The 57671-nt window shown below is 51.4% G+C and carries 47 protein-coding genes and 2 riboswitches (1 of these 49 only partly in view); of the genes, 8 read left to right on the top strand and 39 right to left on the bottom strand.

The window, feature by feature from the left end:
* Positions 1 to 1231, bottom strand: partial view of an aconitate hydratase gene (locus tag DXB92_RS00550; RefSeq protein WP_117731739.1) — the 5' portion only. 710 nt of this gene lie to the left of the window's left edge; only the first 1231 of its 1941 coding nucleotides appear in the window; it begins with the start codon at positions 1229 to 1231; its stop codon lies beyond the left edge, outside the window.
* Between the two features lie 305 nt (positions 1232 to 1536).
* Positions 1537 to 3231 (bottom strand): bifunctional diguanylate cyclase/phosphodiesterase, encoded by a 1695-nt coding sequence (locus DXB92_RS00555; RefSeq protein ID WP_181976828.1) that lies wholly within the window; start codon positions 3229 to 3231, stop codon positions 1537 to 1539.
* A gap of 441 nt (positions 3232 to 3672) precedes the next feature.
* Between DXB92_RS00555 and DXB92_RS00560 the strand changes: the two genes are divergently transcribed.
* The 3 genes from DXB92_RS00560 to DXB92_RS00570 all read left to right on the top strand — a co-directional run bounded on the left by DXB92_RS00560 (position 3673) and on the right by DXB92_RS00570 (position 5351).
* Positions 3673 to 4635 carry an AEC family transporter gene (locus DXB92_RS00560; RefSeq protein ID WP_347512224.1) on the top strand — a complete coding sequence of 321 codons (963 nt, stop codon included), beginning with the start codon at positions 3673 to 3675 and terminating at the stop codon, positions 4633 to 4635.
* A 79-nt stretch (positions 4636 to 4714) separates the two neighbouring features.
* Complete coding sequence (locus tag DXB92_RS00565) at positions 4715 to 4960, top strand: dihydrodipicolinate reductase (RefSeq protein ID WP_117731743.1); 246 nt, start codon at positions 4715 to 4717, stop codon at positions 4958 to 4960.
* Positions 4944 to 5351 (top strand): PIN domain-containing protein, encoded by a 408-nt coding sequence (locus tag DXB92_RS00570; RefSeq protein WP_117731745.1) that lies wholly within the window; start codon positions 4944 to 4946, stop codon positions 5349 to 5351. Before DXB92_RS00565 ends, DXB92_RS00570 begins: the two co-directional genes overlap by 17 nt.
* Before the next feature lie 6 nt (positions 5352 to 5357).
* On the opposite strand, the gene DXB92_RS00575 is transcribed toward DXB92_RS00570, so the two are convergent.
* The 3 genes from DXB92_RS00575 to DXB92_RS00585 all read right to left on the bottom strand — a co-directional run bounded on the left by DXB92_RS00575 (position 5358) and on the right by DXB92_RS00585 (position 8052).
* The gene (locus DXB92_RS00575) at positions 5358 to 5855 is read right to left on the bottom strand and encodes a hypothetical protein (protein ID WP_147329994.1); all 498 of its coding nucleotides are present in this window, start codon (positions 5853 to 5855) and stop codon (positions 5358 to 5360) included.
* A 179-nt stretch (positions 5856 to 6034) separates the two neighbouring features.
* Positions 6035 to 7021: an aldolase catalytic domain-containing protein gene (locus DXB92_RS00580; RefSeq protein ID WP_021680936.1), complete on the bottom strand. Its 987-nt coding sequence runs from the start codon at positions 7019 to 7021 to the stop codon at positions 6035 to 6037.
* Between the two features lie 560 nt (positions 7022 to 7581).
* Positions 7582 to 8052 carry a hypothetical protein gene (locus DXB92_RS00585; protein WP_117731747.1) on the bottom strand — a complete coding sequence of 157 codons (471 nt, stop codon included), beginning with the start codon at positions 8050 to 8052 and terminating at the stop codon, positions 7582 to 7584.
* Positions 8053 to 8554: 502 nt separating this feature from the next.
* Between DXB92_RS00585 and DXB92_RS00590 the strand changes: the two genes are divergently transcribed.
* Together DXB92_RS00590 and DXB92_RS00595 are read left to right on the top strand one after the other, a co-directional pair.
* Positions 8555 to 9838, top strand: coding sequence for a glutamine synthetase family protein (locus DXB92_RS00590; RefSeq protein ID WP_117731749.1), 1284 nt, complete (start codon positions 8555 to 8557; stop codon positions 9836 to 9838).
* 44 nt (positions 9839 to 9882) lie between these two features.
* Positions 9883 to 10455, top strand: coding sequence for an ANTAR domain-containing protein (locus DXB92_RS00595; protein WP_147329995.1), 573 nt, complete (start codon positions 9883 to 9885; stop codon positions 10453 to 10455).
* A gap of 127 nt (positions 10456 to 10582) precedes the next feature.
* On the opposite strand, the gene upp is transcribed toward DXB92_RS00595, so the two are convergent.
* From upp to DXB92_RS00620, 5 genes are all read right to left on the bottom strand, one after another.
* Positions 10583 to 11212, bottom strand: coding sequence for a uracil phosphoribosyltransferase (upp, locus tag DXB92_RS00600; RefSeq protein WP_040647044.1), 630 nt, complete (start codon positions 11210 to 11212; stop codon positions 10583 to 10585).
* Positions 11213 to 11230: 18 nt separating this feature from the next.
* Positions 11231 to 11671 (bottom strand): ribose 5-phosphate isomerase B, encoded by a 441-nt coding sequence (gene rpiB, locus DXB92_RS00605; RefSeq protein WP_040647046.1) that lies wholly within the window; start codon positions 11669 to 11671, stop codon positions 11231 to 11233.
* 403 nt (positions 11672 to 12074) lie between these two features.
* Positions 12075 to 12758, bottom strand: a complete 684-nt coding sequence (tsaB, locus tag DXB92_RS00610) for a tRNA (adenosine(37)-N6)-threonylcarbamoyltransferase complex dimerization subunit type 1 TsaB (protein WP_187118430.1) — start codon at positions 12756 to 12758, stop codon at positions 12075 to 12077.
* Positions 12739 to 13188: a tRNA (adenosine(37)-N6)-threonylcarbamoyltransferase complex ATPase subunit type 1 TsaE gene (gene tsaE, locus DXB92_RS00615; protein WP_117731753.1), complete on the bottom strand. Its 450-nt coding sequence runs from the start codon at positions 13186 to 13188 to the stop codon at positions 12739 to 12741. Before tsaE ends, tsaB begins: the two co-directional genes overlap by 20 nt.
* Positions 13189 to 13207: 19 nt before the next feature.
* Positions 13208 to 14878 carry a formate--tetrahydrofolate ligase gene (locus tag DXB92_RS00620; protein WP_117731755.1) on the bottom strand — a complete coding sequence of 557 codons (1671 nt, stop codon included), beginning with the start codon at positions 14876 to 14878 and terminating at the stop codon, positions 13208 to 13210.
* Between the two features lie 184 nt (positions 14879 to 15062).
* Here DXB92_RS00620 and DXB92_RS00625 point away from each other — a divergent pair, with 184 nt between their 5' ends.
* On the top strand, positions 15063 to 16367 hold the full coding sequence (locus DXB92_RS00625) for a family 10 glycosylhydrolase (protein ID WP_117731757.1): 1305 nt from the start codon (positions 15063 to 15065) through the stop codon (positions 16365 to 16367).
* 295 nt (positions 16368 to 16662) lie between these two features.
* Here DXB92_RS00625 and metK read toward each other — a convergent pair whose 3' ends face one another.
* From metK to DXB92_RS00645, 4 genes are all read right to left on the bottom strand, one after another.
* Positions 16663 to 17844: a methionine adenosyltransferase gene (gene metK, locus DXB92_RS00630; RefSeq protein ID WP_021683473.1), complete on the bottom strand. Its 1182-nt coding sequence runs from the start codon at positions 17842 to 17844 to the stop codon at positions 16663 to 16665.
* An 82-nt stretch (positions 17845 to 17926) separates the two neighbouring features.
* A riboswitch (SAM riboswitch) is annotated at positions 17927 to 18027 on the bottom strand.
* A gap of 340 nt (positions 18028 to 18367) precedes the next feature.
* Positions 18368 to 21544, bottom strand: coding sequence for a glycoside hydrolase family 9 protein (locus DXB92_RS00635; protein WP_117731759.1), 3177 nt, complete (start codon positions 21542 to 21544; stop codon positions 18368 to 18370).
* A 356-nt stretch (positions 21545 to 21900) separates the two neighbouring features.
* Positions 21901 to 25374, bottom strand: coding sequence for a glycoside hydrolase family 9 protein (locus tag DXB92_RS00640; protein ID WP_117731761.1), 3474 nt, complete (start codon positions 25372 to 25374; stop codon positions 21901 to 21903).
* Between the two features lie 256 nt (positions 25375 to 25630).
* Positions 25631 to 26356, bottom strand: a complete 726-nt coding sequence (locus tag DXB92_RS00645; protein WP_181976830.1) for a SprT family zinc-dependent metalloprotease — start codon at positions 26354 to 26356, stop codon at positions 25631 to 25633.
* A 246-nt stretch (positions 26357 to 26602) separates the two neighbouring features.
* Positions 26603 to 26673, top strand: a riboswitch (Fluoride riboswitch).
* Positions 26674 to 26782: 109 nt separating this feature from the next.
* On the opposite strand from DXB92_RS00645, the gene DXB92_RS00650 reads away from it, so the two are divergent.
* Complete coding sequence (locus DXB92_RS00650; protein WP_117731765.1) at positions 26783 to 28015, top strand: chloride channel protein; 1233 nt, start codon at positions 26783 to 26785, stop codon at positions 28013 to 28015.
* A 61-nt stretch (positions 28016 to 28076) separates the two neighbouring features.
* Here the strand turns inward: DXB92_RS00650 and DXB92_RS00655 are convergent, their stop codons facing one another.
* The 22 genes from DXB92_RS00655 to fba form a co-directional block, all read right to left on the bottom strand.
* On the bottom strand, positions 28077 to 28760 hold the full coding sequence (locus tag DXB92_RS00655; protein ID WP_021681131.1) for a formate/nitrite transporter family protein: 684 nt from the start codon (positions 28758 to 28760) through the stop codon (positions 28077 to 28079).
* Positions 28761 to 28804: 44 nt separating this feature from the next.
* Entirely contained in the window at positions 28805 to 29113 is a 309-nt protein-coding gene (locus DXB92_RS00660; protein ID WP_147329996.1) for a hypothetical protein, read from the bottom strand.
* A gap of 328 nt (positions 29114 to 29441) precedes the next feature.
* On the bottom strand, positions 29442 to 29786 hold the full coding sequence (locus DXB92_RS00665; protein WP_051343602.1) for a hypothetical protein: 345 nt from the start codon (positions 29784 to 29786) through the stop codon (positions 29442 to 29444).
* A gap of 164 nt (positions 29787 to 29950) precedes the next feature.
* Entirely contained in the window at positions 29951 to 31381 is a 1431-nt protein-coding gene (locus DXB92_RS00670) for a hypothetical protein (protein ID WP_117731769.1), read from the bottom strand.
* Positions 31382 to 31618: 237 nt separating this feature from the next.
* A complete protein-coding gene (locus DXB92_RS00675; RefSeq protein ID WP_117731771.1) occupies positions 31619 to 32305 on the bottom strand; it encodes a dockerin type I repeat-containing protein in 687 nt (228 codons plus the stop codon).
* Between the two features lie 409 nt (positions 32306 to 32714).
* Entirely contained in the window at positions 32715 to 33005 is a 291-nt protein-coding gene (locus DXB92_RS00680) for a hypothetical protein (RefSeq protein WP_021680775.1), read from the bottom strand.
* Positions 33006 to 33045: 40 nt separating this feature from the next.
* Positions 33046 to 34539, bottom strand: coding sequence for a DUF4340 domain-containing protein (locus tag DXB92_RS00685; RefSeq protein WP_117731773.1), 1494 nt, complete (start codon positions 34537 to 34539; stop codon positions 33046 to 33048).
* Between the two features lie 12 nt (positions 34540 to 34551).
* Positions 34552 to 36264: a GldG family protein gene (locus tag DXB92_RS00690; RefSeq protein ID WP_117731775.1), complete on the bottom strand. Its 1713-nt coding sequence runs from the start codon at positions 36262 to 36264 to the stop codon at positions 34552 to 34554.
* Positions 36265 to 36280: 16 nt separating this feature from the next.
* On the bottom strand, positions 36281 to 36988 hold the full coding sequence (locus DXB92_RS00695; RefSeq protein ID WP_021680772.1) for an ABC transporter permease: 708 nt from the start codon (positions 36986 to 36988) through the stop codon (positions 36281 to 36283).
* Positions 36988 to 38088 carry an ATP-binding cassette domain-containing protein gene (locus tag DXB92_RS00700; protein WP_117731777.1) on the bottom strand — a complete coding sequence of 367 codons (1101 nt, stop codon included), beginning with the start codon at positions 38086 to 38088 and terminating at the stop codon, positions 36988 to 36990. Before DXB92_RS00700 ends, DXB92_RS00695 begins: the two co-directional genes overlap by 1 nt.
* A 139-nt stretch (positions 38089 to 38227) precedes the next feature.
* Positions 38228 to 39691: a glutamate--tRNA ligase gene (gltX, locus tag DXB92_RS00705; RefSeq protein ID WP_117731779.1), complete on the bottom strand. Its 1464-nt coding sequence runs from the start codon at positions 39689 to 39691 to the stop codon at positions 38228 to 38230.
* A gap of 37 nt (positions 39692 to 39728) precedes the next feature.
* Positions 39729 to 40655 carry a riboflavin biosynthesis protein RibF gene (ribF, locus tag DXB92_RS00710; RefSeq protein ID WP_117731781.1) on the bottom strand — a complete coding sequence of 309 codons (927 nt, stop codon included), beginning with the start codon at positions 40653 to 40655 and terminating at the stop codon, positions 39729 to 39731.
* Positions 40656 to 40671: 16 nt separating this feature from the next.
* On the bottom strand, positions 40672 to 41595 hold the full coding sequence (truB, locus tag DXB92_RS00715) for a tRNA pseudouridine(55) synthase TruB (RefSeq protein ID WP_341473027.1): 924 nt from the start codon (positions 41593 to 41595) through the stop codon (positions 40672 to 40674).
* Complete coding sequence (locus DXB92_RS00720) at positions 41580 to 42548, bottom strand: bifunctional oligoribonuclease/PAP phosphatase NrnA (protein WP_187118431.1); 969 nt, start codon at positions 42546 to 42548, stop codon at positions 41580 to 41582. The genes truB and DXB92_RS00720 overlap by 16 nt, the downstream gene beginning before the upstream one ends.
* Positions 42549 to 42553: 5 nt before the next feature.
* Positions 42554 to 42934: a 30S ribosome-binding factor RbfA gene (gene rbfA / locus DXB92_RS00725; protein ID WP_021680766.1), complete on the bottom strand. Its 381-nt coding sequence runs from the start codon at positions 42932 to 42934 to the stop codon at positions 42554 to 42556.
* 91 nt (positions 42935 to 43025) lie between these two features.
* Positions 43026 to 45497, bottom strand: a complete 2472-nt coding sequence (gene infB, locus DXB92_RS00730; protein ID WP_084194311.1) for a translation initiation factor IF-2 — start codon at positions 45495 to 45497, stop codon at positions 43026 to 43028.
* Between the two features lie 140 nt (positions 45498 to 45637).
* Positions 45638 to 45973, bottom strand: a complete 336-nt coding sequence (locus tag DXB92_RS00735; protein ID WP_181976832.1) for a ribosomal L7Ae/L30e/S12e/Gadd45 family protein — start codon at positions 45971 to 45973, stop codon at positions 45638 to 45640.
* On the bottom strand, positions 45927 to 46220 hold the full coding sequence (locus DXB92_RS00740; RefSeq protein ID WP_117731786.1) for a YlxR family protein: 294 nt from the start codon (positions 46218 to 46220) through the stop codon (positions 45927 to 45929). The genes DXB92_RS00735 and DXB92_RS00740 overlap by 47 nt, the downstream gene beginning before the upstream one ends.
* Positions 46210 to 47394, bottom strand: coding sequence for a transcription termination factor NusA (nusA, locus tag DXB92_RS00745; protein WP_117731788.1), 1185 nt, complete (start codon positions 47392 to 47394; stop codon positions 46210 to 46212). Before nusA ends, DXB92_RS00740 begins: the two co-directional genes overlap by 11 nt.
* A 23-nt stretch (positions 47395 to 47417) precedes the next feature.
* On the bottom strand, positions 47418 to 47900 hold the full coding sequence (gene rimP, locus DXB92_RS00750; RefSeq protein WP_021680761.1) for a ribosome maturation factor RimP: 483 nt from the start codon (positions 47898 to 47900) through the stop codon (positions 47418 to 47420).
* Positions 47901 to 48192: 292 nt separating this feature from the next.
* Complete coding sequence (locus DXB92_RS14255) at positions 48193 to 48327, bottom strand: hypothetical protein (protein WP_276690405.1); 135 nt, start codon at positions 48325 to 48327, stop codon at positions 48193 to 48195.
* A gap of 48 nt (positions 48328 to 48375) precedes the next feature.
* Positions 48376 to 49239, bottom strand: a complete 864-nt coding sequence (gene fba, locus DXB92_RS00760) for a class II fructose-1,6-bisphosphate aldolase (protein WP_117731792.1) — start codon at positions 49237 to 49239, stop codon at positions 48376 to 48378.
* Positions 49240 to 49657: 418 nt separating this feature from the next.
* Here fba and glgB point away from each other — a divergent pair, with 418 nt between their 5' ends.
* Entirely contained in the window at positions 49658 to 51550 is a 1893-nt protein-coding gene (gene glgB, locus DXB92_RS00765) for a 1,4-alpha-glucan branching protein GlgB (RefSeq protein WP_117731794.1), read from the top strand.
* A 240-nt stretch (positions 51551 to 51790) separates the two neighbouring features.
* Here the strand turns inward: glgB and DXB92_RS00770 are convergent, their stop codons facing one another.
* From DXB92_RS00770 to DXB92_RS00780, 3 genes are all read right to left on the bottom strand, one after another.
* On the bottom strand, positions 51791 to 53947 hold the full coding sequence (locus tag DXB92_RS00770) for a leucine-rich repeat protein (protein ID WP_117731796.1): 2157 nt from the start codon (positions 53945 to 53947) through the stop codon (positions 51791 to 51793).
* A 217-nt stretch (positions 53948 to 54164) separates the two neighbouring features.
* Positions 54165 to 56123, bottom strand: coding sequence for a leucine-rich repeat protein (locus DXB92_RS00775; RefSeq protein ID WP_117731797.1), 1959 nt, complete (start codon positions 56121 to 56123; stop codon positions 54165 to 54167).
* A gap of 32 nt (positions 56124 to 56155) precedes the next feature.
* Positions 56156 to 57352: a CAP domain-containing protein gene (locus tag DXB92_RS00780; protein WP_117731799.1), complete on the bottom strand. Its 1197-nt coding sequence runs from the start codon at positions 57350 to 57352 to the stop codon at positions 56156 to 56158.
* Positions 57353 to 57671 lie beyond the last annotated feature (319 nt).

A 57671-nucleotide genomic window follows, 5' to 3' on the forward strand; every position in this document is an offset into this window, starting at 1 on the left:
CGCTCAGATAACCGGTCAGTGCAGAATATGCAGCCAGTTCCGGAGAAACCAGATAGATCTGACCGTCCTTGGTTCCGGAGCGTCCGAGGAAGTTCCGGTTAAAGGTACGCAGGGAAATACCGCCGGAGTTCGGGGACTGTCCCATACCGATGCACGGACCGCAGGCACTTTCCAGAATTCTTGCACCGGCTGCGATCAGGGTGCCCAGAATGCCCATATCTGCCATCATGTTCAGCACCTGCTTGGAGCCAGGAGCGATTGCCAGAGAAACGTCCGGATTGACAGTCTTGCCCTTGAGGATATGAGCCACTTTCATCATATCCAGCAGGGAGGAGTTGGTGCAGGAGCCGATGCAGACCTGATCGATCTTCAGCTTGCCGATCTCTGCCACGGTCTTGACATTGTCCGGAGAATGCGGACATGCAGCCAAGGGCACCAGTTCGCTCAGATCAATGTGCAGTTCTTCATCATAAACTGCATCGGCATCTGCCTTCTGTTCGCTCCAGACTTCGCCTCTGCCCTGTGCTTCGAGAAACTGCTTGGTCACCTCGTCCGACGGGAAAATAGAAGTGGTCGCACCCAGTTCTGCACCCATGTTGGTAATGGTTGCACGTTCCGGAACAGACAGAGTCTTGACGCCCTCGCCGCAGTATTCAATGACCTTGCCGACACCGCCCTTTACGGACATGCGACGCAGTACTTCCAGAATGACATCTTTTGCCGCTACCCACGGGGACAGCTTGCCGGTCAGCTCTACCTTTACCACCTTTGGGCAGGTAATGTAGTAAGTACCGCCGCCCATTGCCACTGCAACGTCCAGACCGCCGGCACCCATCGCGATCATACCGATACCGCCGCCAGTCGGGGTATGGCTGTCAGAGCCGATCAGAGTCTTTCCCGGAACGCCGAAACGCTCCAGATGTACCTGATGGCAGATACCGTTGCCGGGACGGGAAAAATAAATGCCGTGCTTCTTTGCAACGCTGCCGATAAAGCGGTGGTCATCTGCATTTTCAAAGCCGTTCTGGAGGGTGTTGTGGTCGATGTATGCCACGCTGCGTTCTGTACGTACACGCGGAACGCCCATTGCCTCAAATTCCAGATATGCCATTGTACCGGTTGCGTCCTGTGTCAGGGTCTGGTCGATCCGGATTCCGATTTCGGAACCCTTTACCATTTCACCTTCCACCAGATGTGCTTTCAGGATCTTTTCCGTCAGGGTCAGTCCCATTCAATATCATTCCTTTCGTAGTTGGCACTGCAAATACACGGCAAGCCATACATTCACAAGTACGATTCCTTAGGGAAATGCCGCATAAAGCTGCCTGTCGGTGCTACCCTTATCCGACATTTCCATTATACTGTACTATTATAGCAAAAAACAGGCGTAGTTGTCAAGTCTGCGACAGCGGCTTTGAAAAGATGCAAAGGAAAGGATAAAATTTTAAGAAAAAACAGAAGTCTCCGGCATCTGTAACGCAAAACAACCCGCAGGCATACACCTGCGGGCTGTCACATATTCGTCAATATTTTCTGTTATGCTCCGGCTTTTTCCAGACTGTACACATGGTCGCCGCTTAGCCGCTTTTCGAAATCGTCGTGAGGCAGCGGACGGTCGAACAGGAAGCCCTGTGCCATACAGCAGTGCATGCCCCGCAGGAATTCCGCCTGCTTGACAGTTTCCACGCCCTCTGCAATGACTTCCATGTCCAGTTCATTCACCATTTTGATGATGTTCTTGATGACGATCACATCATTTTTCCGGTGATTCTCCAAGCTGCTGAGGAACGATTTATCCAGCTTGATAATATCCACGTTCAGATCTTTCAGCAGATTCAACGAGGAATAACCTGTACCGAAGTCGTCAATAGAGGTGCTCACGCCGTTGGCACGCATTGCCCTGACGAAATTGAGCAGGGTTTCATAGTTCTCATAGCCGGACATCTCGGTCAGTTCTACTTCGATATACTTGGGAGGAATTTCGTATTTCTGAAGCACCGCCAGAATTTCTTCTGCCAGATGTGGATTTTGCAGATGCACCTTGGAAAAGTTGACAGAGATCCGCACCGGTTCGATGCCTTTCGCCTTCCAGTCCCGCACATCTCGGCAAACCTGTTCCAGCACATAGAAGTCCAGCTTGCAGACGCTGCCTTCCCGTTCCAGTACCGGAATGAAGTTCATCGGCGGCACCATAGCACCGTCACGGAACCAGCGTACTAACGCTTCACAGCCGCAGAGCTGGTTGTCCACCAAGGTGACTTTCGGCTGATAGTATACCACAAACTCCCGATCTGCCAATGCCTTAGGAAACATCTGGGAAACTTCTTTCTGCCGCAGGGCATTCTCTACCATCTGGTCATCGAAGCAGAAACGATCTGCTTTTCCGGACATCTTCGCCGCATGCATTGCCGTAGAAGCTGCATTGAGACCTTCTCCCATAGACTGTCCCGCCCGCATATCATAAACGCCGATACGGGAACGCAGGTCAAACGTTTTGGTGCCATTTTCGTAAGGGACCGTCACCTGCATACAATCAATTTGTTCCAGCAGTATTCCCATGCGTTCTTTTTTTGCCAGCAGCACAAAGTTGTCGCCGCCCATGCGTGCGAAATATTCGTCTGGTTTCAGCTTCTGCCGTGCCAGCCGTACAAATTCCCGCAGCACCATATCACCCTGCCGTGCTCCTACGGCACGGTTGATGTAATTGAAATTCTTAATGTTCAGAAATGCACAGGCATACTCCTGCAATTTTCCCTGTGCCAGCAGTTTTCCGCCGGTTTCGTTGATGCCGCGGGTGTTGAGAGCACCGGTCAGCAGATCCGTCACTGCAATGCATTCCAGAAGCTGCACCAGCTTTACCCGTTCCAGCAGCAGGAACAACTGACGGGACAGAAACAACAGCATTTGCTCCTGTATCGGACTCCATGCAGTGCCTTTTACGGGATAATATTCAAAAACGGCACTACAGGTTTCGTCCATCTGCACATGTTCCCGACAGCAAGGCTCATCAAAACCTTCTTCATTCTCATAGAGCAAGAACCGTTCGTCCTGTCCCTCAGGATCCAGTATAGACGGAGCCACGATCAAACGGATTTCAAACTTTCCCAGCGGAAAAAGATGCACTATTTCCTGCATCTGCTCTTTCAGCAGCGAAAACAGTTCTTCTACTGTTTTCACGTTCTTCTGCAGTTTGTCGAACAACTGACAGTAACTCTTCACATGAAAGTCCATATCCATACAATCACCTCGTTATGCATTTTCAGCCCTTTCTCGAAATCAACCTCTATATATTTTTACTATAACACATTTTTTGCACCTTGTCAATCAATGACAGAAAACAAATTGACTTTTACAGAATGTTTGTCCATTATCATGAAACATGGAAGTGTTTTTTGGCGTTTCCTACAAATTTGACAAATCGCCCGAAATGCGTTACACTAGAGGCAATACCGCACAAAGAGCGTCTGGCGACTTTGCACGCCATCTGCTTGCAAATTTCCCGTCATATTTCACAAAAATGCTCGTGAATACATCCAGTATTCACTCCGCTTTTTGTTTCATCTGACGAAAAATTTGACGACGCATCTGTCGCACAATCTTTGTGCGGTATTGCCTAGAGTATGTTCCCCCTAGGGGAACCGCTGAATATTTCATAGAACGGACGTGAAACCTGTGCAAACTACCCTGCAAAATCTTTCATTCAGTCTGAATGCCACCATTCCGATCTTTCTCATGATGGTATTCGGCGGTCTGATGAAAAAAGTCGGACTGCTGGACGACCACACCACCGCCAAGCTGAACCAGTTTGTCTTTAAGGCACTGCTGCCGGTACTGCTGTTCATGGACTTGTCCAAGGCAGATTTTCAGACAGTGTGGGACGGCAAATTCGTGCTGTTCTGCTTTTTTGCCACACTGCTTAGTATCAGCATTGCCTTTCTCCTGTCCCTGCCGCGAAAAGACTGGGCAGAACGGGGCGAGATCATTCAGGCATCTTACCGCAGCAGTGCCGCCATTCTGGGAATCGCCTTTGTCAACAACATCTACGGACACGCCACCATGGCTGCCCTGATGATCGTGGGGACGGTACCCCTGTACAACATCGCCGCCGTCATCATTCTATCCCTGACGGCACCCCACGACGGTGACGCTCCCAACGCCAAGAAGCTGCTGCTGCGAACTCTGAAAGACGTGGTGACCAATCCCATTATTCTGGGAATCGCGGTGGGCATGCTCTGGTCTGTCCTGCACATTCCGCAGCCGACGATTCTGCAAAAGTCGGTTTCCTATCTGGGAAATATGGCGACACCGCTGGCACTGATTGCACTGGGAGCATCATTCCGGCTAGAGAATGCCAAGGGCAAGCTGGGGCTGACGCTGGGCATTTCTGCCGCAAAGCTGTTCCTGTTCTGTGCCCTGTTCCTGCCGGCAGCGATCTGGCTGGGATTCCGCACGGAAAAGCTGATCGCCATTCTGGTGATGCTGGGAAGTGCCACCACATGCAGCTGTTTTGTCATGGCGAAAAATATGAAGCATGACGGCACCATTACCGCCTGTGCCGTGATGATGACCACCCTGCTCAGTGCGTTTTCGCTGACGATGTGGCTGTTTGTGATGAAAAGTCTGGGGTATATTTGACAGTCGTTCGGAAAAATGCTATACTAATGTTAAGGCACATGTCATTCATACCACCACTTTCTAAAAAGGGGGCTTTTTTATGACACAAATACAAGAGCAGGCAATTGCACTGATCCGCCAGCTGCCTGACAGCAAAATCCAAGCAATTATTACATTGGCGGCTGATGAGCTCCAGCTAACACAGCTGCAAGGAAGTTCTCATGCCATGCAAAAAAAGCAGGCATTCGCCGAATTAGAAGAACTGCATCTGAACTTTCCTGAAAACTTTGATGCAGAATCAGAATTACGGGAGGCTTTGGAAGAAAAATATGGTCGTCTTGATTGATGCAAATATTATTTTAGATTATATTTTAAAGCGAGAGCCTTTTTATGCTGATGCACAAAAAGTAATGCAATTGTGCAGCACAGAAACCGTTGACGGCTATATTGCACTGCACACAATCACAACAATCTGGTATCTGCTTCGCAAACTTCCAGATGCAGTTAGAAGAAATGCTTTAACAGCAATCTGCAATTTGTTGCAAGTTACTGGTACAACACACGAAGAAGTTCTTCATGCAATCCAAATGACCACATTTAAAGATTTTGAAGATTGCATTCAAAGCAAATGTGCAAAATCTGCAAATGCAGATTACATCATTACAAGAAATGTTTCTGATTTTTTAAAATCTGAGATTCCTGTTCTAACACCGCAGGCATTTTACAGTATGTTCTAAACGCTTTTATTGCTTTGTCAAATCCCAATTAGGAAGAAGATAGTAGATTTTATCTGACATTGTTTCATAGAAATTCTGTTCATAAAAGTCTGTGATTTGCCATTTTCCATTCTGTTTTTCTATTTTAAATTTTGTTCCCATCTTAGGACCGCCTTGATTGTCTGTCATTATATTGCCGTCCTTGTCAACAACATCGAAGTGAATCACAACCCAAATGTATCCGGAATGAAAATTATGCAGCGTGTATGTGCGATGAACATCTATGTTTTGTATTTTATAGCCCTCTAAATATTCTTCGATTGACATTTTACGTGTAGGGGAACAATACAGCCGATAATCATCAAAAATTTGATTCCAGTGATATTCTTCATATTTCACTTGATTTTCGTCCAGCAATAGACGTTCTTCCACGGCAAGTTCATGTTCTGACATCACATAATATGTATCATTCTGTACAGCATTTTCTATTTCCAAAACAACGGCATTTGTACTTTGCTGCATCATTATCCATATCGTTGTGATTCCAAGCGTCAAAAGCACGATAATAAAAATTATCACTTTACTTTTTTTGCAACATCTTCGCATTTCCTCACCATTATCCTTACCACATCAAAATCCAAACCGCCGGCACGCAGATTTTTCTGTACGCCGGCGGTTTGCTCATTTATCCGATTTTCTCCGGCTCACACTTCATTTTCCTGCAATTCCTGAAAGAATGTGAAATAATCCTGCCGCTTTTCATTGGTGAATGCGATCGCCGTCCGCGGATGCTGGTTCAGGTAACCGGTCAGCAGGTACTGAATGTCATAGCCCCAGACAACGCCGTCATTTTTCAGCTTCTGCATTTCGTCCTGCAAAAACCGCAGCACCGGCTTGATGTCATACTTCGGATTTTTCAGGAATCCCATCAGCAGTTCCATTGCACAGTTTCCGGCACCGCGTCCCATGGCAGCCATGGTTGCGTCCAGATAGCTGACACCCATCATAGCACACTCGGTAGTGTTGGCAAATGCCAGCTGCTGGTTATTATGGGCGTGGATACCGATCTTCTTGCCGTATTTTTCGCCGGCTTCCAGATACCGCTGTGCCAGCTGACGCATTTGCAGCGGATACAGCGAACCGTAACTGTCTACCAGATAGATGACTTCCACGCTGCTCTTGCCCAGCATTTCCAGTGCTTCTTCCAGTTCCGATTCCTGTGCCTTGGAAACTGCCATGATGTTCACTGTGGTGTGATAGCCCTTTTTCGTACAGGTTTCGATCATGTCAATGGCTGCGGGAATGGTGTTGATATAGGTGGCGATCCGCACCATATCCAGAATGCTGTCCTTCTTGTCCGGCAGATCCCGTGCCACGTTGGCACGTCCTACGTCTGCCATAACTGCCAGCTGCATCTTCGGGTCGAGAATGTCGATCAGTACCTTCTGAATGGCATCTTCATGGCAGAACTTCCACTTGCCGAACTTGGATTCCTCGAACAGCTCCGGATCTGCCAGATAGCCGATTTCCATCACATCGACACCGGCACGTACATTGGTCAGATACAGCTTCCGGACGAAGTCGTCTGTAAACTCAAAGTTGTTTACCAGTCCGCCGTCCCGAATGGTAGCGTCCAGCACTTTGATGTCCGGACGATAGGAGATCATGGTACCCTTTATCATATCGCTCATTGGAGATTCCTCATTTCTATGTCATTTTCCACAGCCGTCGTGACTGCTTTTCTTTAGGCAATACCGCACAAAGATTGTGCGACAGATGCGTCGTCAAATTTTTCGTCAGATGAAACAAAAAGCGGAGTGAATACTTGATGTATTCACGAGCATTTTTGTGAAATATGAGAGTCTGTTTCGTATCTGACGTATGCAGATTGCGTCGTCAGATTTTTTGAGAGATGAAGGGAAAAACGGAGAAAATCCTTTGTGGATTTTCGAGTATTTTCCCGAAATATCTCGGAAAATATGCACGCAAGATGCGTGCGGGAAGATACGAAACAGGCTCTGAAGGGAAATTTGCAAGCAGATGGCGTGCAAAGTCGACAAACGCTCTTTGTGCGGTATTGCCTTTATATTATACCAAAAAATGCACCTTTTTGCAAGTATTTCCGCGTACTTTCTGCATAGCCTGCATAAATCGTGATTTTCGACAATCTGCATTCCAAAAAACTGTTCAGTTTGCCAACGAAAAAGGACTGCCCTGCGGCAGTCCCCTTTTTCAGCGTTTCTGTTCTGCCTTATCCGGCAGTGTAATATTCCGGCATCTCAGTAGTCAGATCTTTCAGTATGTAGTAGGTGTAGCCATGTTCTCCGTCCGTGGAGGTGTAAAACTCGATCACATTTCCGCTATTCCCGAATACGGCATAAACGTCAGTTCCCGGGTCAGCACAGTTGGTCTGCAATTCCTCTGTCGGCACAGGTGTCTGCTCATAAAGGGAAATGCTCAGACACTCGCTGGAGTCTGCCGCCTTTCCCAACAGCTTTGCGTCAGACGGCACATACGATTCCGAACCGTAAAACGCCACACCGTAGTAGCATGTCCCGTTGTAAACAATGGCATTCAGTCCTTCGCCCTCTGCCATGTCTATTTCTGCAATACTGGTTTCTGCCGGCTTGGTTTCAGCACGCTCCTGCGAAGATGCGTTTCCGCCGGCACAGCCCGACAGCAGCATTGTTCCGATCAATCCAATACAAAACAGTTTTTTCATAAAGATCACCTCGACTGATTAAGGAAACACTGAATAAAGCTTGTGCGTAAGATGCGTAGTCAGATTTTTCGGCAGATTGCATAAAAATTCCGCAGGCATACTGCCGGTCGCAATTTATCTTAGTGCGACACTCCTTTGTTCTCGGGCAGAATCCTGCCTCGAACGCAGTCGTATTGCAAGGGATTTCTGGGCAATATGACGGAAAATCTGCAAGCAGATGGCGTGCAAAGTCGCCAGACGCTCTTTGTGCGGTATTGCCTTATATCCTTAAATTTCAGATTTTCCATTGATAACCTCTCATAAAGCTTTGAAATACGACTTTCAATATATGTCTTTTTAAGTTCTTCATAAAAAGATTTTTATTATTCTATTTACATTATACCATAGTTTCTTATCTTTTTCAATACAGAATTCGTTTTTTTACACATTGTACACATTCTAATTGCTTTATCAAGAAACATATATTGTATACTAAAAATAGTATACTTTCAGGAGGTATCATATGTTTTTTTCTGAAACTGACCTATCCGACTTCATCGAGGAAAATGACGTAAAATTCATTCGCATGACCTTTTGCGACACGTTTGGAAATATGAAAAATATTGCCATCATGCCACGGGAACTGCACCGTGCCATTACAGACGGCATTCCGTTCAATGCCACCGGACTGCTGGAAGCATCGCACCAGAACCTGCTGCTGAAACCGGACACCTCTACCCTGTCCATTCTGCCGTGGCGGCCCCAGTCCGGTCGTGTGGTACGTTTCTTCTGTAAACTGTACCACATGGACGGCACTCCCTACGAGGGCGATCTTCGCCGCAATCTGCGGGAAGCCATGAAGTCCCTTCAGAATCAGGGCTATCAGTGTGAAATGGGCACCCGCTGCGAGTTCTACCTGTTCGAAACCGACATGGAGGGCAAGCCCACCAAGAAGCCCTGCGATCAGGGTGGCTATCTGGACGTGGCTCCGCTGGACAAATGCGAAAACACCCGCCGCGAGATCTGCCTGTCGCTGGAGGAAATGGGACTGAACCCTACCACCTCCTGCCACAAGCACGGCCCCGGACAAAACGAGATCGACTTCGCATGCAGCAATCCGCTGACAGCTGCCGACAACATGGCTCACTACAAGACCGTAGTCAAGACCATTGCGGCACAGAATGGCTTCTACGCTTCGTTTATGCCGAAGCCGTTCAAGGACTGCAGCGGCAGCGGGCTGAAGATCACCCTGTGCATCAAGAAAGACGACAAGAGCATTTTCGGCAACAGCCACGAAGCCCTCACCCCGGAGGGCAGAGCCTTTATTGCCGGAATCCTCAATCGGGTACGGGAATTCACCATGTTCTCCAACCCCACGATCAACTCCTACGACCGCTTCGGCTATCGTGCGGCACCCTCCCGCATCAACTGGTCCGAGGAAAACCGCATTCCGCTGGTACAGCTGCTGTATGCTCCGGGTCGGGACGGCTCCATTGAATTCCGTTCTGCTGACGCATACTGCAATCCGTACATCACATTCCAGATGCTGCTGAGTGCCGGCATGGCAGGAATCCAGAACAACGAGGAACTGTCCGACAACATGAATGCAGCAAATGAAAATTCTGCCATTCCCACACTCCCCCACTCCCTGGAAGAATCTATCCAGCTGGCACTGGAAAGCGAATTTGTCCGTAACACTGTGCCCAAGGCAATTCTCCACGATTTTTCCGCGGCAATGCAGAAAGAAGTCGATGCCTATCATCTGGCAAAAGATCCGGAAGCATTCTGCTTCGACCGATATTTTTGAGCAGCCGGAAAACTGCAATCTGAAAAAGAGGAGGAAACACAACGGTGTATTCAGAACGCACGTTAATGATCTCCGGCTCTGAAAAAGGACTGGACAGTGTCACCAGCTTTTTGAAAGCCTGTGGCTGCGGCTCCGTTGCAGTCATCTCCAGCGGCAGCGAAGCAAGACGCATGATTCCCCATGATGACTTTGACCTGATTTTGATCAACACGCCACTGAAAGACGAATTCGGACACCAGCTGGCAGTGAAACTCTGTGAGTCCACATGTTCCGGTGTCATTCTGATCTGCAAGGCAGATCTGGCAGAGGAAATGACCAATCGCACCAGTGACTACGGAGTCTGTGTGGTTCCCAAGCCGCTGAACAAGCAGGAACTGTTACAGGCGATCCGCATGGGAAGTGCCTTCCGCCATCGTTTGCTGGGGCTGCAAAAGGAAAACAACAAGCTTCGTGCCAAGTTAGAGGAACTGCGGTACGTTTCCCGTGCAAAGTTCCTGCTGATCACGGAACAAGGCATGTCGGAAGAAGCTGCACACCGTTACATTGAGAAAAGTGCAATGGACACCAGACGCACCCGAAAAGAGGTTTCTCTGGAAATCATTGCAAAATATGAATAAGCGTCTGCTTATCTAACAACAAAAACCGCAGCGGAAAGAGCGATTCTCTCCGCTGCGGTTTTTTTGAAATCTATTTCAGATGTTGTCCGCACAAAACCGTCAGGCGGGCTTTGTGCGGTATTGCCCTTTACTTTGTGCCGAAAATACGGTCGCCGGCATCACCCAGACCCGGAACGATATAGCCCTTTTCATTCAGGCTTTCGTCCACGCCGCCGCAGTAGATGTCCACGTCCGGATGTGCTGCCAGCAGGGCATCGCGTCCCTCCGGACAAGCCAGAATGCACAGGAACTTAATGCTCTTGACACCCATTTCCTTCAGATCCTTGATCGCTGCGATCGCAGAAGTACCGGTTGCCAGCATCGCGTCTACTACGATAACTTCCCGTTCTGCAATATCGTCCGGCATCTTGGAATAATACTTCACTGCATCATGTGTGCCCGGCTCGCAGAAAATGCCGATATGACCGATCTTTGCCGCCGGAATCAACGAAGTCACGCCGTCAACCAGTCCCAGACCTGCACGGAGAATCGGCACGAATGCCAGCTTTCTGCCGGAGATGACCTTGGTCTTTGCGATTCCCTGATGTGTTTCGATCGTGATTTCCTTCATCGGCAGATCTCTGGTTGCCTCATAGCAAATCAGCATTGCCGTTTCCGAAGTCAGTTCCCGAAATTCCTTTACGCCTGTCATTTTATCCCGCATCAGTGAGATCTTATGCTGCACCAGCGGGTGATCTACTACATGAATTCCTGCCATAATTTTTTTCCTCCTGTGTTACCATTCCTGTTCCAGTTCTGTGATCATATGCACACGTTTTTCGTGTCTGCCGCCCTCAAACGGGGTATCCAGAAAGATCTCCACCAATTCCAGTGCCAGACCGCTGCCCAGTGTGCGGGCACCCATGCACATCACATTGGCATCATTGTGCAGACGGGTATACTTGGTAGAAAACGCATCTGCACAGAGTGCAGCACGAACGCCGCGGATCTTATTGGCAGCGATCGACATGCCAATGCCTGTGCCGCAAATCAGAATTCCCATGTCACCGGAGTGCGATGCTACTGCGGCACCAACTGCCTTGGCAATCACCGGATAATCGGCTCTCTCTCCGTCACAGCCACAGTCCTCCACTTCCAACTGCCGTTCTTTCAGCAGTGCGATCACTTCCTGCTTTCGCTCGTAACCGGCGTGGTCGCATCCAATCCAAATCTTCATGTTCTTCTGACTCCTTTGTTCTGAGATATGGCAGCACTCCACAAATACCGCGTTGCCATGCATTCATTATACCATATTTATTTGACAATTGCAAGGGAAATACTACATAAAGCACGGAAATCAATTTTCATGATAGCCTCCCCCGAAAGGGGTGACTCCCCACGGGGTGGGGAGATGCCCGCAGGGCAGAGGGGACCGCTCAGTACGAGGGGGACCGCCGTTAGGCGGTGGAGAGGTTTTTTCGTAAAATCCTTTTATGGCGTTTCCGGCATAAGTGGAAACCCCTCAGTCAGTGCTACGCACTGCCAGCTCCCCTTTCAGGGGAGCCTCACTTGTCAAACTTCATAATTTGGCACAATTTAAATCAACACATTTTTGAAAATTGATTTCCGTGTACATAAAGTCACTTTGCCCTTTGCTTTTCCTGCAAGTCCTTTTCCGCCTTGACCAGCTGCAAATATTCCGGAAACAGTTCCTCCGGTGTCTGCCATGCCGCCTGTGCTGCTGCCAGACAGATGCCGACACCGTTTTGCAGTTTTGTCGCCGGCGAAGCGGCATGCAGAAACGCCGCAGCGGGAATCTCCTCCATTGCATCGCCCACCAGCAGCACTGGTTCTCCCAGAGCCGCCAGCTGTTCCGACAGTTCTGCCACCGGCTGCATGCCGTCCGGACGGAGAGCTGTAACTGTAGTTCCGTCGCTGCGATACAGTCCGGCATAGACCAGAGCCTGCCGTGCCGTCATCACGCTGCAAATCACGCCCTGCCACGACAGATTCTGCCACGCCAGTCCCTCCAGCGTGGAGATTCCCACACAGGGAATTTGCAGGGCATACGCCATGGCTTTCACGGCGGCGATGCCGATACGCAGACCGGTATAAGACCCCGGACCCTTTGCCACGGCAAAGCCGTCTACGTCCTGCCACTGCAAACCGGTATCTGCCAACAGACGCTCTGCCAGCGGCAGGATCACCTGCGAATGGGTACGCTTGGTATAAACAGACTGCTGTGCCAGCAGGCAGCCGGCTTCGCTGTCATACAGAGCCGCAGCGGCAACTTTTCCGGAAGTATCAATCCCCAAGATCCGCAAAACGCTCATCTCCTTCTATTGTGATCTGCCGTGCCGCATCAGAAAGCCGTTCAATGGTGATCTGCAGGCAGCCTGCCGGCAGTTCCGACACGATGTTCTCCGACCACTCAATGGCAAACACGCCCTCGTCCAGCGGATAGTCGTAGAAGCCCGTAGATTCCAGATCCATTGCCCCCTCGATGCGGTACATGTCAAAGTGGTAGAGCGACAGCCCGCTGCCGTGGTACTCCTGCACAATGGCAAATGTGGGAGAAGACACCACGTCCGGCAGCCCCATGCCTTTCGCCAGCCCGCGGGTAAAGGTAGTTTTTCCCACACCCAGCCCGCCGAAATAGGCGATCACATCACCGGCATGCAGCCGCTTGCCTACCTGCTCCGCAAAGGCGACGGTTTCCGCCGGAGAAGCCGTTGTTTTCTGTATTTTCAACACGTCTGTGCATCTCCTTCGATTAGAACAAACCGGTGATATTGCCGTTGTTGTCACAGTCGATCTTCAGGGCAGACGGTGCCTTCGGCAGTCCCGGCATGGTCATGATGTTGCCGGTGAGCACTACCACAAAGCCGGCACCGTTGGACAGTGTCACGTCACGGACAGTAATGGTAAAATGCTCCGGCTTGCCCAGCTTGGCAGCATCGTCCGACAGGGAATACTGTGTCTTTGCCACGCAGACCGGCAGATTGCCGCAGCCCAGTGCGTTGATCTGTGCCAGTGCTTTCTTTGCCGGTGCAGTAAAGGTCACGCCGTCTGCACGGTAGATTTCCTTAGCGATCTTCTCCACCTTTTCTTCCACAGACAGTTCGGTGTCATACAATACGTGGAAGTCGGACGGCTTGGTTTCGATCGTTTTGCAGACCTTTTCTGCCAGTTCCTTGCCGCCTGCTCCGCCCTTGGCGAATACTTCGGTTAGTGCAAACTCTGCACCCAGACTCTCGCAGAATTCCTGAATGAAGTGCAGTTCTGCATCGGTGTCGCACTGGAAGCGGTTGATCGCAACCACTACCGGCACGCCGTACTTCTTCATGTTTTCAATGTGCACCTGGAGGTTGACAATGCCCTTTTTCAGAGCGTCCAGATTCTCGGTAGTCAGTTCCGTCTTGGGAACGCCGCCGTTGTATTTCAGGGCACGGACAGTTGCCACCAGAACCACACAGTCCGGCTTCAGACCACCGTAGCGGCACTTGATGTCAAAGAATTTTTCAGCACCCAGATCAGAGCCAAAGCCTGCTTCGGTAACGCAGTAATCACCCAGCTTCAGTGCCAGCTTGGTAGCACGGATCGAGTTACAGCCGTGGGCAATATTGGCGAACGGGCCGCCGTGGATCAGTGCCGGCGTGTGTTCCAGAGTCTGTACCAGATTCGGCTTCAGTGCATCTTTCAGCAGAGCTGTCATGGCACCGTTTGCCCCCAGATCCTTGGCATAAACCGGATTGCCGTCCAGATCGTATGCCACCAGGATCTTGCCCAGACGTTCTTTCAGGTCTGCCAGATCAGAAGCCAGACAGAGAATTGCCATGACTTCGGAAGCTACAGTGATCTGGAAGCTGTCGCTTCTGGGAATGCCGTCTACCTTGCCGCCCAGACCGATGACAATGTTCCGGAGAGCACGGTCATTCATGTCCAGCACACGCTTGAGCATGACGCGACGCTGGTCGATCCGCAGCACGTTGCCCTGCTGCATATGGTTGTCCAGCATCGCACAGAGCAGGTTGTTTGCCGATGTAATGGCATGCATATCACCGGTGAAGTGCAGGTTGATGTCCTCCATGGGAACTACCTGTGCATAGCCGCCGCCGGCTGCTCCGCCCTTGATGCCGAACACCGGTCCCAAAGACGGTTCCCGCAGTGCCAGAACTGTTTTCTTGCCGATCTGATGCAGTGCGTCTGCCAGACCAACGCTGACGGTCGTCTTGCCCTCGCCTGCCGGCGTGGGGTTAATGGCAGTCACCAGAATCAGCTTGCCGTTCGGCTTGCTGTCCAGCTTCTGGAACAGCTGCTCCGACAGCTTTGCCTTGTAGTGTCCGTAGTACTCAATGTCCTCCTCTGAAATAGACAGCTCCGCAGCGATCTTGCCAATGGGATACATTTCTGCATTCTGTGCAATTTCGATATCCGATAACATAAAAATTCTCCTTTTCTCTGCCGGCCGTTCCGAACAAGCCATGCATTTTTTCGCAATCAGAAACATACTTTTATTATAACATTTTTTATAGGGCAATGCAAGGCGATTTTTTCTTTTCGGTGATTCGCTGTATTTCCACAAGTTTTTTTGCGATATTTTCGCTGTTTTCGGAGGTTACGCACATATGACACACAAGATCACACGATTTCTCACTCTTTTTCTGCTGGTTTCCCTCGGCGGCTGCACGGTACAGTCCGAACACCACGTACCGGAAAACGCCGCCTTTTGCGACGACCTGACCAAGCATGTCCAGCAGGTACAACAACTGCACGTGGCAAGCGGCACCACACCCTGCCCTACGAAAACGCCGGACACCGCAGCAGTCTGCAACTACCAGACCACCTACGGCATGTGGTTTCCCTATCTGGACTACGCCGACACTCTTGCGGGAAAAACGGCAGAACAATTTCGGGAGAGTATGCATCAGCGATTCCAGCAGGCGGCAGATATGGGCATCAACACGGTATACCTGCATCTCCGTGCCTTCGGTGATGCCTATTACTGCTCCCAGTTATTTCCCCCAGCGGCAGCAGTAGGAGATTTCGACCCGCTTCCCATTCTGCTGGAGGAGGCACACCGGCTGCACCTGTCTGTTCACGGCTGGATCAATCCCCTGCGGCTGCAAAATGATGCCGGCATGGGTGCCCTCTCTGATCGTTACCAGATCGGGCAGTGGTACCGCGACAGCCAGAAAAACGGCACCTATCTCTGCAAGGTCGGCGATTACTGGTGGCTGAATCCGGCTTATCCGGAAGTACGGCAGCTGATCGCCGACGGGGTGGCGGAAATCGTACAGCAATACGAGGTGGACGGGATTCATCTGGACGACTACTTCTACCCCACTACAGAAACCGCCTTTGATGCCGCCGCCTTTGCAGATGTCAAGGCGGACAACCTGAACCAGTTCCGGCTCTCCCAAGTCAACGAAATGATACAGCAAATTTACAGCACTGTCAAGGCAAAATCACCGGAGCTGCTGCTGAGCATCAGTCCGCAGGGCACCATGGACGGAAACTATACCAAACAATATGCCGATGTCCGCCGCTGGGGCAGTGAAGCCGGCTACTGTGACGTTTTGATCCCACAGGTATACTTCGGCTTCGAAAACGAAGCCGCTCCCTTTTCCGAAACTGTCACAGAATGGGTGCAGACTGTCACCTATGACAGCGTTTCGCTGGTGATCGGCATCGGCACTCACAAGTACGGCAAAGTTGACCAGTGGGCAGGTTCCGGCAGTATGGAATGGACGACACAGTGGGACTTGCCTGTCCGGCAGGCAACGCAGGTGCTGGAAACCGACGGCACAGACGGGCTGGCGGTTTACGACTATGCCACCACATTTCTGCCGGAATCCAACGCTGAACGCATGGCACAGCAGGTGGAACAGCTGGGGGCATTGCTGCGGGGAATGCCTGCCGATCTCTTATAAAAGGAAACAACAATGCCCTGCCTCGGAGAAGAAGCAGAGCAATGTCTTGGGAATGAGTATATCAACCTCTGTGCTTATGGAAACACTGCATAAAGCCGTCAGACGGGCTTTATTCAGTATTTCCTTAGGAGAAATTGCACAGAGGCGTGAAGCTGTCTGGAATACTTGTTACAGCGTTTCACTTATATAGACACCGTTCCGGCGAAAAGGTCACACTTTTTTCGAAAAAATTTGCAAAAAAGACTTTTCTCCTGTTTGGGGAGAAAAGCCTTTTGCATAATGCTTTGCGGATTACTTACTGAAACTTTGCTACAGCAGCCTTCAGTGCATCGACCTTGTCCTTGCGTTCCCACGCAACGCCCAGATCTTCACGACCCATGTGACCATAAGCAGCCAGCTTCCGGTACTGCGGCTTCCGCAGATCCAGCATGCGGATAATGCCGTCCGGTGTCAGCTGGAACACGTCCAGAACTGCCTTGGAAAGGGCTTCCTCGGAAACTGTGCCGGTGCCAAATGTATCCACCAGAACGGAAACCGGATGTGCCACGCCGATCGCATAAGCCAGCTGTACTTCACAGCGTTTTGCCAGACCGGCAGCCACGATATTCTTGGCGATATACCGTGCAGCATACGCACCGGAACGGTCCACCTTCGTCGGATCCTTACCGCTGAATGCACCGCCGCCGTGACGAGCCGTGCCGCCGTAAGTGTCTACGATGATCTTCCGTCCGGTCAGACCGCTGTCACCCTGCGGACCGCCGACAACAAAGCGACCGGTGGGGTTGATGAAATACTTGGTGTTTTCGTCCAGCAGTTCTGCCGGAATCACTGCCGGAATCACATAGTGCATCATATCGCGGCGAATGGTTTCCAGCGATACATCTGCGGCATGCTGGGTGGAAATGACAACGGTGTCCACACGAACCGGCTTGTCCCCGTCATATTCCACAGTCACCTGTGCCTTGCCGTCCGGACGGAGATAGGTCAGTGTCTTATTCTTCCGCAGTTCTGCCAGCTTCTTGCAAAGCTTATGGGACAGCGAAATTGCCAGCGGCATCAGTTCCGGTGTTTCGTCGCAGGCATAGCCAAACATCATGCCCTGATCTCCGGCACCCGTTTCGGTAGATTCGCCGCCTCTGGTTTCGATAGCATCGTTAACGCCCATAGCAATATCCGGTGACTGCTTGTTGATCGCCTGCAAAACGGAGCAGGTGTAGCCGTCGAAACCGTACTTGGCTCTGTCGTAGCCGATGTCTACGATCACGTCCCGTGCGATCTGCTGAATGTCCACCTTGGCAGTGGTGGAGATTTCGCCCATGCAGAGCACCATGCCGGTTTCCACAATGGTTTCACACGCTACGCGAGCCTTGCTGTCCTGTTCCAGAATTGCGTCCAGCACTGCGTCAGAAATCTGGTCGCAGATCTTATCCGGATGTCCTTCTGTCACAGATTCTGATGTAAATAAAGTTCTTGCCATAAAATTCTTCCTTTCTGTGTCGTTGGGAAAAGTATCAAAAAAAAGACACCCGTATAGGGTGTCCAAAATTTTTTGTACAAACCCCTCATCTCTCGGTTATACCGCAGGAATTGGCACCGTATCGCATCAGCGATTGGTTGCCGGGCTTCACAGGACCTGTTCCTCCACCACTCTTGATAAGGTATAAGGTATTTTGCAGAGCATTGCTCTGTTTTTATTATACAAGATTCGCGTTGATTTGTCAATAGGAAATTTCGACATTTTCTGTAGATAGGGCAATACCGCACAAAGATTGTGCGACAGATGCGTCGTCAAATTTTTCGTCAGATGAAACAAAAAGCGGAGTGAATACTTGATGTATTCACGAGCATTTTTGTGAAATATGACGGAAAATTTGCAAGCAGATGGCGTGCAAAGTCGCCAGACGCTCTTTGTGCGGTATTGCCTTAGCAAAAAAGGCACCGCAGCCATGCAGCCGCAGTGCCTTTTTTATTTGTGAAACTCGTTTAAAGCAACGATTTCATTATGCGTTCATGCTGGAGTTTTCCGGCAGACCCTTCAGAATGTGAACGAGGAACTTCAGCAGAGCTGTTGCGTCGTTGCCGTCGATTTCACCGTTCTGATCGTAGCAGTCACCATTCAGCATCTGCTGTGCGTTGAAGGTTACAACATTTGCAGCCTTCTTGTTCAGCAGAACTGCGTCTGTAACGTCTACAGCGCCGTCCAGATTGGTATCACCCAGCAGCAGCTGACCCGGAGTGATGGATGCAGCAGTTACGCTGGTGGTGGTAGCATTGCTGTCAGTTGTGGAAGCGTTGCTTGCATCTGTAGTAGCATCGCTTGCATCAGTGGAAGCTGCGGTAGTAGCAGCGGTTGTTGTAGTTGTATCCTTTGTGTCGGTAGAAGAAGTAGCTGTAGTAGTAGAAGATGGATCACGTTCGATGTACGGAGCTTCGTCATCCAGGAAGGAAGCAACCCAGCACAGCGGAGAGTTCCAGTTGATGGTGCACTCGTTTACAGACCATGCTTCTACGTTATCCAGATAGCACTTCATCGGAGCGATAGAACCTACCTTGTAGCCCTGACCCTGAACCATCGGGTCTTCCATGTTGGAGTTCGGACCACCGGACAGAACGCCGTACGGAGCATACGGGAAGTCGTCGCTGTTCAGCTGACCAGACCACCATCTGTGGTGCGGGTAAGTGGTAGAGTGTTCACCGTAACCGGTTACATAACCCTGTTCCAGCGGGTTGCGACCCATCAGGTAGTCCATTGAAGTGGTAACACCGTCAATGTACTTTACTTCCTTAGATGCGTCATATGCCAGAGCCAGTGCCATAGAGTTGTTGATTACCATGGAGTTGGAACCCCATTCGTAACCGCCACTCAGAGTCTTGGTTTCAGAATCGCCTGTACCGGAAGCAGCATTGTACTTCCATACAGTGGTATCATAGTCATGACCTACATACGGGATACCATATGCAGATTTGTCCTGTACTTCCAGAATGGAGTCAGCTGCCTTCAGAACTTCTGCCTTCAGGGTGTTTACTTCATCCTGAGTCAGCAGGCCCTTATCCAGCATAGCCTGAGAATTTACATACAGGGAGATAGAACCAACGGAGTTCAGAGTACCCCATGTGAACAGGGAGAATGAACCGTTGTTTTCACCACCAACCAGAGTTGTGGAGATTTCCAGAGCCTTTGCGTTGTCAGTACCATAAGCGTTGGTACCATACTTCATCAGTTCATCATAATAGGTCTTGTCGCCTGTTGTGATGTACAGTTCGCAAGCTGCCCAGTAGAATTCGTCGCTGACTTCGGTGTCACCGTACGGGCCACCGCCCTTGTTCTGATCCAGCGGAGCATACATGAGGTCAGCAGAGATACCGCCTTCACCCTTGGTGTCGCCACCCCAGCCAGAGAACTTCTTGAAGTTCTTCTGTGCTGCTGCATAGGTCTTGATTGCTGCATCTTCCATGGTCTTTGCATAAGCTGCATCGTAATCCTTGAACAGACGAGCTGCCTGTGCAAATGTTGCAGAAGCGTTCAGAGTTGCTGCATAGGTAACCGGCTTAACGATTCGCATCGGAGCCTTGTTTTCCTTGTCGCCTTCGTTCTTGTCATACGGAGCAACAGCCAGACCGGTCCACTTGTAGTCGTGAGCCTTGTGGTATACCATACCATCGTCACGCATCATTTCGAGGAAGAAGTCCAGTTCTACCTTGCACTCGTCCAGAATATCCGGAGTACCGTTTCCTGCTTCCGGAATAGACATAACGGTGGAGTTATCGCCGAACTTGTCAGCCTTGCCTACCATGAGAGATCTCTCATACATGTTCATCAGAGTCCACAGAGAGATACCGCCGTTTACAACGTACTTACCATAGTCACCAGCGTCGAACCAACCGCCAGCTACGTTAATGGACTGGCTGTAGGACGGCTTGGAGGTGTAGATGTAAACCCACTTGTCTGCGATGTAAGCGTTATCAGTCGGCCAGTGCTGAGAATCCTTACGAGCCAGAGTCTTCTTGCTGCCTTCCTGGCTCTGCGGAGACGGAATGTACTTGTCTTCAGTATCCATTGCACGGTTCTGATAGAAGTAGTTCAGTGCATAGGTCAGCATGCTCTTGTCGTGGTGCTTTTCATACAGGTTCTTGTCGATGTCAAAACTCTTAGAAGTCTTGCCGGCAACAGTCAGGGTGTAGCCCTTGCCTTCTGTAGTGAAATCTGTGAAGTCGATCTGCTGGGTGTAATCCCAAGCACCAAGTTCATCATACTTGGTGTTGCCGTCGGTAGTGCCGCTGTAAACAACGCTGCCGCTTGCGTCCTTGATCTCGTAGTCATACTTGGTAGTATCACCTTCGGACAGAACAACAGTTGCAACCTTCTTACCATTCGGATAGTAACCAACCTGGTTTACTTCAACGCCGGTCGGCTCATAAGCAGCTTCTGCCTGATAGTCAGATGCATCATCGGTCATATCGATGAGTGCCAGGTTGTCGAACCGGATGATGGTATCCTTCGGGAAGCAGTCCATCTTCGCGTAGTTACCCTGACCGCCCATGTGGAAGGTCCATTCTGCGGTACCCTTAACGGTTTCAGTAGCCTGGAATTCATAAGCAACTGTGGTCCACTGGTTTGCCGGATATTCCTTGTTGTACCAAGCATCCCAGCCCTGACCGTAGTCTACCTTGTTACCGGTCTTGGAAGCACTCTTCAGCTTTTCTTCCAGCTGTTCCTGTGTCAGACCTTCTTCGTAAGACAGGGACAGTTCGTCACCATTGCTGTGCCACAGTTCCTGATCGTCCTTTGACATGTTGCCCAGCTTTGCGTACATGTGACCGCTGTTAGATGGGTTTACGCTGTAGGTAATACGATAGGTGTGACCGCTTTCAATGGTAAGATTTCTGTGACGGAACTGGCAGTCCCAACGGCTTTCACCGCCGTTTGCAGTACCACCGATGTTTTCCAGCTTGATCGCATAGATACCGTCGGTGATGTCGAACTTCATGACAGCAGTTGCGTTTTCACAAATGTGCCAAGGCAAGCCCTTTCCGTTTTCGAAGGTACCTTCGCCCAGCTCCTCGCCTGCGAACGCTGTCATAGACAGTGCAGTCAGACCTGTAGCGGTAGCAGAAACTGCCATCACTGCAGCAGAAGCGAAGGCAAGTGCCTTCTTGCCGAGTTTTTTCTTCAGCATAAATATCCTCCTTGAAAATTAGAGATTTTTTGATGTTGGAACAAGGGTACGCATGTTCCACTTTCAACGATTGTTTTCGCCGAACACGCCGGCAGATATACGCCGCACCGGATAGGATTCAGACGCAACTATCCCTTACAGGGCATATCTTTCTCGTTTCATTTATTATAGCACATGAAAAATTCATTGTAAAGTAGATTTTCAAATTTCAGTAAAACATGCTAAACAGTTTCCATGCTTTTTGTGCAACTTGCCATATGTAACGACAGATTTTTCGGAAAAAACAGAAAAGAAAAAGGATACAGGCAAAATTTGCCCGTATCCTTTTTGTGAAAATTGCCGATTTTTGACAGAGATTAACCCTCAGCCGGCAGAGTCCTTACGATCGAAACGAGGAACTGGAGCAGTACCGTCGAATCTGCCTGACCAACACCGTCATCGGTGCAGCAGTCAGCATTTGCATACTGCTGGTCGTTCAGGATTACCACGCCGGCAACCTTCTTGTTCAGCAGAACTGCGTCTGTGATGTCCACACGGCCGTCCAGATTTACGTCACCGTACAGGCTTGCCTTTACGCTCGGCTTCGGACCGTTGGTAGCGGTGGTTGTCTTCTTGGTGGTAGTTGTGGTGGAAGCGGTGGTCTTGTTGGTAGTTGCCTTGGTTGTAGATACAGTGGTAGTGATCTGACCGCTGCCGTTGTAAGCGTCTGTGTAAACTGTGATAGAATCGATAGTGAACTTGTTGCAGTCGATCCACCATACGCCGAACTTCAGTTCGCCGCCGTACTGGGTCTGAATGATCGCAGAAGTTGCAGAATCCACATCCCATACGATGCTGCCGGTCTTTCCGCTGATGGTCTGTTCCATATCCTCGGACTGTGTCCAGTAATCCGGAGCCACGCTGGTAGAAGAACCGAATGCACCCTGCCACTTGCCGATCTGCTTCTTGCTGGTGGAGAGGTTGATCTCAACCTTGGTGACCTTTTCGCCTGCCGGAACGCCCAGATCGGACCACTTCCAGCCCAACATCTTATCGCCTGCCGGCAGTTCATCATAAACAATTGCCTTATTAATATCCTTGGTATACTTACCGCCGCTGGAAGGCTTTGCAGTAGTAGTGCCCGGTGTTACGTTGCCGTAGTGCAGAACGACCTTGTCGATCTTGACACTGCTTGCATCCGGATAGAAGACCATTGCCTTGACAGTCTGACCCACGTTGGACGGGATCACATAGTCTGCGGTGCACTGACCGTTCGAACCAACATTGACCTCAAAGTCAGTCTGTTCCCAGGAACCAGTCCATGTGCCGAATGCACCGCTGGAGTTGGTGTCCTTGGTAGAAATGGTGTAGTACAGCGTTGCAGACTTTGCACCGTTGGGAGCAAACTCTGCGTACAGCTGCTTGTCGCCTGCGGTACCAGTCTGTGTGCCGGTTGTAATGTTTGCAGTCTTGTCATCGCCGCTTGCCGCAGCAGTAGTAGCAGTTGTAGTCGGGTTATGCTTGGTAGTAGTTGCATTGGTTGTCGGGTTGCTGCTGCTTCCCTCGTCCAGAACGACCTTGTCGATCTTGACGCTGCTTGCGTCCGGATAGAAGACCATTGCCTTGACAGTCTGACCTACATTGGACGGAATGTTATAAGTTGCCTTGCACTGACCATTTGCACCAACGCTAACCTCAAAGTCAGTCTGTTCCCAGGAACCGGTCCATGTGCCGAATGCACCGCTGGAGTTGGTGTCCTTGGTGGAAATGGTGTAATACAGAGTTGCAGTCTTTGCACCATTGGGAGCAAATTCTGCGTACAGCTGCTTGTCGCCTGCGGTACCAGTCTGTGTGCCGGTGGTGATATTGGCATTCTTGCCGCCGCCGGAAGTATTTCCACTGGTAGCAACAGTTGTGGTGACCGGTGTGCTGCTTTCGTCCAGAACGACCTTTTCGATCTCAACGCTGCTTGCGTCCGGATAAAAGACCATTGCCTTGACAGTTGCACCAACGTTGGACGGAATGTTGTAGGACACCTTGCACTCACCGTTTGCACCAACGGTAACCTCAAAGTCTTCCTGCACCCAGGAGCCTGTCCATGTGCCGAATGCACCGCTGGAGTTGGTGTCGCTGGTCTTGACCTTGTAGTACAGAGTCGCAGTCTTTGCACCGTTGGGAGCAAATTCTGCATACATCTGCTTGTCACCGTCAGTACCAACCTGTGTACCGGTGGTGATGTTTGCAGTCTTACCGCCGGACGGAGCGGCAGTGGCAATTGTAGTGGTTGTGATATTCCGCTTGGTAGTAGCCTGTGTTGTGGTTGTAGTCACCGGCTTATTGGTGGTGGTAGTTGTTGCCTTGGTGGTGATAGTTGTTGCCTTGGTGGTGGTAACAATGCTGCCGCTGACACCTTCAATGCTGGAGTCTACAGAACCGGTTTTGTAAATAGAATACAGACCTGCTGCTGCACCGACCAGACCTGCGTTATAGTCCAGGGCAACTTCGTTTGCCTGATAGTCGTTTACAGAGTCAGTATAAGTGAAGTTGGAGTCTGCCGGACCGCCGACCAGAGCACCGACCAGCGTGTGGCCATTGCTGCTGTAGTCGGTTCTGCCCTTCATTTCGTCAAAGCTCTGATAGCCGGATGCAGCTCTGTGGTGCGGATACTTTGCAGAATTGCTGTCCATGCCGACAACGAAATTCACATTCTTCGGGTTGTTGCCCAGGATCATGCCCATCTGTGCCTTGCACCAGCTGGAATAATCCATGCCGCTCTTTGCGGAATATTTCGTGGTAGCCAGTGCTGCCATCTGCAGTGCGGTGTTATAACGTGCACTGCCCCAGTCGCTTTCGCAGTAATATGTGCTTTCGCTGGTGCACTTGCCGTTCAGATATGTGGTGACCTTTGCCCAGTCCATTGCATCGCCGGTGATCTCACTCTGGAGGATCGCAGCACCGAGGCTGACATTATTCCAGCACATGGTGGAGTATACGCCCCACTTGCAGCCAGACTGACCGGACTTACCGGCATTGGTGTCGTTCATGAACTTGTCCAGGAACGAGCTGTAGGTGCTGTCCTTGGTTGCCAGATACAGCCAGCCAGCTGCCCATGCCTGATCGTCATAGTAATCGTAAGATCTGTAGAAGTTTTCAGCCTCCGGACAATTTGCCTTATTGGTCTTGATAGAATAATTGTACAGTGCCTTTGCATACTTCAGGTCTTCTGCGTTGCCGAAGTTGATGTAGTTGACAGCCAGTGCTGCTGCATATTCTGCGGCAATGTCACTGGCATCATCAGAAGTCCAGTAAGCAGTACGCAGACTCTGGTCATTCTGGGACTCCGGAGAGCACCAGACATCGTGGTCAGCCTGTCCTACGCCTACCTGATAGCAGAAGCTGGTTACGGTATCGCCGCTCAGCTTTGTGCTTGCCTTGAAGAAGTCACAGAAGCGATCGGTCAGTGCCTGCAAATGAGCTGTCTGTCCCAGTGCATCATAGCTGTCCTTGAATTCATAATAGCCCCAGCCCAGAGTAGAAGCGGTGTAGCCAGCCGGCAGACCAAACTTTACGTGATCGCCTGCATCGTGGAAGCCGCCGTCCACTTCATCGCTGCCGTGGCAGTTATCTCTCCAGTCAAACTGGGAGGCACTTCCCACATCAGAGCCGCACATATTGCCGTCGTAAAAATACATGGAGTACTGCAGCAGCTTTGCGTAGTTGTCATAAGACGCAGCAGATGCCGCCATGCTTCCCAGCGTTGTCAGTCCGGACAATGCTGTAGTTCCGGTCAGTAACGTCGCAGCACTGGCAGCACACGCCAGTACCCGCTTACCGAGCCCAAGTTTCTTCATAAAAAAACTCCTTTCGTAGTTCGCATTTTTCTGCACCGTTCTGCCCCAACTTCAGGACAATTCTCAAAAAGTGCAGACATGCCCGAAATTTATTCTATCATACCTCACAAAAAAAATCAACAGTTTTTTCCTTTCATACGAGAAATCTATGAAAACTGCCCAAACGGCATCTGGATTTTTTAGCCATAATGTCAATTTACTGCCGAAATCATGCTGATTTTGCAAATGCATACACGCCCCAAAAGTGCTGCATCGGTCAGATTCGCGTTTCCACGTCACGCAGCTGTTTCTGTAACTGTTTCCAGTCCGGCAGTTCTGCGGCGATCTCCGCATAAAATGCCGGCGAATGATCCGGATGGAGAAAATGGGAAAACTCATGCATCACCACGTACTCCATGCACCGCACCGGTGCCGCCAGCAGCCGCAGATTAAACGTCAGCACGCCGCGGGTAGGGCGGCAGTTGCCCCACTGGGAAACCATATGCCGGAACCGGATCTCAGGAAATGCCACGCCTTTCGCTTCAAACACGGGATAAACTGCACGGCAGAGATTCCGCACTGCCTTTTCGCAGGCGTTTTTCCACCAGCTGTCGAATACCTGTTTCCGAATCTGTTCGTTTTCCGGCTGTTTCACCAGCAGCCGGAGCGTTTCCCCCTGCACCAGCACGCTTTCCCGACTGCCGCGTTCCACCGCCAGCCGACAGGATTTCCCCAGATACAGTACTGGTTCTCCGGCGGTATAGTGCACCGGATACTGTTTCGGCTTGTCTGCGGCATCGGCGTATTGGTGCAGGGTCTGGAGAATTTTCGCGGCATGCTGCTGTAAGATCTGTTCCACCCGTTCTGACGGCACATGCATCGGTGCAGAAACCAGCAGACCAGTTTCCGGACGAAGCCGCATGTTGATATTTTTGACAGCTTTCCGTTCCAGCGTGTAGGAAATGGTTTCGCCGGCAAGAGTGATGTTCCGCTGTTCTTTCATGGGTCGGTGTCCTCGCTTTCGGTGAGATGCATTTTTGCAGCACTTGACAGATCCTGCAATCCGATGTATAATAAATTGGGGAAACACTGAATAAAGCTTGTGCGTAAGATGCGTAGTCAGATTTTTCGGCAGATTGTTCAGAAATTCCGCAGGCATACTTGATGTATGGCAAGGGATTTCTGGGCAATATGACGGAAAATCTGCACGCAGATTGCGTACAAAGCCGTCAGGCGGGCTTTATGCAGCGTTTCCTTAGGGAATGATGTTCTCCCTTGGGATTCCAAAACCGCTTGAGTGCTGATGACATCTGCTTTTTAGGGTCTGTTCCATATTTTTTTATCTGCCGAAAAGACGTGCAGAAAAAGAGATGAAACAGATTCCTAGGCAGATATTGTCAGCTTTTTCTTTTTTTCGGAGGTATTGTTTATGCAAAAAATCAAACTGCAACTGATTTTCCCCACTCTGCTGCTCTGTGTGCTGGCGGCAGCTGCCGGCTGTATCACCGGTGCACTCACCGCCGGATTCGGGCGTGTGCTGCTGTGGATCGGTACATTCCGGACAGAGCACCTGATCTCGTGTGTTCCCTTTCTGCCCATTGCCGGTGTCTGCATGGTATGGATATACCAGAAATACGGCAGGGAAAGCAGTCAGGGCATGAGCCTGATCTTTGATGCTGCGGACGGCACTGCAAAACGTATTTCCTTCCGGCTGATCCCGCTTCTGATCGGCAGCACGTGGCTGACACATCTCTGCGGCGGCAGTGCCGGACGGGAGGGTGTCGCTGTACAGCTGGGAGCTGCGGTTTCCCACAACATCGGCAGCCGGATCCCGTGGTTCCGGAGCATTCCCGATGCCGTTCCCATTCTGACCATTGCCGGAATGGCTGCCGGTTTCAGCGGGCTGTTTCACGCACCGCTGGCGGCAGTCTGCTTTGCACTGGAAGTACTGGCAATCGGGAAACTGGAATATCGTGCCCTGCTGCCTGCCGCCATTGCCGCAGTGACAGCAAACGGGATCTCCGTCACACTGGGGCTGGAAACCTTTCAGGTGGCACTTCCCGAAGCCGGCTTTGCACCGCTTTCCGTGCCGGTTCTGCTGCTGGGGATTTCCTCCGGCATTGTGGGCGGCATCTTCACCCTGCTGCTGAAGCAAGGAAAAATCTATGCTGCCAAGCTGCTCCCCAACCCTGTGATTCGCATTGCCCTCTGCGGTTCGGTACTGGCAATGTTTCTCCTGCTCTCCGGACACGGCAGATACGCCGGACTGGGCACCGATCTGATTGCCCTCGCCTGTGACGGCGGAACCATTTACTGGTTCGACTTTCTGTGCAAGCTGCTGTTCACCGTCTGCACCCTCGCCATTGGATTTCAGGGCGGCGAAGTCACACCGCTGTTTGCAATCGGTGCCTGCCTTGGTGCAGCACTTGCCCCGCTGTTCGGTATCTCTCCGGTATTCGCCGCCGCACTCTGCTATACCGCCGTTTTCGGCAGTGCTTCCAATACATGGCTCGCTCCGATCTGCATCGGAACCGAAGTGTTCGGATTCGCGTACCTGCCCTATTTCGCCGTTGTCTGCACCGTTTCCCGTCTTTGCAACGGCAACCGTTCCATGTACGGCAGACAGAAACCGGCTCCGCTGTTTTTGCAGGGGCAAAAATAAGACACGTTTTCAAAAAGCCGTACATGATCGCTCATGTACGGCTTTTAAGGAAGCAGATTTCTCAAAGAGGGTTGCGGGAGAGCCGCTTCAGCAGCGGAATGCACACACCACCGCACAGATTTCCCAGAATTGCCACCGGGAAATAACACAGTGCACGAAGCGGGTTCGGGCAGCCAGCCATGCAGTAATAGAACGCATCTGCCACGCAGTGGTTGAAGCCGGACAGAATGAATACCATGATCGGCATTACCACAATGAACACGCCGCCGATGAAGTTCTTCTTTTCGTTGCAGCGGCGGGAGCCTTCTACAGCGGAGAACATCAGAATGCCACAGAAGAACGCCAGCACAAAAGAACTAAGCAAGCTGTCGTCCAACTTGGCGGACATGGTTGCCTGTGCACGATCCATCAGTGTCACGTCCATGCCGTTTACCTTGGTTTCCGTTGCGAACCGTGTCAGGTGCACGATGCCGGCAGTCAGGCCGGCACCGATCGCATTCGCCAAAAAGGTGAAGAACGTTTCGCCCAGATACGCCTTGTCACGGTCGAAAATATATCCCACCTTGCCGGTGTACAGTCCATACTGGAACTGCACAATGCAGAACAGTCCCAGCGAAAACAGAAATGCCCCCAGATAGCGGTTTTCACAGGACATGCTGACGACACAGCCGATGCCGATCATCAGACCGGACAGCATACCGTCCGCCAGAAAGGACAGCCACTTATTTTTTTGCTTCTTTTCCATTTTTTTATTTCCTACACTTTCTATACTTTTATGCAGTGTTTCCTTTATGCGAAAAACTCCGCCGGATCACCGTCATTCACTGCCAGAATGTGCAGCGGTGCCTGCAAGTCCGGCAGCAGAAAACCACCCTCAATGCATGCCGAGCTGCAAAACGCAAACATGGACGGATAGGTTTCATCGTCCATATAAAACGGTTCTCTGGCATTTTCCGGATCAACACCCACACGATAAATGCCGTCCGCATAGTGGAACAGCACGTCCAGTTTGTCATTCCGGTGTTTCCGCATCAGAGCGATCACTTCGCCGGAATTTACAGAAACACTGCTCCAGTCAAAAGAAAGCATCGATTCCATTTTTTCTTCCTCCTCACAAAAAACAGCACACTCTGAGAGCATGCCGTTTTCCAGTTCATCAAAATTCAGCTTCATTCAGTATTTGGCTTAAGGCAACACCGCACAAAGCTTGTGCGTAAGGTGCGTTGTCAGATTTTTCGGCAGATTGCCCAGAAATTCCGCAGGCATACTGCCGGTCGCAATTTATCTTGGTGCGACACTCCTTTGTTCTCGGGCAGAATCCTGCCTCGAACGCAGTCGTATTGTAAGGGACTTCTGGGCAATATGACGGAAAATCTGCACGCAGATTGCGTGCAAAGCCGTCAGGCGGGCTTTGTGCGGTGTTGCCTTAACTCAGCTTTGCACCGCACTTGCCGCAGAAGTCAAAGGTGTACTTCTCGTCGAACCGTGCACCGCACTTGCCGCAGATGCGAACACCCTTCAGCGTGCTCAGGTCGCCCTGCATGCTGGCAATACGACGCTTTCTGTCGTCGATGTCTGCACACAGCTTCAGTTCTTCCTGATGATCGCCGTTCGGATTCTCATAGAACAGTCTGCCGATCTCGGTCATTACTTCCTGAATCCGTTCCTTTTCGTATGCGATCTTCTTTTTCAGATTGCTGGTTTCCGCAGCACTCTTGGAAGATTCTGCCACATTGCGGCTCACCTGATTCATCTTGTCAAAAATACCCATGTTCAGTAACTCCAATCTCCGGAATCTTCCGAAAAACATGCTGCTTTTCTGAAATTTCATGTTTTCCGATAATCTCTTACAATTCCGACTTTCATAACGTTACTTAAATTATACATGATTCACAAGTTTTTGTCAAGTGTTATTTTTTCGGAAACATTGGCATGTTACGCTTCCACCGGTGCAAACCGAATCCGGATCTGCGGCAGTTCGTGGAGAACGGTGTCGCAGTGGTAAAGCCCGTCTTTCACAGACAGGTCATTCTCACCGGTTGCCGGCGGTGCGAAAATTTTCAGGGTCAGGTCAGCTTCGCCCTGCAAAGGCTTCTCGAAGAATGCCGCCATCAGATCTACCGTCTTGGTCTTGGGTGCCTTATAGAACCACTTGCCGTTCAGTTCCAGCATCAGGTTGCTTTCCTCGGTAAAGGTCAGTTCGCAGAATGTGGGGTTCTTCTCGAAATGCAGCGGGATTTCCAGACCTTCCGCGTCCTCGGAGTTGCTCCAGCGGAGTGTCACCGGCAGCTGTACCTCGCCTGCCTGACGGGTGATCTGAGGTCTGAACCAGTCACGCTGAATGATTTCCTTATAGGTATCCAGCACCGGCTGTGTGATTCCCACATTTGCATTGTTGGGATCCTCGATCTCCAGCCCAAGTCTGCCGCGGTCGCGGAACTGGTAGAACGTGAACGCACTGAACCAGTCCGCCTGTTCCCGTTCCAGTGTATCGCAGAATTCCTTTACCATGTCTGCCTGTTCATAAGGACCGGTCACGTCGCCGTCAGCGTTGAACTCTGCCATAGTCATAGGCTTTTCCACGCCGCCGTTGAGATAACGGAACCGTTCGAAGCTGCGTTTGGTTTTCTCGTAGGTGTCCGCCACAGTGCCGCGGCTGTGAGTAGTGCCGCCGTGTTCTGCCACGTCATAGGGCCAGCCCCAGTGCAGTGCCATGTACTTGTCCACCGACCAGATGTCAGCTGCGGGAATGGTCTGTGCGAACTCGGCTTCCTTTTCCATTTCCTCCTTGGAGAGATCCTCGATGCCGCCGATGCAGATAATGGTCTGCACGTTGGGAGCATGCTCCTTGATGATACGGCTGGCACGGACAAAAAAGTCTGCCACTTCCTGATAGGTGCAGCGTTTGTTGAACGAGAACCAGTTACCCGTTGCCTCATGGTTGATACGCAGGAACACTCTGCCGAAGGACTTTAGATCCTCGCCGATCGCCGCCAGATGTTCATCGGAAACGTGGGGATCAATGGTCAGGGTCAGGGAAACGTCCTGTCCGTGCTGCCGGATCTCCCGCATGTAGTTGAACGGTTCGCCGTCGGTGTTGCCGCCCAGTCCGCCCTTGTAGGTGAAATAGTCATCGTATGGATAATCCCACGCAAAGCTGACATCAGGGCTGGCGTGTACCACGCTGGCACGCCCCGGCCAGCCTTCGTCCAGCGGATAATAGCAGTACATCAGGCTGATACTGCGGTGCGGTCTGCCCATTTTCGCCAGAATGTAATCCTGATCGACATATTCACCCCGTTCGCTGCCGTCCCCCAGATCAACGGCACACTTTGCCTTGCCCATGTGAATGCGGTAAACTTCCATGTATATTCTCCTTTTCAGCAGAGCATGCTTCAGCAGCACGCTCTGATATTTTGCACATTCTGTGCGATTGTTCTTGGTTTATTATACCGGATTCCGGCTGTGCTGTCAAGGGATTTTTTGAGAAAATGAGCATCGTGCAAACTGCAAGCGAACATCACTTTTGAAAAAAGAAAGCCTGAATAAAAATAAAAAAACCGACTCTTTCCGTAGAGCCGGTTTCAGAATGTGCTTTCGATTTTACTTTGCCAGAACGTCGTCCCAAGACACGTTTACGCCAACGCCGTGAAGTGCGATGTAGTACATGAGGTAATAGACATCAGTCGCATCTACGCTGCTGCTTTCGTCCACGTCTGCAGCAGTGATCTGTTCCTTGCTGATTTTCACGGTATTCCCTACCGCAGTATTGGCGATGTACAGCATGGAGTAGAACACATCTGTCGAATCCAGACTGCCGCTGCCGTCAATATCACCCTTGTCCAGACTGCCCGTTTTCGAGGTCGGGATACTTGGCTGGGTGGTAGTGGTAGTCGTTTTGGTGGTTGTTTTGGTGGTAACTTTTGTAGTCGTTATCGTAGGCGGATTGGTTCCAAGCCAAACATAACCACCAGCAGTATCAAGATCATTTTTAACAAACCCATGCTCAATAGCATATTTATCAGCAATAGAATCGCCCATCATAGTATATTTATCACCAATTTTTCCAACACAGTAAAAATACCAACCGGAACAATTATCAGGGCTGCTTGCAAGTTCACCATAGTAATGTGTATGTGCACCTTTTGATGCCTTTACTTCTGTGGAGTTTTCGGATACAGCAGAGGAATCCAACTCTGTTTCCGCACTGACTGACAGCATTGCCCCGATGCTCCCCAGACAAATCGTTCCGGCAGTCACCGCCGCCAGCAGTTTTCTCCACAATTTCATATTACACCCTCCTAAATTTGTCATATCCAGAAATTACATTTCATATTATAACATATGATGCAGAAAAATGCAAGGGAAAATTGAAAAAATCTTATACAAATCCATTTTTCTTTTTATAGAACCATAGTTTCCCTTAAAAAGGGAAAGCCTGAATAAAAATAGCCTCCCCTTTAGGGGAGGGGAACCGCCGATAGGCGGTGGAGGGGTTCTCCTGTGAAATCTTTTACTTGATGTATCAGGTTTCACAGAAGTACCCCTCAGTCACCTACGGTGACAGCTCAGCACAAGGCACGCCCTGCGGGTGCCCTTTCAGGGGAGCCTATTTTTGAAAAAAAGGCAGCCAAACAAAAAGAGCATCTCCCACAGGATCGCTCCCGTGCAGAGATGCTCTTTTCCAAGCAAATCGGATTTACTTTGCTGCTGCGTCCTTTTCAGCACGCTTCAGCCAGACGTTTGCCAGATCTACGGCTTCATACAAATTCGGTCGGTCGGAAGTCTTGGTGATCGCCTTCACAGGATCCGGCTCCTTGGTTGCGATCTGATAGACGCGAATCTTATCTGCAACCTTCAGCCCGTTCACTTCCTGCTGATGCACGATCTGCATCATTACCACGAATGGCTCTGACATATACCCATAATAGATTTCGTTTCCCTTGCGTACCAGAGGATACCCCCGATACATAAAAAATTCCTGATTCATTGCTGTTCCTTCCTTTCTCCGGAACGGTCAGCCCCCTGACTTAGCTCCAGTTCGTCGTAAAGTCCTGACTTGTGTCGTCGTAGATGTTCATGTTGTTCAGCAGTGTGTCCAGATAAGTTTTACGGCAGGTGTACGCCGACTTGCCGTCTGCGGTGATCAGACAGGTGAACTCGTCAATGGCGTAGAACTGTAGATCCCGTTCGAATTTGCCGTCCTGTGTCTTGACGTGGATTTCTCCCAGCATCTCCCCTGCCGGCTCGCCGTCCAGCTTGACGGTTTCCGCCGTGGTGTTCAGCAGGAACGCGTAGAACTGGCGGTAACGTTCCTTGTCGGTACTCTCTCCGTTCAGGGTAACGACTGCGGTGTCCTTATCGCTGCCGGTCACCTGAAACTGGAACTTCTGCTCGCCAACGCTGACATCCAGTGAGCCTACGTCCCAGACATAGGTGCCCAGCACCAGCTTGGAAGCAATATCCGTGGGCGTTGTTGTCGCCCAGACCAAGTTTTCCCCGGTCACCTGATAGATTGCGTCCACACCGTTCAGCATCGCATAATAGTACGCCGTTTCCGTACCGTTCTCCTCATCTTTTTCGGTAAAGCGTTCGCCGAATGTCAGTACATATGTGTTGCCGTCTGCACACGCCATGGTTGCCGTCCCGAACGGGTCGTCCAGTCCGGCATTGGCAATGTCCTCTGCCGAGGGGTGCGGAACTGCAACCTTTTCCGCTTTCAGTCCGAACATGCCGGTCACCACCGGTGTCGAACGGTCTACGCTCAGATATGCCGGCACCGGCGATACCATTTCATGGCTTGCCACAGTGCCGCCCATATTGGTGTTGTTTGCGGCATCTTCGTCATAGTCCAGCTCCAGCATATAGTCCATATCCTTGCGTTCCACAGTCAGCTTGTTGACAATGGGATAATCATTGGTATCCGCCGGTGCTTCCAGCATCGTAGTGGACAGGAAATCCGTTGCGGACTTGCTGAAGTTTGCCACCAGCGATGTTTTCACCGTGTAGACGGTGTCCTTGTCTGCCGGTGCAAAGTAGGTATTGGAAGCATCTGCGGCAGCATTGCCCACGCGGAAGCTGTAATCGCTGCCGTCGGCGAAATGCAGTGTGACTGCGATCGCCTCGGCATCGTCCAGCCCGAATTTTTCCAGATCAGAGCAGTTTTCTTCTACCACCCCGTTGGCTTCCATAGAAGCGGTATTGTTGGACAGTGTCCACAGGGTGGAGGTATCCATAGGCAGATCTTCCCAGCCGGACACGGCATATGCCGCATGGTCATCTCCTGTGCCGGTGCCCTCTGCCGTGCGAACCACTGCAAAGGAACCGCTGCCGTTGGTGATGTCGATAGAAGTCACATCGTTCGGGTCTTCCGAGGTCAGCGAAATGCTTTCCTCGCCGCTGTCAGAAGAAGACACGGAAGAAGAATCCTCCTCCGGTGTATTCCGCAGCAGGAAAAACGATGCCGTGCCCAGTGCTGCCACCAGCACCACGCCGCCGATGATTCCCAGTGCTTTTTTACGCATGATGTGCCTCCCTTAACGGTACCGTCTGCGGACTGCAACGATCACGCCAGCCACAACAACTGCCAGCGGAATGAGGAATACCACGACCAGACGGATCGCTTTCAGCTGTGTTGCAGATGCGGAAATCGAAGTCTGTGTCAAGTCCTTGGAAGCAACTACGATGCTGTCTTCCTTGCCGCAGACAGAGTTCAGCAGACCTACAAAGTATTCCGCATTGTTGTATGCCGAATTCTGTACCAGATTTACGTCCAGCATCGACATGGAGCCCAGCACGATCACATCACTTTCAATGAAAGCGTCACCGGTGGACTGCTGGTCACGGCAAAGTGCCATAACCGTATTCTGTCCCTTGGGTGCGGAATCCTTATCGAAAGAAGTGGTGGTAGCAGCTGCTTCGGTGGCTGCCTCTGTAGCTTCCTGACTGTCCGCAGAACCGTCAGCCACAGCAGCAGTGCTGTCTGTGCTGTAGTCCTTCGGCGACAGCGGGTAGCAGTAAGAGGTATCCGACGAGGTCAGCAGTGCCGTTACCGTTCTGCCGTTGTTGGCGGTCAGTGTCTGGATCGGACGTGCCATAGGAGCCACGATCGGCAGGCTGGCATTTGCCAGATTACCGGTATAGTCTTCTTCATCTGTCACTGTCACGACCGGAGCCACGAAGCTTCTGTTGTTGCTTTGGGACAGGAGAATGTTGACTTCCTGATTGGTGCTGTTGTTTTCGTCGATGACAGAACTGTAATCCACCTGTACGTTCCACTCTTTCAGGAATGCGTCCAGATTCGGCGTGGAGGACTGGGTGTAGTCTGCGATGTAGACCAGCTGCTTGCCCAGCTTGCCGTCGTTGTACATGAAGTTTTGCAGCTTCTGTACAGAATCGGTGGTCAGGTCTGTCTTAGGAGCCGGCAGCACCAGAATGTCATACTTTTCTGTATCCAGTGTGTCGTTGATCATGTCCAGACGGCTCACATCATAACCGTTTTCGTCCAGCAGGTTTTCCATTGCATAGAACGCATAGGTGTTCGGGTCAGAAGAAGTGTTGGTCTGTGCAAAGATCGGGCTGCCGTTGGTGGTGGCAATGATGCCCACGGTCTTGGGATTGGAATCGGTAACGTTCATGATACCGGAAGTCAGGGTCTGTTCGCCCTTGAACGCGGTGATGCAGTCTGCAAAGCTTGCCATGCCGTACTGATAGTACTGGTACTTCTGCTGATCCACTTCAAACATATCAGTGGTAGTGTTGTACACCTTGATGCGGCTGCCGCTGGTGATGATGATCTCATTGGACTGGATCGAACCGCCGTACAGTTCCTGATACTTGGACAATACGTCCGGATCCTTGGTGGTGTCAAAATAGGTCACACTGATGCGGTCGGAATAGCCCTGATACTTGGACAGGGTTTCCGCGATCATCTTATTGTTCTTGTCCGAAGTGAAAGTAGCTTCATCGGAAGAAATGGCAATGTCCACGTCTTTGTCCATATTGCGGATATAGTCCAGTGTTTCATCGCTGATCGCATAGAGGTTTGCGGTGGTCAGATCCAGCTTAAAATCCGGATACCGCTTGCCGATCTGGGTGACCACGACGTTGACCAGTACCACAACTGCCACAAAGATCACGGTGATCGCAGTTGCCAGACCGCCGTATTTCAGCTTTTTCCGGTTCTTCAGTTTTTTCTGCTGTTTTTCCAGAGAAGCCTCTGCTGTTTCTGTATGTTTCTGTTTTTCCATTGGTGATGTCCTCCTCTCAACTCCAACGCCGTTTTTCGAACACGCGTACCGTAAAGAAGTTGAAGATCACTGCCGTACTTACATAAAACAGCACGCCAGCCGGATCAAACAGACCGGCAGTGAAATCATAGTATCTGGTGTAGAACGACAGAGCATTCAGAACGGTGGGAACAACCGGTACATTTTCTGCATACCGTGCCACCACGTCGATCAGAGCCAGTGCCAGCAGAACGATCATGCCCAGCACAGCGGCAACTACCTGATTTTCGGTCAGGGACGAGATGAACAATGTCACGGCAATAAAGGCTGCTCCCAGCAGGAACAGTGCCAGAATGTTGGAGATCACGATGCCCCATGCCACTGCCCCGAAAAAGCTCAGGATCAGAGCATAGACAAAAATGATCGCCAGACCAATGGTATACAGCGTGAGGGCTGCCAGATATTTTCCCATGACGATGCCGCCGATGGAAACCGGTGCCGTCAGAAGTCCCTGTTCGGTCTTTTGCTTCTTTTCCTCACTGAACAAACGCATGGTCAGTACCGGAATCAGAATGGTGATGACGAAAAACAGGCTGCTGAACAAGTTGGACATATCGGTCGTTGCCATTGCCAGCGACGAGCCGAAGAAGAAATAGCCTGCTGCCAGATAGAACACTGCCAGAAAAACATAGGCAATGCTGGAGGTGAAAAACGCTCCGACTTCACGGCGATAGATCGCACCCATTACGCTTCGCCTCCTTCTTGTTTCTGTGCAGCATCTTCAGCCGGCGTTTCTGCCTTTTCGGCTTCTGCCGGTGCTGCTGCGGGTTCTTCCGGAGCCGTAGTTTCAGCTGCCGGAGCTGCGGACTTTTCTGCGGCGGGAGCACTGCTCTTTTCCGAAGAAAGCTTGACACCCTCGCCCATGGTGATCTTCAGGAATGCATCTTCCAGCGTCATCACGCCCAGATCCATTTTGTAAATGTCCCAGCCGTGTTCCTTGACCATCTGGTTCAGAGCCGGACGAATGTCGGCATCGGGTTTTGCCTCGATCTCGAATTCGAAGATCTTCGGCTCCCGTTCCATATCTGCACGGACTTTCGTCACGTCGTCTATAGCACGAATCGCCTGCAGCACTTCATTCTTCGGACCGCTGATGCGAACCACCAGACGGTTGACACCGGAAACCGCCTTCGACAGGTTGTCAATGGTGTCGTTTGCGGCAATCTGTCCGTGGTTGATAATTACCACACGGTCGCAGACTTCCTGTACCTCCGACAAAATGTGGGAGGAAAGAATGACGGTGTGCTTTTTGCCCAGCTTCTTGACCAGTGTGCGGATCTCAATGATCTGCTTCGGGTCCAGACCAACAGTGGGCTCGTCCAGAATCAGGATCGGCGGGTTGTTGATCAGTGCCTGTGCCAGACCGACACGCTGGCGGTAGCCCTTGGACAGGTGCTTGATGACACGACCGGAAACGTCGCTGATGCGGCACAGGTTGCACACGTCTTTCAGATGGGAACGGCGGGGCAGCTTGCACTTTTTCAGGTCATAGACAAAGTTCAGATAGCCCATGACGGTCATATCCAGATACAGCGGCGGCAGTTCCGGCAGATAGCCGATCTGTGCCTTGGCTTTGATCGGGTCTTCCAGAATGTCAGTGCCGTTGATCAGTGCCTGTCCGGAGGTGGAACTGATGTAGCCGGTCAGCATATTCATGGTCGTAGACTTTCCGGCACCGTTCGGTCCCAGAAGTCCCAGAATCTCGCCGTCCTCTACGGTAAAGCTGATGTCGTTGACTGCCAGCTTGTCGCCGTATTGTTTCGTCAGATGTTTGACTTCAATCATCCTTGTGATTGCCTCCTTCTGCTGCGTGCCGGACAGAACGCTCCTGCCCTGCACACAAAAACTAGGTATAGTTTATCATTCTATTGTGATAGAGAAGTGATAATCTTACGAAAGGTTCCAATTGCCTGATTGCAAAGCCTTATGCAGAAAGTGCGTCAATCGCCTTTCGAACACGTGCCAGTGTATCTTCCTTGCCCAGAATTGCACACAGTTCTACGCCGCCGCCCGGTGTAAACTGCTTTCCGGAAACAGCTGTCCGCAGCGGCCACAGCATCCAGCCGTTTTTCACGCCCAGATCTGCGATCTTTGCAAACAGTGCTTCGTGAATGTGCTCAGTATCCCACTGTTCGACACTCTCCAGAACCGGCAGGGCTTCCTTCAGGGCTTCCAGTGCGGTTTCCGGTGTGGTCTTCATCTTCTTGTGGCGGTACATTTCCAGATCGTATTCCGGCATGGCATCAATAAAGTCCACCTGCTCCGGAATATCGGAGAATACTTCGGTGCGGTTCTGGAGCACACTGCACAGCAGGGACAGGTCAATGTCTGTCCGCTTTACTGTCTGGCGGATATACGGCTCTGCTGCCTTTTCGAAATCTGCCGGATCCATTTTGTGTACATAAGCACCGTTAATGGCACGGAGTTTCTGGTCGTCGAAAATTGCCGGAGCCTTACTGATGCCGCTGATCTCGAATGCTTTTTTCAGTTCGTCCAGCGTGAAAATTTCCTGCTCGTTATATTCGCCGGAGGGTGCCCAGCCCAGCAGTGCGATGAAATTGATAACTGCTTCCGGCAGATAGCCCTTTTTCATCAGGTCTTGGAAAGAAGCATCGCCGTTTCTCTTGGACAGCTTGTGTGTCTTGTCTTTCATGACCGGTGCACAGTGTACATATTCCGGTACGTCCCAGCCGAATGCCTGATACAGCAGATTATACTTCGGAGCAGAGGAAAGGTACTCGTTGCCGCGTACAACATGGGTGATGCCCATGAGGTGGTCGTCCACAACGTTGGCAAAGTTGTAGGTCGGCATGCCGTCGGTCTTGATCAGGATCTGGTCGTCCAGTGTGCTGTTCTCCACTGTCACATCTCCGTAAATGTCGTCGTGGAATGTGGTAGTTCCCTCCAGCGGCATCTTCTGGCGAATGACGTAGGGAACACCTGCGTCCAGCTTTTCCTGAATTTCTTCCGGAGAGAGATTCCGGCAGTGGCGGTCATACATGGGAGCAATGTGAGAAGCTTCCTGAATTTTCCGTACTTCTTCCAGACGCTCCTTGTCACAGAAGCAGTAATATGCGTGACCGGTTTTCACCAGTTTTTCCGCGTAGGACTTGAACATGCCCATACGCTCCGACTGTACATACGGTCCCACCGGACCGCCGATGTCCGGACCTTCGTCCCAGTTCAGACCGGCAACCCGCAGGGTGTCATAGATCACATCAACGGCACCTTCTACATAACGTTCCTGATCGGTGTCCTCGATCCGCAGAATAAAATCGCCGTCCTGTTTCTTGGCGATCAGATAGGCAAACAATGCGGTACGCAGGTTGCCGATGTGCATATAGCCCGTCGGGCTGGGTGCAAATCTGGTTCTCACTCTTTTGTACATTGCTAGTACTTCCTTTCATATGATAATCTCTGTGTTCTCACAGATCATGTTGTTTCAGCCATTCCTGACACTGTTTCTGATCCTGTGCGATCTGCCGGTACAGGCTGTCCACATCGGGGAATTTCTGCTCGTCCCGCAGGAAATGCAGCAATTCCACCCGACAGGGCTGTTCGTACAGGTCGCCGGAAAAGTGCAGCAGAAACGTTTCTGCCGCCGGCAGCTGTGCTTCGCTGACAGTGGGCTTGACTCCAATATCCGTAATGGAATCGAAGCTGCCCTGCGGGGTGTGCGTCCGTGAAACATACACGCCATACCGCGGCACCAGCTGTCCTGCTGCAAAGGGAATGTTGATCGTCGGGACTGCCTTGGTTCGCCCCAGTGCTGCCCCGTGGATAACTCTGCCGCTGACGTGATAGGGCACGCCCAGCAGGTTCGCTGCCTGTTCCGGCTTTCCGGCACGGATCGCCTGCCGGATCGCGGTGGAGGAAATTTTCTCTCCGCCGCAGAGCACCGGTGCGACCTGATGCACGCCGAACCCGAACTGGCTGCCGAATTCCCGCAGGCTGTCGATATTCCACGCTGCTTTTGCACCAAAGCGGAAATCTCCGCCGCAGAATACCTCCTGTGCATGGAGCAGTTCCACCAGCACCTGCCGGCAGAATGCCTCGCCGTCCAGTCCGCACAGTTCCGAAAATGCCGGACAGTATACCCCGTGGATCCCGCAGTCCTGCATCAATTCCGCTTTCTGGGTATCTGTATAGAGATAAGACAGCGGCACGCCCTGTTTTACCGGAACGGAATCTGCCGCAAAAGTAAATGCACACGCCAGCAGTTCCTGTTCTGCCGCACAGCGGGCAGCTGCCCCCAGCACGGCACGGTGTCCCAAATGCACACCGTCAAAAAAGCCCAGTGCCACAGCACTTTTCTGTGCCAGCGGTGCAGTGATGCGTTGGAATCCTTTCAAGCACGTTTCCGCCTTTCTATTTCAGATTCTTTCCCACACGCAGTTCGTCCGCATTCCGGTCTGCCTGTGCAGTTCCGAAGAAGCTGCCGTCTGCACCGTAAACGCGGTACAAATCCTGCTCCGGCAGAACGCCCTCCACACGGCTCAGTGCCAGCTTGACACCGTTGCCGTACAGGGTGGACTGCTGTTCTGTCAGATGCAGCTCCGGCAGTGACGCAAACAGACGGTCTGTGGGAATGAGATGTTCCGCCAGCGTTCCCCGCCGGCAAAACTCCGTCACCTGCTCAAATGTATAGCACTGTTCCAGCGTAAAGCCGCTTGCCTTTGTCCGGCACAGTGCCGTCATCACGGCACCGCCGCCCAGTGCTTTTCCGATGTCGCAGAGCAGTGTGCGGATATAGGTGCCCTTGCCGCAGGCAACAGACAGTTCCGCGGTCTGCTTGTCTTCGTCCCATGCTTCCAGCACAATGGAATCCACCTGTACTGTCCGTGCCGGACGTTCGATCACAACGCCCCGTCTTGCCAGTTCGTACAGACGTGTTCCCTCCACAGAAACCGCGGAATACATAGGCGGCACCTGCTGGATTGCTCCCACAAACTGCGGGAGCACTGCGTCCAGTGCCTCTTTTGTCACGTGCATTTCCGGATAGACAGCCGTGCGGGTGCCCCAGACATCTTCTGTGTCGGTTTCCCAGCCGAACTGTACCGTAGCACGATACATTTTTGATTGATCGGGCAGAATGTCACAGGCACGGGCTGCCTTTCCCACCAGCACCGGCAGCACACCGGTTGCCATAGGATCCAGCGTTCCGGTATGTCCCAGCCGCCGCATATGCAGAATGCCACGCAGCTTGCCGATGACATCAAACGATGTGAACTCCGCGGGTTTTTGCATGCAGAGAACCCCCTGCATTGTTTCCTGACTCATGCCTTCCCCCATTCTTCCTTTACTGCGTCCAGCAAAATGCGGCGTACCTCATCTGCGGTACCCTCTACCTGACAGCCGGCAGCCTTTACATGACCGCCGCCGCCCAGCCGCTGACAGATCGCAGATACATTGATCTGATCTGCCGAACGCATGGAGATCCGGAATTTTCCGGCTTCTTTTTCCTTCATGGTGATGCCGATCTCTGCACCCTCTACCTGTAGCGGGAATCCGGCAACGCCTTCCAGTTCTGCTTCGTCCACGTGGAATTTTTTCAGGAATTCCTGTGACACACAGATCAGGACACACTTGCCGTCCAGATAACATTCCAGATGATCGATCAGCAGTTTATCCAGCTGCAATCTGCCAAAGCTCTTGACTGCAAACATTTTCCGGTTGATCCACGCATACCGCACATCGGGGCATATTTCCATCAATGCCGCCACCGCACGGTGGGTTTCCGGACCGGCGTTATCATACTGAAAACAGCCGGTATCCGTTGCCATGCCGGTATACAGGCACACTGCAATGCTGTCCGTTATCTGAACCGGCAGCACGCGGCACAGGCGGTAGAGGATTTCACACACCGCCGAAGCTGTACCGTCCAGCAGTCTTGCCTTGGCGTAGGGCACGTTGGATACGTGGTGGTCAATGCAGAGATCTACACGGCTGCCATACTGTTCCTGTATCCTGCTGCCCAGCAGCTTGGCATCTGCCACATCTACCGCAATAATGCACTTCGGCGGAAAGTCCGCTGCTGCGGGCTGTTCCGGCAGCATGAACTGATACCGCGGCGGGATCTCATCGTTGCAGAGCACTGCCACACGCTTTCCCAGCTGCTGTAAAATTTCTGCCAGTGCATAACCGGCACCGATGCAGTCCCCGTCAGGGCTGCGGTGGATCAGAATATAAGCATCTTCACATTGCTGTAGCCATGCGGCTGTTTTTGCCAATGTCAGCTCCTGCACGCCGTTCACTCCTCTCCCGTGCCGCTTTCCTCCGGTTCTTCCACCGGCGGCTGGATATGATGCAGCATGCGGTCGATCTCTGCACTATGTGCGATCGAATCGTCTGCCACAAAATGCAGTGCCGGACTCCGCCGGATCTTCAGCCGGCGAAGCAGTTCCCGCCGGATAAAGCCGGAGGCACTGTCCAGACCTTTGCAGGATTCCTTGGCGGTTTCCTTGCCGGACAGACTGGAAACGAAGATCTTGCAGTCCGACAGGTCGCGGGAGAGTTCTGCACGGACGACCGTCAGCATCGGATCGATACGGGGGTCCTTCAGTTCCCGCAAAATTGCTGTCATTTCCCGCAGAATGTCTTCCTCGGTACGATTTGCCTTGAAATTTGCCATGCTGTACGGCTCCTTTCTATCGTTGCATTTCTTTTCAGCAACATGATGTCACAGCAATGCCGCACCAATTTTATGCGGCGTTGCCCTTCTGTCAATCTCTGTATTCTTCCATGATAAATGCTTCGAAGATGTCGCCTTCCTTGAAGTCGCGGAATTTTTCCAGTGTGATACCGCACTCATAGCTTTCGCCGACTTCCTTGACATCGTCCTTGAACCGCTTCAGGCTGGACATCTTATCTTCCGCAATGACAATGCCGTCACGTACCACGCGAATCTCGCACTGTCTGGTCACCTTGCCGTTGAGCACATATGCACCGGCAACGGCACCAACATTGGAGATCTTGTATACCTGACGCACTTCGATACGTCCCATTACCACTTCGCGGAACTTCGGAGCCAGCATGCCCTTCATCGCAGTTTCGATTTCTTCGATCGCATCGTAGATGACACGGTAGGTGCGAATATCCACCTTATCCCGTGCTGCAATTTCTTCCGCAGTCTGATCCGGACGAACGTTGAATCCGATGATGATCGCATTCGATGCACTTGCCAGCATAACGTCGCTTTCCTTGATACCGCCGACACCGCCGTGAATTACGCGGACGCGGACTTCGTCGTTGGACAGCTTTTCCAGCGACTGGGTGACAGCTTCTACAGAACCCTGTACGTCCGCCTTGACGATCAGGGACAGTTCCTTCATTTCGCCCTGTTCGATCTGGCTGAACAGGTTATCCAGAGTGACCTTCTGGTACTCGTTGAACTTCGCCTGCTTTGCCTCGTGCTTCCGCTGTTCTACCAGTTCTCTTGCCAGACGCTCATCTTCTACTGCGTTGAACGTATCGCCTGCTTCCGGCACTTCTGCCAGACCGGTGATCTCTACCGGTACAGACGGACCAGCAGATTCCACTGCCTGCCCCTTATCGTTGGTCATGACACGCACACGGCCGACTGCGGTACCTGCGATAATGACATCGCCGACGTGCAGGGTACCGTTCTGTACCAGCAGGGTAGCGATCGGTCCGCGTCCCTTGTCCAGACGGGCTTCTACGACAGTACCCTTTGCACGGCGATCCGGATTTGCCTTCAGTTCGCTGGTTTCTGCGACCAGCAGAATGTTTTCCAGCAGATCGTCGATGCCCTCGCCGGTCTTTGCAGAAACCGGTACGCAGATCACGTCGCCGCCCCATTCTTCGCAGACCATGCCGTACTTGGTCAGTTCTTCCTTGATGCGGTCCGGATTCGCACCTTCCTTATCCATCTTGTTGATAGCAACAATAACGGTGATTCCGGCAGCCTTGGCGTGATTGATAGATTCGACTGTCTGCGGCATGATACCGTCATCGGCAGCCACAACCAGAATTGCAATATCTGTGATATTAGCACCGCGGGCACGCATTGCTGTGAATGCTTCGTGACCCGGTGTATCCAGGAATGTGATGTCCTTGCCCTCATAGCGTACCTGATATGCACCGATATGCTGGGTAATGCCGCCGGCTTCACCTGCGGTAACGTGAGCGTTACGGATTCTGTCCAGAATGGAAGTCTTACCGTGGTCAACGTGACCCATAACGCAGACAACCGGGCAGCGTTCTTCGGTATCCTCGGCATCGTCGTCCTCGTCGATCAGACGGTCTTCAATGGTCACGATCACTTCGTGCTCTACCTTTGCACCCAGTTCCTCTGCCACCAGAGATGCGGTATCGAAATCGATCTCCTCGTTAATGGTTGCCATAACGCCCAGCATCATCAGCTTCTTGATGACTTCGGTAGCGGTGACTTTCAGACGGGTTGCCAGTTCACCGACAGTGATTACGTCCGGAATGCGGACACGCAGCTGCTGCTTTCTGGCACGTTCCAGTTCCAGACGACGCAGCTTATCCTGTTCGGTTTCCCGCTTGCTGGAATACCGCTGCTTATTCCGCTGTGCAGACTTCTGGTTGATCTTCTGCTTCTTGGTGGAATATCTGTCGTTGGTATACTTGCTTGCCGGAGCGATCTGCTCATACCGCTGGTTGTACTTATCCAGATCGACATAAGAGCCTCTGGTGTCTACCGTGCGGCGTTTTTCGGTGGTGATGCTGTCCGCAGATGCCATTTCCACTTCAACGTGCAGACGCTCGCCGTGCTTCTGTGCCTTTGCCTGCTGCTTCTTGGGCTTTTCGTGCTTCTGAGCCTGCGGAGCTGCGGGCTTCTTTTCTTCCGCTTTCTTTTCCGGCTGCGGCTTCTTGTCAGCAGGCTTTTTGTCTGCTGCCTTTTTCTCTGCCGGCTTCTTGTCGCTGTTTTTCTTGTCTGCCGGTTTCTTATCCGCCGGCTTCTTGTCACCGGACTTCTTTTCCTGCTTCGACTTCGGCTTATCCTTGGAAGCAAAGTAAGCGTCCAGACTGTCTACCTGTGTTTTCTGGGAATAATACTCCAGTGCCAGATTGATCTCCTCCGGTGTCAGACCGGTCACACCCTTTTTCGTATTTCCCTTTTCGTCGCGTTCCTGATAAAATCCGATCAGTTCCTGTGTCGGGATCTGCAGATCCCGTGCAACGTCGCTCAATTTTACTTTCTTCGTCATAGGCGAAAATCCTCCTTTTCTCCAAGGAATGTCCGGCGTAGGCTGTTCCTCCGCCGCGGCACTCCACTCCTGCGAATGTATCTCCACAGCACAGGCGAACCGCAGCTGTCTGCGGCACCGCATGTGATGATGAAAGTCTGTTACGCTTCTCCGCGTGGTTCCTGTTTTTCCTGTTCCGCCAGCAGCTGCATTTTCCGGAAAAAGCCGTCGTCACAGATCGCCAGCACACCGCTGCCTCTGCCGATCATCTGGGCAAAGTCCGCTTTGGTAAATGCCAGTTCCAGACAGGGCACCTGTGCCTGCCCGCAGTAAAACGCCGCTTCTTTCCGCGTCTTGGCAGATGCGTCTGATGCCACCAACACGCCGGACACTGTCCCGCAGTACATGGCATCTTTGGTGGGCTCCAGTCCCATTGCCAGCTTTCCGGCTTTACGACAGATGCTCAGAATCCCTTGCCAGTTCTGTCTGTAATGCATGTTCCATCTCCTCATAGACTTCTTCCGAAACACGGCAGCCGAAAGAACGCTCAATGCGGTGCCCCTTCTTGGCTGCTGCGAAGCAGTCCATATTCTTACATAAATATGCACCGCGTCCGGATTGTTTTCCTGTGAAATCCAGCTTGATTTCCCCTTCTGCATTTTTCAGCACCCGAATCAGGTCTTTTTTCGGCTGCATGGTGCCGCAGCCCACACAAAGCCGCATAGGAACTTTTTTACTCTTCAACGCTGTTCGCCTCCGGTGCACTTGCTTCTGTTTCTGCTGTTTCCGCCGGAGTCTCTGCTGCGGCTTCTGCCGGCTGTTCTGCCTGCGGTGCTTCCGGCTGTTCTGCCGGTGTTGCATCGTGCTCGTGCTTAGTCAGCACATCGAATTCCGGCTTGATGTCGATCTTATAGCCAGTCAGCTTGGCAGCCAGCTTGGCATTCTGTCCCTTGTTGCCGATCGCCAGTGAAAGCTGGTTGTTCGGTACCTTTACGGTGCAGGTGCGTTCTTCTTCGCTCAGGATCTGCACATCCAGAACCGTTGCCGGTGCCAGTGCCTTGGCAATGAATTCCTCCGGCTTTTCGCTGTAGGGAATGATGTCGATCTTTTCGCCGTTCAGTTCAGCCACAATTGCAGAAATACGGGAACGCTTCGGACCGATGCAGGCACCGATAGCATCCACGTTTTCGTCCTTGGACCAGACAGCCACCTTGGTGCGGGAGCCGGCTTCACGGGAGATGGACTTGATCTCCACAGTGCCGTCATAAATTTCCGGAATCTCCAGTTCAAACAGACGCTTGACCAGTTCCTTGCGGACACGGGAGATCTTGATGATCGGCTTCTTCTGCTTGTTGGCGATCGTGGTGATGTAGACCTTGACACGCTGTCCTTCCCGCAGTGTTTCGCCCGGAATCTGCTCATTGGGGAACAGATACAGCTCTGTCTTATGGTACAGCAGCGTTGCAGTGCCGTTGGTTTCCACCCGAGAAACTTCACAGGTGATGCAGTCGTTTTCCAGCGACTCGAACTCGCCCAGAATCCGTTCCCGATTGATCTCCCGCAGGTCACCCTTAATAGACTGCTTTGCGGACTGTGCAGCGGCTCTGCCGAACTTGGCGATGTCCAGCCGTCTGTCAATGGTGCCGCCTACATAGGCGTTGGGATCTACGGTACGTGCCACGTCGATATTGACTTCGTTGGCATCGATCGGCTCATCGTCTACGACAGTCTGCCGCACATACATTTCAAATTTCTTGGTTGCCGGATCGATTTCGACGGTGATGTTGTCCTCACACTCCGGATATGCCTTTCTGGCTGCTTTCAGCATGGCAGACTTTACTTTTTCCACCAGCTGTGCAATATCTACGTTGTTTTCACTTCCCAGCAGGGAGAGTGCGTCAAAAAAACTGTTATCCATTTTCTTCGTTATGCCTCCGTTGGTTAAAATTCTACTGTTACATACCGCCGCACATAGGATAGGTCTGCCAACGGCAGTGTCACCGGTGCTTCCTGTTCTTCCGGCTGTATGGTAATCTGTTCTGTATCATACGCGGTCAGAATGCCGATCCATTCCTTTTCCCCGTTGATCGGGCGAATGGCACGGGCACGAACCTCCATGCCCAGCGTTTCTGCAAAGTGCTGCGGCTGGTTCAGTTCCCGTTCCAGACCGGCAGAGCCGACTTCCAGCACATATGCCTGCGAGATCGGGTCCGCGGCGTCCACTGCCGCATTTACCGGCCGTGTCATCTTCTCGCAGTCCTCAATGTCGATCCCGTCGGGGTGGTCGATGAAAACCCGCAGGTACCAGTAGGCACCCTCTTTTTCAAAGCTCACGTCCCAGATGGAATATCCCTGTTCATCGGCAATCGGCTTTACGAGGTCATAGACGACCTTTTCCGTTCCGCCGAACTTCTTCATTTTCATGGCATCTGCTCCTTTTTTCCGCGTATTGGACACTTTTTCCGGCAGTGTGTTTTGCCGAAAAAAGTGCCTACATAAACGAAAGACCGGTGGGGTTCCGGTCTTTTGCTGCATGATTACACTTATTATAACACTGCCGGACGAAAAAATCAAGGCTTTTGAAGAAAAAAGTACGTTTTTTTCCAAAAAAATTTACGTTTTTCGCATCATATCCGTCTTTTTTCTGCCCGAAGCCGATACGTGCACAAAAAACCGGTTCACACCACGGTGGGTGCAAACCGGTTTCTTCGAAGCATTACGCCTCATCAGCTGTGCTTTCGTTCTCATCAGAATGTGTCAAATTGATCAGGTTCTTTGTCCAAACGACAATTCCCAGAGTATATGTGACGATTTCCAGTACAGCGAGGATTACCTGTAATGTCTTTTTCATCAGAAACACATTCCTTTCTCTGCAGATTCGTGCAGTGTGTCAGGCTTCTTACGCCTTGTTGACAGAACCAAACAGGTTCATCTTTTCTTCTACCTTTGCCATGATTGCTTCGTAGCCCGGCAGGAGCAGCTTTCTCGGGTCAAAGCCCTTGCCCTTCAGATCCTTGCCTTCTTCGATGTACTTTCTGGTAGCTTCTGCGAATACCAGCTGGCACTCAGTGTTTACATTGATCTTTGCAACGCCCAGAGAGATTGCCTTTGTGATCTGGTCGTCCGGAATACCAGTACCGCCGTGCAGTACCAGCGGCATGTCGCCGACAGCCTTCTTTACAGCTTCCAGAGTTTCGAAGCTCAGACCTTCCCAGTTTGCCGGATATACGCCGTGGATATTACCGATACCAGCAGCCAGAATGTCTACGCCCAGATCAGCGATAGTCTTGCATTCCTGCGGATCTGCACACTCGCCTCTACCGATTACGCCGTCTTCTTCGCCGCCGATTGCACCGACTTCTGCTTCGATAGACAGACCCAGCTTATGAGCAACTGCAACCAGTTCCTTGGTCTTTGCCAGATTTTCTTCGATCGGGAAGTGAGAACCGTCGAACATGATAGAAGTAAAGCCAGCCTTGATGCAGTCATAGCACTGATCGTAGGTGCCGTGATCCAGATGCAGAGCAACCGGAACGGTGATACCCAGAGATTCGTCCATAGCCTTTACCATATCTGCAACAACCTTGAAACCGGTCATGTACTTGCCGGCACCGCCGGAAACGCCCAGAATTACCGGAGAATTCAGCTTCTGTGCAGTGTTCAGGATTGCCTTTGTCCATTCCAGATTGTTGATGTTGAACTGACCGACTGCATACTTGCCGTCTCTAGCCTTCTCCATCATATCCTTTGCCGATACTAACATAAATAAGTGCCTCCTAAAAAAATTGGTGCAACAGTTGTTCCCCGTATCCACAGATTCGTACAGCCTAACTACAGCCGCCTCTGTCAGAAACGGTCATCTGTTCCGGCAACCCCGCACAAGTCCGTGTATCGGCTTTGCACGGTGTTGTCCTGTTTTTATTATACCGCATTTTCCGTTCGATTGCAATGGTTTTCCGAAATTTTTTTCGGTTTTTCTCAAAAAGTGCAGTTCCGGCAAACACTATATGTACATTTGTCTATAATACAACACTATATGCAGATTTGGTGCTTGCAATGCAGTATGTAGATTTAGTATAATAATACTAGATTTCGATGCACTTTGAGAAAAAAATTACAACGGAACGGCAAACCTTATGCAATTTCAATGGATATATCAATCGAAGGAGTGAACCAACCTTATGGATATTCATCAGTTTTTTCTGGGCAACGCTTTCGATGCCCACACGTATTTCGGGGCACACGTGACAGAACAGGGCGTTGTATTCCGCACCCTTGCTCCCAATGCGGCAGCCGTAGACCTGATCTGGGAGGGCGGCGACTGGGAGCCGATACCCATGCAGCGGATCCACGACGGCGGCGTGTACGAGCTCACTGTACCGGAAGCCGTCGCCGGACAGATGTACAAGTACCGCATCACCCCGCAGAATCCCGACGGCGACATCATCGACCACTGCGACCCCTATGGCTTCGGCATGGAGCTGCGTCCGAACAACGCTTCGATTATCCGCGACCTGTCCAGCTACACGTTCCACGACAAGAAATGGCTGGCACAGCGTGGCAGTCACCGGAAGAAACCGGTCAACATCTACGAGGTGCATCTGGGTTCGTGGCGAACCAATCCGAACAACCCCAACGGCTGGTACACCTATGAGGAGATCGCCCCGAAGCTGGTGGACTACGTCAAAAAGGCAGGCTATAACTATATCGAATTCATGCCCCTGAGCGAGCACCCTGCGGACTGCTCCTGGGGATACCAGAACACCGGCTTTTTCAGCCCCACTTCCCGCTATGGCACAGCACATCAGCTGATGCAGCTGGTCGACACCTGTCATCAGGCGGGAATCGGTGTGATTCTGGACTTTGTACCAGTGCATTTCGCAGTGGACGGCTACGCCCTGAACCACTATGACGGTACAACATTATATGAGTATCCGGAGAAAGAGGACAACTACAGCGAATGGGGCAGCTGTAACTTTATCCACGCCCGCGGCGAAGTGTGCAGTTTTCTCCAGTCCTGTGCCAACTACTGGCTGTCTGTTTTCCACTTTGACGGGCTGCGTATGGACGCAGTCAGCCGGCTGATCTACTGGGGCGGCGATGCCAGCCGCGGCATCAATCCCGCCAGCATCACGTTCCTGAAACGCATGAATCAGGGACTGCACCAGCTGCACCCGGACAGCATGCTGATCGCAGAAGACTCCACCAACTATGAGGGCGTGACCTGTCCGGTAGAATACGGCGGACTGGGCTTTGATTATAAGTGGGACATGGGCTGGATGAACGACACGCTGGACTACTTCCGGCAGTATCCGTGGGTACGGCGGGACAGCGACACCTACCACAAGCTGACCTTCTCCATGATGTACTTCCCCAACGAATACTACCTGCTGCCCCTTTCCCATGACGAAAACGTCCACGGAAAAGCCACGATCATGCAGAAGATGTTCGGCGAATACGAACAGAAATTCCCGCAGGCCCGGCTGCTCTATTTATATATGTATGCACACCCCGGCAAAAAGCTGCTGTTCATGGGCAGCGAACTGGGGCAGCTGCGGGAGTGGACCGAGGAGCAGCAGCAGGACTGGGACATTCTGAAATATCCCATTCACGATGCATTCTACCATTACATGCTGGAACTGAACCGGCTCTATCTCACCGAACCGGCACTGTATCAGGACGACTACGAACGGGACGGCTTCTGCTGGGTGGACTGTCATCAGGAAGCCAAGGGCATCTACGCCATGGAACGCCGTGCCGGTGACAGCCGCATTCTGATTCTGCTGCACATGTCCGACGAAGCCACGCAGACGTTCACCTTTACCCTGCCGGACTGCAGCAGTCTGAAACCGCTGCTGCACACCGACTGGAAACGTTTTCACGGCAGCACCGAGGAGAGAAAGCAGGCAATTGTAGGCGATGTTACCCGCACCGGCATGCAGTTCACGCTGGAACTGCCGCCGTTCTCCGGCATCATGCTGCGAATCCAGCCGAAAAAGCAGCCGGCTGTGAAAAAGCCCGCCGCCAGAAAGCGTACTGTCAGCAAGAAGAAAACTTCAGGAAGCACTGAATAAACAGAAACAAAAAGCCGCCGTGCGTTATGCACAGCGGCTTTTTTATTTCAGGAAAATTAGGGAAACGCTGCATAAAGCCCGCCTGACGGCTTTGCACGCAATCTGCTTGCAGATTTTCCGTCATATTGCCCAGAAATCCCTTGCCAGGCACCAAGTCTGCCTGCGGAATTTCTATGCAATCTGCCGAAAAATCTGACGACGCATCTTACGCACAAGCTTTATGCCGTGTTTTCCTAGGAATTACTTTCTGCCCAGTATGAAGTCCCAAGTCGGATTCTTGCCTGCACCCTGCAGGGCAACGTAGTAGAGGATATAGTACACGTCGGTGGAATCTACCGAGCCGTCACCGTCAATATCGGCAGCGGCGATCTGGTCGTCGGTGAGGTTGCCGGACATGCCTGCACCGCAGTATGCCACGTAGAGCATGGCTTCGAATACGTCGTTGGTGTCGAGCACGCCGTCACCGGAAGCGTCACCCTTTGCAGCTGCCGGAGCCGTTGTGGTAGTGGTTGCAGTCGTTGCGGTTGTTGCTGTGGTGGTGTTTGTGGTATTGGTCGTGGTGTTGGTCGTGGTGTTGGTCGTCTGTTCGGTGGTGGATTTTGTCGTGGTCGTGGTAGTTGTCGTTGTTGTGGTGGTTTCGGTTGTGGTTTCTGTGGTGGTTACGGTCTTGTCGGGAATGGGGTCGTTGGGGTTCCAGTTGTAGTGGATAGTGGCGTTCAGAATAGAACTATTATTGCTATGAATGGACATCTTTTTCCAATCTTCTTCCGAACCTGTGTAGTAAACATCGGAAATATCGCTGTTAAAAGCACCGGCAGCAATTTTTTGAAGGCTTTTCGGAATCTGAACCGCATAAACGCTGCTACAGTTCTCAAATGTAGTACTTGTACCCCAAATATCCATGCCTATATCTGTTAAATTTTCCGGCAGAACCACTTTTGTAAGCGATTTGCAATCATGAAATGCCCTGTACTCTATCGTCGTCAAGCTATCCGGAAATTTCACATTTTTTAATTTCGTGCAGTTTCCAAACGCATTGCCCTTAATATAGGTCAATCCTTCCGGAAATGTGACATTTTCCAAACCGGTGCAACCGGAAAAAGTGCTTGCTTCAATTATTGACACATCAGCCGGAATATTAATCTCTGTCAAACTAGTACAGTCGGAAAAGGCACCCTCTCCGATTAACATCACGCCATCCGGCAGTTCTATTGCTGTCAAAGCAGCACAGTTTTGAAATGCCTGTTCACCAACAACCATCACTTCTTTCGGCAATGTCACTTCTTTCAGGCTAGTGCAATTATTGAACATTCCAGATGGAATCTTTTGCACGCCATTTCCAATCGTCGCACTTTCCAAAGCCGTGCAGCCCGAAAAGGCACTGTCTTCTACCGTCATCACAGAATCCGGAAGTGTCACTTCTGTCAAACTTTTACAACTATAAAAAGCATTCTCTTCAATGGTCACCAATTCATCATGGAATTTCACTTCATTCAGTTTATTGCAATTGTTGAATGCGTTGTCACAGATCTTTGTTAAACTCTGCGGAAAAGTCACATTTGCAAGCACAGAGCAATCAGAAAAGGCTTTTCGACCAATTGTTGCCACACCGTCCGGCAGTTCTACCGCTGTCAAAGAAGTACAATTTTGAAATGCCTGTTCACCAACAGTTGTCAACTCTTTCGACAGTGTTACTTCTTTCAGACCAGTGCAATTGTAAAACGTTGAATTTTCTAAAACAGAAACATTATCCGGAATGACAATTGCACTCAGTTTTGCACAATTCTTAAATGCAGAGCTGCCTATACTTACCAAGCTGCTGGGAAGTGTGATAGATTTTAAGTTAGTACATTCCTCAAAGACGCTGTTGCCTAAGGTTGTTACACTCTCTGGAATCGAAACCGTTGTCAGATAGGTACAACCCAAAAATGTTCCGGAAGGCAGAGAAGCCAGCTGTTCCGGCAATGTTACCTCTTTCAAACTAGTGCAACCAGAAAATGTTTCTGTTCCCAGTTCCTTCAAATTCGCCGGAAGATTGACTGTTCTCAGATTTTTATCTCCGTCAAATACGCTGCCGTCCATTGTTACAATGCTATCCGGAAGTGTTGCTTCCGCCAGATTGTAGCAAGAACGAAACGCCTGATACCCAATCTTCGTTACCGGCACACCCTCAATTTCCGCGGGCACCTCGATTGTCGTTGCATTCTGGTCACAGCCAGTAATGGTAACGGTTTTCGTTTCATCGCTCACAATTTCATACGTCAGGTTATCGTAAGTGAGATCTTCCGCACTTGCCACAACAGTCACCTGCGGCAGATGCACCTGTGCCACCGGCACTGCACCGACGCACATGGTCACAGCCGTCAAAGCTGCCAAAAAAGTTCTGATTTTTTTCATTGCTTTTTACTCCTTTCACAAATCTGTCATTATACGAACGTATATCTTTCCACTATATATGCTAGCATTTCCTATTATACCGCAAAAAAAAAAAAAAAAATAAACAACTTTTTGAGAACATTCTATAAACTGTGAAACGCAACAACATTCCAAACACAAAAAAGCCTGTATTCCGAAAAAAAGAATACAGGCTTTCTGCCTCTCGCGAATGCAAGCATTATTTCACCACATCTGCCCATGTACTGCGGACACCCGCACCATTCAGGGCGATATAGTACAGCAAATAGTACACGTCTGTGGAATCAATGCTGCCGCTTTCGTCGATGTCCGCAGCTTGCATCTGGTCAGCGGTGAGATTGCCGGCTCTGCCCACAGCGGTGTATGCCACGTAGAGCATTGCCGCGAACACGTCACTGCTGTCGATCTTGCCGTCGCCGTCAACGTCGCCTTTTATGAACGGCACAACCGGTTCTGTCGCAGTGGTGACTGTGGTAGTCGCGGTAGTTTCCGTGGCAGTTGTGGTTCCTGCCGGCGTGGTAGTGGACGCGGACGATTCCCCGTTGAAATGGATACGCACTTTCAGAATCTTGTCCAGTGTCGTGCAGAACCGAATCTTGTTCCAGTCCTCCTCCGAGCCGGCATAGTACACATCGGTCAGACTGTCACAGCCGGCGAAACTCTCAAATGCTCCGCCGATCTGTGTCACGCTTTTGGGAATGACAACTTCTTTCAGGTTGGTGCAGTAGGAAAACGCGTTGGAGCCGATTCGCTGTGTGCCGTCGGGGATTTCCACCCGCGTGAAGCCGTCACAGCTGAAAAAGGTGCTTTCCCCAATGGTGGTCAGGTTCTTAGGCAGGGTGATTTCCGGCAGCTTTTTGCACTGGCGGAATACCGTCTGCCCCAGTTCCGTAATTTCATCGGAAAGCCGCACCCGTTCCAGACTTGTACAGCCATAAAAGACGCTGTAGCCCAGTGTATCTGTCGTATCCGGCAGCAGTGCCTCCTGTAGTCCGGAACAGCCGGAAAACGCTTCATTGCCGATACTTTTCAGCTTTTCCGGAAACGCCACTGCCGTGAGGGACGAGCAGTTCCGGAAAGCACTGCCGCCGATCTGTTTCAGATTTTGAGGAAGCGTGACGTGCTGCAAATCTGTACAGCCGGAGAATGTGGACTCCCCGATCTGGCTGACACTGTCCGGAATGGTCACTGCCTGTAGGGAAACGCAGTCCAGAAACATACTGTTTCCCAGTTCCGTCAAGCCCTCCGCCAGTGTCACTTCGGCAAGTCTGCGGCAATCGCAGAACATGTTTTTCCCGAGTGTCAGCACGTTTCCAGAAACTGCCGCCTGCTCCAGTGCGGTGCAGTGGGCAAAGGCGTAGTCGCCGACTTCTGTAACCTGCTCCGGCAGGCTGATGTTCTGCAAACCGGAACAGTTTTGAAATGCCCCGTAGCCGAGCGTGGTCAGGCTTTCCGGCAGGGTGAGCGTTTCCAGTTTGGGGCAGTCCTCAAAGGCACAGCTTTGGATCTCGGTCATCTTTGCCGGCAGTGTGACCTGATACAGACGGGAACAGCCGGAAAATGTGGAGCCGCCCAGTGTCTGCACCTGTTCCGGAATGGCAACCGTTTTCAACGCAGTGCAGTTCTGGAAAACGCTGCCGCCCATTTTCTGCAAGTTGGCGGAAAGCTGTACCTCTGCCAGACTTTCACAGCCGGAGAACACGCTGCTCCCCAATGTTTCCACACTATCCCCCAGCACTGCCTTTTCCAGATTGGTGCAGCCGGAAAAAGCGGAGTTGCTGACAGACTGTGTGCCTGCCGGAACTGTGATCTCCTGCAAGTTGATACAGCCGGAAAATGCCTGTGAGCCGATGCTCTGAACGCTGTCCGGCAGAGAAACGGTCTGCAACTTCTGCTGCTTGAGAAAGGCACTGTCCCCGACCGCCGTTACCGGACTGCCGTCGATTTCTGCCGGAATCTCCAGTGCTGTCACGCCTGCCGCACAGCCAGTGATCTCGGCGTTTCCGTTGTGCAGCACGTAGGTCAGATCGCCGTAAGTCTGTTCTGCCGCCGATGCCGACAGGGTGTTTTTCGATACCCACAGTGCCATTACCCGCATGATTGCTCCGCAAACCACCCCTGCGACCAGCAGCACCAGAAGCTTTTTCCACCATTTCATGTTGATTTTCCCCTTTTCTGTGGAATTCTTTCTTATCTCAGCACATCGTCCCACGAGCTATGAATTCCCGCACCGTTCAGGGCAACATAATACATTAAATAATAAACATCTGTAGAATCCACAGTGCCGTTGCCGTCAATGTCTGCGGCGGTCAGCTGTCCGTCAGTAAGCGTTCCGCCTACGCCGGCACCGACACTTGCCACATGCAGCAGCGTGCTGAACACGTCGGAACTGTCAATGGTGTCGTCGCACTCTACGTCCCCTTTGACAATGTCTTTCACTTCTACATTCAGCGTGTAGGTCTTGCCGCCCAGATCTGCGGTAAGTGTTGCCTTGCCGTAATCTTTCACAACAGCGGTATTGTTTCCCTCAATGCTCACCACGCTGGGTGCAGAGGAACTCCACTTGGCATACTCCACCGGAAAGCCGCTGTGCCCATTATAAGAAGCGGTCAGCTGCAAGGTTTTCCGGTCACCATAATACAGGTACTTGCTCTGGTTAGAGGAAATCGTCACCGCACTCGCCGGCACTTCCAGCGTCTGGACACAATCACCGTAGGTGAACTGGAACGTTTCACTGTTGTTGGTGCCGCTGAACTCCGCACAGGAAGTGCTGTAGTACTGTGCGGTACTGGTGCCAAAAGCTCCCATGCCGACATAGCGGTTGCTGGGGGAGATCATACTGGTATAGTGTCCCGTCACGCCGCCAGTCTGGTTGAGGTAAGCGTCCTTTTCGTTGTACCACAATTCCACACCGGTCGTCATATCCAGATCCCAGCTCCACCACGCAAGGCATTCACCGCCGGAACTGTAGCCACCTGGGGTCTGAATCTGAAAACAATTGGAACCATTGGTGCGTTCGTGAGCGATCGTCTGGGAACTCTCTGCCGCACGAATCCGTGCCAGATATTCCAGTCCGGCAGACCACTCCATGGGAACATAGTCGTTTTTGGTCAGCTTTTTGCCGTTCACCGGATTGGGATAGCCATTGCTGCAAGCCTCCCAGCGGTACTGGTTCACCAGCTTCAGAGCCGCCTGTATATCGTTGGCATAAGTGCCCTCCATTCCGATGAGAACATTACCTGCTGACGGCACTGTAACATCTGTGTCCAGAACCGGCTTTGCAGATGCGGCAGAAACCGTCATGGAAACTGCCCCGCCGGAAACCAGCATTGCACCGGCAAGCACCGCCGCAGTCAGTCTAGAAAAAATTTTGCGTGTCTTTTGCATGAAAACGACCCCTTTCTGATATGGGCAACATCGCACAAGGGCAATACCGCACAAAGATTGTGCGACAGATGCGTCGTCAAATTTTTCGTCAGATGAAACAAAAAGCGGAGTGAATACTTGCTGTATTCACGAGCATTTTTGTGAAATATGACGGGAAATTTGCAAGCAGATGGCGTGCAAAGTCGCCAGACGCTCTTTGTGCGGTATTGCCCTAGCTTTGTTCAGTGTTGCCTGTAGAAGATTTCTTCCATATTTTTATTTTATATCTTTTATCATACCATATTTCTGTGAATGTAGTTTACAACACATAAAAATATTT

The organism is Ruminococcus sp. OM06-36AC (assembly GCF_003438725.1).
Lineage (GTDB): Bacteria > Bacillota > Clostridia > Oscillospirales > Ruminococcaceae > Ruminococcus_C > Ruminococcus_C callidus.

Coding starts and splice junctions, on each gene's coding strand:
- DXB92_RS00680 (WP_021680775.1), bottom strand. CDS start 33,005: ATGAATCAGGAATTTTTTATGTATCGGGGGTATCCTCTGGTACGCAAG.
- metK (WP_021683473.1), bottom strand. CDS start 17,844: ATGGCAAGAACTTTATTTACATCAGAATCTGTGACAGAAGGACATCCG.
- DXB92_RS00670 (WP_117731769.1), bottom strand. CDS start 31,381: ATGGAAGTTTACCGCATTCACATGGGCAAGGCAAAGTGTGCCGTTGAT.
- glgB (WP_117731794.1), top strand. CDS start 49,658: ATGGATATTCATCAGTTTTTTCTGGGCAACGCTTTCGATGCCCACACG.
- DXB92_RS00775 (WP_117731797.1), bottom strand. CDS start 56,123: ATGAAATGGTGGAAAAAGCTTCTGGTGCTGCTGGTCGCAGGGGTGGTT.
- truB (WP_341473027.1), bottom strand. CDS start 41,595: ATGGGGGAAGGCATGAGTCAGGAAACAATGCAGGGGGTTCTCTGCATG.
- gltX (WP_117731779.1), bottom strand. CDS start 39,691: ATGTACAAAAGAGTGAGAACCAGATTTGCACCCAGCCCGACGGGCTAT.
- DXB92_RS00665 (WP_051343602.1), bottom strand. CDS start 29,786: ATGGGTATTTTTGACAAGATGAATCAGGTGAGCCGCAATGTGGCAGAA.
- fba (WP_117731792.1), bottom strand. CDS start 49,239: ATGTTAGTATCGGCAAAGGATATGATGGAGAAGGCTAGAGACGGCAAG.
- DXB92_RS00660 (WP_147329996.1), bottom strand. CDS start 29,113: ATGGAATCGATGCTTTCTTTTGACTGGAGCAGTGTTTCTGTAAATTCC.
- DXB92_RS00625 (WP_117731757.1), top strand. CDS start 15,063: ATGACACACAAGATCACACGATTTCTCACTCTTTTTCTGCTGGTTTCC.
- DXB92_RS00645 (WP_181976830.1), bottom strand. CDS start 26,356: ATGAAAGAACAGCGGAACATCACTCTTGCCGGCGAAACCATTTCCTAC.
- DXB92_RS00690 (WP_117731775.1), bottom strand. CDS start 36,264: ATGGAAAAACAGAAACATACAGAAACAGCAGAGGCTTCTCTGGAAAAA.
- DXB92_RS00620 (WP_117731755.1), bottom strand. CDS start 14,878: ATGTTATCGGATATCGAAATTGCACAGAATGCAGAAATGTATCCCATT.
- DXB92_RS00585 (WP_117731747.1), bottom strand. CDS start 8,052: ATGAAAAAACTGTTTTGTATTGGATTGATCGGAACAATGCTGCTGTCG.
- infB (WP_084194311.1), bottom strand. CDS start 45,497: ATGACGAAGAAAGTAAAATTGAGCGACGTTGCACGGGATCTGCAGATC.
- DXB92_RS00635 (WP_117731759.1), bottom strand. CDS start 21,544: ATGCTGAAGAAAAAACTCGGCAAGAAGGCACTTGCCTTCGCTTCTGCT.
- DXB92_RS14255 (WP_276690405.1), bottom strand. CDS start 48,327: ATGAAAAAGACATTACAGGTAATCCTCGCTGTACTGGAAATCGTCACA.
- DXB92_RS00555 (WP_181976828.1), bottom strand. CDS start 3,231: ATGGACTTTCATGTGAAGAGTTACTGTCAGTTGTTCGACAAACTGCAG.
- DXB92_RS00685 (WP_117731773.1), bottom strand. CDS start 34,539: ATGCGTAAAAAAGCACTGGGAATCATCGGCGGCGTGGTGCTGGTGGCA.
- rbfA (WP_021680766.1), bottom strand. CDS start 42,934: ATGGCAAATTTCAAGGCAAATCGTACCGAGGAAGACATTCTGCGGGAA.
- rpiB (WP_040647046.1), bottom strand. CDS start 11,671: ATGAAGATTTGGATTGGATGCGACCACGCCGGTTACGAGCGAAAGCAG.
- DXB92_RS00650 (WP_117731765.1), top strand. CDS start 26,783: ATGCAAAAAATCAAACTGCAACTGATTTTCCCCACTCTGCTGCTCTGT.
- DXB92_RS00590 (WP_117731749.1), top strand. CDS start 8,555: ATGTTTTTTTCTGAAACTGACCTATCCGACTTCATCGAGGAAAATGAC.
- DXB92_RS00770 (WP_117731796.1), bottom strand. CDS start 53,947: ATGAAAAAAATCAGAACTTTTTTGGCAGCTTTGACGGCTGTGACCATG.
- DXB92_RS00580 (WP_021680936.1), bottom strand. CDS start 7,021: ATGAGCGATATGATAAAGGGTACCATGATCTCCTATCGTCCGGACATC.
- DXB92_RS00735 (WP_181976832.1), bottom strand. CDS start 45,973: ATGCATTACAGACAGAACTGGCAAGGGATTCTGAGCATCTGTCGTAAA.
- rimP (WP_021680761.1), bottom strand. CDS start 47,900: ATGAAAATGAAGAAGTTCGGCGGAACGGAAAAGGTCGTCTATGACCTC.
- DXB92_RS00780 (WP_117731799.1), bottom strand. CDS start 57,352: ATGCAAAAGACACGCAAAATTTTTTCTAGACTGACTGCGGCGGTGCTT.
- DXB92_RS00570 (WP_117731745.1), top strand. CDS start 4,944: ATGGTCGTCTTGATTGATGCAAATATTATTTTAGATTATATTTTAAAG.
- DXB92_RS00575 (WP_147329994.1), bottom strand. CDS start 5,855: ATGATGCAGCAAAGTACAAATGCCGTTGTTTTGGAAATAGAAAATGCT.
- DXB92_RS00700 (WP_117731777.1), bottom strand. CDS start 38,088: ATGATTGAAGTCAAACATCTGACGAAACAATACGGCGACAAGCTGGCA.
- DXB92_RS00675 (WP_117731771.1), bottom strand. CDS start 32,305: ATGAAATTGTGGAGAAAACTGCTGGCGGCGGTGACTGCCGGAACGATT.
- upp (WP_040647044.1), bottom strand. CDS start 11,212: ATGGCAGGAATTCATGTAGTAGATCACCCGCTGGTGCAGCATAAGATC.
- DXB92_RS00655 (WP_021681131.1), bottom strand. CDS start 28,760: ATGGAAAAGAAGCAAAAAAATAAGTGGCTGTCCTTTCTGGCGGACGGT.
- DXB92_RS00565 (WP_117731743.1), top strand. CDS start 4,715: ATGACACAAATACAAGAGCAGGCAATTGCACTGATCCGCCAGCTGCCT.
- DXB92_RS00640 (WP_117731761.1), bottom strand. CDS start 25,374: ATGAAGAAACTTGGGCTCGGTAAGCGGGTACTGGCGTGTGCTGCCAGT.
- nusA (WP_117731788.1), bottom strand. CDS start 47,394: ATGGATAACAGTTTTTTTGACGCACTCTCCCTGCTGGGAAGTGAAAAC.
- DXB92_RS00695 (WP_021680772.1), bottom strand. CDS start 36,988: ATGGGTGCGATCTATCGCCGTGAAGTCGGAGCGTTTTTCACCTCCAGC.